This window comes from Paenibacillus sp. (assembly GCF_035645235.1).
Lineage (GTDB): Bacteria > Bacillota > Bacilli > Paenibacillales > YIM-B00363 > Paenibacillus_AE.
Window position 1 is genome coordinate 1 of sequence record NZ_DASQMZ010000047.1, and the last position, 57,671, is coordinate 57,671.

Consider the following 57,671-nt stretch of genomic DNA (forward strand, 5'->3'; position numbering starts at 1 on the left):
TTCGCGGGAGTATTGGCCGATGCCATCAATGTCAATTGGGCAATCGGGATTGTGGCTGCTGTGCCGTTCTTGGCAGGACTACTTTTTATGAATTCGAGGGCAAAAGTGGTCAAAGGGTTAAACTAACGGGGACGATAGTTCAGAAATCAGGGAGCAGTTTGCCGCCGCGGCAGCTGCTCCTTTGTTCGTTGAAGTAACGGACAGTTTTCAATAACGAATAATCTTCCAGCTTGTCGGCTATGGTAACCCTAAAAGCATGAGGAGGTGGATAATGGTCGGGACATTAGCTCTAATTGCTGGGGTTGTTTGTATACTCGTTTCTCTTATCATTCATGCCCGTGCTGTAAAAAAAGCAGGTACTACGAAGGAGAAATTAATGGAGATCCTTGGTTTCATCATTGACCCCTTTATAGGCTTAACAGCTTTGTTTTACTTGGGTGCCCTACTGGTGCTATACGGGGCCTGCGTAATGGCTGGTTTATTATGATGGTTGGGTCAACTTTAACAATGCACAAGGCTACCGTAAGACAAATCGGCGGTCTCATTCCGTTTCTGGGTATTATGTGCAGTGACAACAACCCTCTTAGTGCGTTATAATTCCAATTATTGGGACTTATTCGATTAGGGGGATCATAATGAAGCATGCTGGCTTATTATTTACGGTATTTTTATTAATATTTTCTGGATGTAGCGTATCCGCATCAGTAACAGCGAGTTCTACAGTTAATGATTTTTACAGATACGTTGAAAATAAAGATAAATATAAAACAGCCGATAGGGAAGAAAAAGTGGTGTTTGAATCATACATTACATCTTTTAATAGTGGTGTTGACCAGTTTGAGAGAATTGACGGGGAAAAGTTTCAAATCTACACCGTAATTATTGGGCATCAGGTACAAGGTATTATTGACCAGGGTGAAAAGAAGCTAGCTTCTGTTAAGGTATGGTTCGAAGATAGGTCACTAAAAGACCCGAATCTCATAATTAGTGGGACAGCCATTCATGAAGTAATATTATCTCTAAGTGAGAATGGAAAGTGGGTTGTTGAAAGCGTCTTGGAAAAGGACAAGAAATTTAGCCCGGTTAAGCCCAAGAATGAATTTCAGACCCATTAAATACGAATTTAGTTACTAAATTCCCTCGGGGACGATAGCTACAGGAAACAAGACGACAGCCGGCACATGATCGGCTGTCGTTGTTCGTTGAAGTAGCTTTTCGTTATTGCTTTTTTAGAAAAAACTCAATCTACCCTTTACGGATTATATATGGAACAATGGAAGCAATAGCAACCTAAAAGGGTGATTACATGGCTGCAGCTGGATATAAGGTTCGGGAGTTTTGCAAAGACGACGACTTTGATTACTTCGATCGATTAGCTTGGGAGGAACATGAAAGGCGAAATATACATGTCGGAATTAGGAAGTCAGGCGAATTTCCGTTCGACAAAATGAAGCTAGTGAAAAGAGAAACGTACTTTAATAACGAAGATTCCTCAATGGCCAAGGAAAGTAAAGGATTCGTACTGATGACAGATGTCGGAGAGTTTGCCGGCTTTGCCACTGTCACAGTAAGCCCAAGCGGAAACGGAACCATTACGCAATTTGGACATCCGGATCAGAACCGAAGGGAGCTCGGTCCCTTAATCGACGCTTGTCTTGAATATGTGAGACAGCGGAGGGGGAATAAGCTCTTCTGTATGACTGAAATCTTACCTGGTCAAATATACAATGCCGAGTTCGAGTTTTGGTCTCGGTATGCGTTTAAACCCGAGTCGTATTACAGCCAATGGTTGATTTTCAACGATTTTAAACAATGGAATGTCCCAGCCGATCTCGACATTTCAAATGTGTTAACGGCTAGCTCATTAGACTTGACCGAGATCGAATCGATACTTCGCGAAGATGGTGAAGACTTTATCGCTGAGTCAGTCCGTTTTGACTTTGCTGAATTGACGCCGGATCACGTTTTTCTGAAGTTGATTGACCCATTTGACGGTAAAATCAAAGGGATAGCATACTATCAGGTAAACCGGGACCAGGGCATGCTAGGTACAAATACTCTGGGTATCCATATACGTTCTCAAATCAGTTATCAAGAAATTCAACGTTTTGTTCGCTGCGTACTCACTTCGATGAACGAGCTTAACCTATCCTATGCAGGGACTCGCATGTCTTCTCGTAATTTGTCAGCAATGATCGCGATGTGCGCTGAAGGGTTTACTCTAGCTCCTATGGGACAGGTAGTCTTCTATAGACCTGTATAGAACAGAGGTCGATGATGTGACGAAATACGTAAACGCAAAACATATCCTGCCACAACACCTCATCGATGAAATCCAGAGATATGTGGACGGAGCACATGTGTATATCCCCCAGAAGAATAGAAAAGGCTGGGGGAGTTCCACCGGTACACGAGAGGTGTTGGAGAAGCGCAATATTGAAATCGACTTTCTTTACCGGGAACATGGGCTGAGAATTGAGGAGCTTGCTCAACGGTTTGGGCTTAGTGAAGAGAGAGTGCGTAGTATTATTTATAAAAGGTAATCGATTCAGACTAGTCAATGCAGTTATTTTCGCTGTTCACATAAATGAGGGTTCCGACGGGGACGATGGTTCCAACATGTAGATTACGAATGAAAAAGGGAAGGTTTATGCGCGAGAGAATTTTGTTGGCATTTGGAACACCGATGTTAATTATTTTTGGTTATCCTGCTCTTATGAAGGCTGATACTCCAACGTATTACGGCTACGTTAGTATTGTTGGGCTTATCCTAATTATTAGCCACTTTTTTGTTCGATCTAGACGAAACAAAAAATGAGGTTGAGTATCGGGTACGTTAGCGCTGCCGTAGAATTCGGTTACTCTCTAGTATAGAAATCGTGGTGAAGTGTTTTCCGCAACATACGCGCGTTAATTACGTCTGAACTTGGTAATGGAGGGAAGGCGTATGTACAAGAATTTTCTTATTTTACTTATAGCCATCACACTATCCGCTTGTGGAAGTAAAACAGAGGCGATACAGGAACATTTCAATAAATTAACATTAAATGACGTGTTGACTGCCCTGAATGATTCAGGTATCCAAAATGTTGAAAGAACTAAATCTCAACATGTGTACGATATTCAAAGAGAAAGCGCAGAGCAACATTTGTACAAACTTGAACCAGGAAAATTGACTGTATACGTTTTCTCGAACGTTGTACAGAGGAGAGAGGTACAACGCGACCCGTTTCCAGCGGCGGAAGCGACACCACCTAACGGATCGTATGGAATGGGTAATATTCTTGTCTTTTATTACGATGGAGACAACATCATGGCGCAAAAGCTTTTAAGAGCTTTTGAACCGTTAGGTGTTGAGGGAGAACTAAATTAACACTCTCCTTACTGCGAGGGACGGAGACGATAGTTCCAACTCGAGAAGACGGCAGCCGGCCCAGATCGGCTGCCGTTGTCCGTTGAAGTAAATTGGCAGAAGAGATAACAACCGATCTAACGCCAGCAACAATTAACCATATTTGTTTCGTCAATACTATGACTAATTGATTGAGGCTTTGGGGGTAAATGATTGAAGAAGTCTTTGATGTCTCTTGTTTTTCTGTTGGTGGTGGTAAAGAGCGTCGTTATTGGATGTACGGAATCCGAACCACAAAATGAAACGCCGATTGCTGGCATTGGAGACGATCTTCCTGCAGTCAAAGGCGTAACGCCTCCGTTGCCGACGTTGAAATCGGGTAATGTTGAGATCCCTGTAGTATTGGGTTCTTACGCGTGGAACACTGTAACTGACATGGTGGGACCGCTGGAGTTGCTCAGAGCTAAAGGTTACGAACCCGTTTCTCTCGCTGGAGGCACCGAGATCGAAGTATATTTCGACTACGAACCGAATCCGCAGGAAGTGGTCATCAGGGAAGTTGAACCAAGCGGCGAGGGTTTTATTTCAGAACAAGAATTGGAGGACGATAAATTTATCGTTTCCGGCAAACCGGGAAGGCAGATTTACGCGATAGACGCGAGATGGGGCGTAGAGGGGAATGTCGTGGACGCGGCGGCGATGTATTATTTTCAAGTCTCGATCGTCAACGAAACTTTAGATGTAGCCTTGGATAGCGTGTTAGCTACTCTTGATGAAGCGGGCGTCCAGTATGCAGGAAGGAATGAATCCCCTAGTGCATACGACTTTCAAAGAGAAGGCGCTGAGCGATATTTGTATAAGCTTGAACCTGGAAAAATGACAGTTTACATTTTCGACTCTATTGAACAGAGAAGAGAAGTACAGCGTGACCCATTTCCACTCGCTGGAGCGGAGCCGCCTAACGGATCATATGGAATGGGTAAAGTTCTCGTCTTTTATTACGACGGCGATAAAGTAATGGCTCAGAAGCTTAGGAACGCGTTTGAAAAGCTGGGCGCTGAGGAAGGAATTCAAATTAGGTGATTACGGATACAAAAAAGTTTCAGGCTGCAGCGCAGCGTTAATAAAAGAGAACAAGATTTTAATGGTTCACGAGGTGTATCACGAGGTGTATCCCGACAATGACTACTGGACTCTGCCCGGAGGCGGAGTGGAAGACGGTGAGACTTTTGAGGCTGCCGCCATACGTGAGGTGTATGAAGAAGCAAACTTTCGAGTCCGGGTCTTGAGACATTTATTTTCCCGCAAGTATGAAGTAGGCACCGAGAACTGCTTTCTCGTTGAATTAGTTGAGGAAAGTAATCCGAAGCTTGGATTTGATCCAGAACTGCCAGCGACCAAGCAAGTTCTGAAAGAAGTGGCATGGAAACCGCTGACTGACCTTCAGAACGATATTCAAGTTTCAAAGGTAATTAAGGTAATGGGGATTAAAATATAACTTCGCAGTAGAATTCAAACAGGTGAGGGAAAACACAGTGGCGGCCATGCTTCCGATCAAAGTTGACGAAATCCCAAACGAGATCATTGACGATGTAGGGACAATTATTGACATTAAATTCCCAAGGCAAGGTCATACATCAGATGTTGGGATCGTCGAAGGTGCAAAGGGGCGCTTTGTTCTAAAACGGTCGAAGGGCGAGCAGTACTGTTCTTGGTTATCCAATGAAGTACGCGTTCTTAAAAGCTTAAATAACACAACATTACCAGTCCCTAAAGTTTATCGACATGTAGAGCAAACAGAAGAAAATCAATCATGGGCATTGTTAGCGTTTTTCGAGGGGGTAACCTTAAGGCAGGCACTACCTAAAGAGAAGAATAAAAATAAGAAACATGAAATGATATTTAGTTTTGGCGAAGTTCTAGCACAAATTCATTCCACCCCATGCCCTAAAGATATGGTGTGGGATGCAGATTGGTTGGAGGAAATGTTGCGGCGAGCAGAATATAACCTTACCCATTATTCGGTTGATGGAACGCCCGAAATGTTGGAGAACTTAAAAGCAAATAAACCGTCGCCGGTAAAAAACACCCTAATTCATGGCGATTTTACGATTGATAATGTCATTTTTCTCGATGGGAAGGTGAACGGCGTTATTGATTGGAGCGGCGGAGCGTTCGGCGATCCAAGATACGATTTGTCTTTAGCGATTCGCCCGAAGCCCGATGCAATAGAAACGAATTCCGAGATCGAGGCGTTCTTTGAAGGATACGGAATAAAGATATTAGATGAACGAGATTATAGATATTTTGAAAACGGGCTATATGCATTTTTCTGAAGATGAATTCAACATTATTGACAGTAACCATGAGTCATGGTAATTTTAAAGCTAAGAAAATAAAGGCAATGTAACCTTCGGGTTCAACCTCGCTGAGAAGTGGGTTGAACCCTTTTTGCATTTTCGAAACCCAGAGGAGGATGTATATGTCGAAAAAGGAATCGTTGCTTCAACGGCTCGATGAAATCGGTAAGTCGCTTGAACGCAGCGGGGGCGCGTTATTGTTGTTGGGCGTCGGCTCCGTGGGGATCGAGACGGAAAGAATGGATGAGTATTCGGATCTGGACTTCTTTGTTATCGTGAAGCCCGGCGAGAAAGACAGATATATCAACCGCTTGGATTGGCTCGAAGAAGTTCACTCTCTGGCTTATTCCTTTAAGAATTCGGATGTCGGTTATAAGATTTTGTTCGAGGACGGGATTTACGGGGAATATGCGATATTCGAGGAGCGGGAACTGGCGAACGCTTCCTATCCGGAGGGACGGGTCGTTTGGAAGGATCCTTCGTACCATAATACCGGAATCGCCAAACCCTCCAAACCGGTCCCCAGCAAGAAGAGAGATTCGCTGGACTTTCCTCTGAACGAAGCTTTAACGAATTTATATGTGGGACTAGGCCGTTATGCCAGGGGGGAGCGTCTATCCGCTACAAGATTCGTTCAAAGCTACGCCGTGGACAACATACTTTCCGTGCTGCATCTGTTAGAGCAAGAGGTGGATTACTTTCCCGATCCTTTCGGAATGGAGCGGCGGGTGGAGCAAAGATACCCTCGTTTTGCGGACATGATCGGAGGCATGATCCAAGGGTATGATCGTGTTCCCGAATCGGCGCTTCGTATTTTAAACTTCATAGAAGAAGTATATCCCGTCAATCCGCGGTTAAGCGCTGAAATACGAAGATTGGCCCAGATCGCTTCACGATAAGACAACGCTATCCTTCGGAGGCGCGGAGCATACCGGAACGGGGAACGGCGTTATTTCCACCAAAGGTTGTCGTCCGGCGCGGAGCTCGGTTCGTCTTCGTGCCATTGGAAGGAAAGCTTCCCGTGCGCCGACTGCCATTCGTTCGGGCAAGCGTTATACAGCCAGTCGAGCGGCTCGGCCGGCGCCGCCGGCTCGGCTGCGAGCGCGAACGCGTCGACGAGCGCACGGCGGTGCTCCTCCGTAATGACGGCGGGGTCGGCGGAGACGAACAACGGGGTGCCGCTCGAGGCGAGCAGCTGCAGCCATTGCCGGTTGAGTCGCCAAGGGACGTTGTCGGTGATGCCGATGCAATCGGCGTCATGGCTGTAAAACGTATGATGCTGCGCCATGCGGAAGGCGAGCGTATTGATCCCCATATAGCGCGTCCGCTCCCAGTTCTTCCCGCTCGTGTCGTCCCCGGTCCGCTGAACATGGACGAGGCCGGCGGCAAGGTGGCTGAACGTGTTGCAGCCGAGAATCAGCGCGTCGCCCGACGCTTCGGCGATGGCGCGGTACAGCGAAAGCACGATCTCCGCCGTGGTGCGGGAACGGTCCGCGAACGGAAGCGCCTTGCGATGCGGCGCGGTCCGCATCTCGAAGCCCCAAAGCCCGAGCAAGTCGAAGCTGCTAAAGTCGTGCTTCAGCAATTCGAAGCCCCAGCCGGTCATCGAGGCGACGGCCTCGCGGATGTACGCGAGCACGTCCGGCACGCTCGGATCGAGCACGTGTCCGAGCGAAGGGGACGACGTTCGAATCCAGGACCCGGGCACCGATTCGCTCGTCAGCAGCGGACGGAACCATAGTCCGGGCCGGACGCCGGCGAGCTTCATCTCCTCCGCGAGGCGCGGCATGTCGGGGAACGCGGCGTTCCCGACCCAAGGTCCGCCCTTGCAGGAGCCGCCGCCGCTGCTTCGCTGCCAGCCGTCGTCGACGACCATGAACGGCCGATTCGTCTGGGTCGGCGCGAGGGAAGCGATGAACTCGGAATCGGCGAGCATGGACTGATGCGAGCTGTTGCCGTAGGCGTAATACCAGTTGTTCCCGCCGTATACCGGCTGGGCCGGAAGCAGCGGGCGGTCGCACAGCGCCGCGCACAGCCGGCGCGCCGCGGCGAAGGCGGACTCCTCCGGGCCGCCGGCGAGCCGAACGATCGTGCAGACGGACAGCGCGCGGGTGCCGAGGCGGACGCCGGCGTCGCCGCATCGGGTATCCAGCGTCAAGGTGAGGCCCTCCGCGTCCAATTGCCAGCAGCAGAACGCCGCGGGACCGGTCTTGACGCCGATGCCGACGACGCGCCGATCCGCGCCTTGCGCGAGGAAATACCAAGGCATCGCCCGCTCCGGCGCGAGTCCGCGCCACTCGAGGTCGCCGTACCCGCGTTCCCAATGGTCGCCAAGCACGGACAGCGGCTCGGTCAGCCGCCGTTCCCAACGAAGCCGCACGGCGCGGACCGCGGCGGCGGGCACCGACAGACGCACGTCCCACCGATCCTCGGCGTCAAGCGGCCGAAGCGCGACCTCCGCCCCCGCCGCATGCCACGCGCCTCCTTCTCCGAGCGCAGCGACGAACCATCCGTCGTCGGTCTCGATATGAACGCGGTCGGGGCGGCCGTTGATTTCCAACATCGCAGCAACATCCTCCTCATACCCATGTCTTGCTTCTCGCCCGGTTCGCCCGGATAATGGAATTATAGCGCCGACCGGCGGTCTCCGATATCGCAGGCGAAGACATCCAGCGGACGAATAATGCACCAACGGGGACACGCGCATCGCCGGCTCGGCCCGCCGGCGACCGGCCGGCGACCGGCAACCGTCGTCGCTGCAGGCGCAGATCCGGAGAGGAGCCGTCCGATGACCGATCGCGAACACGCCCATCTGGCCTATCAAGCCTTCCCCAACCGCAAGAGCGAGCTCTACTTGCACGGCATGCACGAGGCCGTCGTCGCCAGGGGCTGGTCGTGCCTGCCGCATCTGCATCACAGGATGCTGGAGGTAAACATGACGCTGCGGGGAGAGCAGACGTTCTATACCGATGCGGAGCGCTTCGCGCTCCGCGACGGCGATATGCTGTTCGTGCCGCCGATGCGGCGGCATCGGTACGAAGCGACCGGGAGCGAAACGACGCATTACTTTGTGATCCATCTCCAAGTGGAGGATCAAGCGTATATGCGGCTAATGCAAGGTATGCAGCCGCTGCGCGCCGAAGCGGGAAGCCCGCTGCAGCGCAAGCTGGCGCCAGTGGCGGAGGCGATGCTGGAGCGGCTTCGCGAAGGCGGAGGCTCGTCGATTCCGGTCGTCGCGCTCGCCTTCGAGCTGATCAGCGCGCTGGAGCGGGACGAGCTTAGGGCGATGCCGCCACCCGAGGAGCCCTCGGCGCGGCGATTGGCCGATGCGATCGCCCTGGACATCGAGCGGCTGCTGGCAAAGCCCGACCCCGGCGACGAAATGTTCCGGGACGCGGACGCGCCGCACCGCAATTGGCTGGATCGGATCGCCGCCGGCCTCGGCATCAGCCGTCGCCATTGCTGCCGCATTTTCCGGGACGTGTACCGCATGACGCCGAAGGCGTATTACAGCCTCTTGCGACAGCAAGAGGCGATGCATCTGCTGGCCAATACGGACATGACGCTGGCGGCGATCGCCGGGCGGGTCGGCTTCGAGAACGCGCAGAGCTTCGTTCGTCAATTCGCAAAGTGGACGGGGGAGACGCCGGGGCGGTTCAGACGGCGGGAGCGCGGCCAGATCGAATACTTGACGCCGCTGGAGCTCCGCCTATGACGATGCCTGCGTGAACCGAATACCGAAAGCCCAAGCAGTCGTTCCGGACGGTGCGGGAGCTCTATCGCGGCAGCCGCCGATAGATTAGGTGAACGACAGGGGACAAACATACATGCGCAAACGTCGCGGGGCTCATACCTTAATGATGAAAACGACTACTTCGTTAAGGAGCGTGGGAACGATGGCGTATACTGGATTTAACGGCTGCCCGGCGCAAGGGCCGATCGCGGCTCCGACGCAAACGATCGTCGAGAACGTGTACCACCCGATGCCGGTGCAGGTCGTGCACCCGATTCAAATCGTCAAACGTCATCACTGCGTGCCGGTGTACCAGCATGTGACGACGGTCACGGTCGTGGACGAAGCGGCCGCGAACGTATGCGGCGTCGGCCGCAAGCCGAAGAAGGGCCGCGCTCGCGCGCGGGCGCGCCGATAATTTTGTCGGGTTCGCGAAGGAGGAAGGGACGTTTCGCGGGGAGAGGCCGCGGGCGTCCCTTTTTCCGGTTCGATCCGTCGTAGCTTGTACATATGGTAAGATAAGGGCAAGCAAGCCCATCCGGAGTAAGGAGGGACGTTTATGATTCGCTTCCTATGGTGGCTGGCATCTACGGCGGTCGTCGTCGCCGCCGCTTTCGCCGCCGCCTTCGTACTTAGTTTGGTGTTGGCGTTCGCGCTGTTCGAGATTTTGTTTTTCGTCGCGCTCGCGCTGATCGCGGTCGGCTTGTTCGCGATGAGCCGGGGAGGGTCGAACCGGATCTCGTACGGCGACGCGGGGGACCCGGAGGAAGGCGCGAGCGATGCCGCGGAGCTGGAGCGGGAGATGCGGGACATCCGCGGGGAGGGCGCCGGCCGGTCGGTGCTGGAGCACCGGATCGCGCGGCTGTCGCTTCGCGGAAGCGCGCTCGTCGCGGCCGGCGTCGTCGCGATCGCGATGTGCTTTTGGTTCGGGTAATTCGCAGGCGGAAGCCGTCCCAAGCGCCGTAACGGCCGGGGCGGCTTATTATTTTTGGGACCTCCTCTATGGATTTCTGCGGTTCGTATGATTATCGGCGCATCTCCAAATATCACAGACATCGACACATTGAATAATAGCGGGAGTGCGCAGCGGTTCCGTACAATAAAAAACCGAAATCGCTTTCAACAGTCCGATATGCACGAACAAGGAGGAATTCGTAGTGGGCAAGAGGTTGGTAGGATGGTTGTTGATGTTGGCGCTGCTTGTCCCGGCGCTGCCCGCGGCGGCGGAAGGGCCGGACGCCTCGGCCGAGCTGTACGTGTCGCCGTCGGGCAGCGACGAGACGGGCGACGGGACGTTGTCGTCCCCGTTCCGCACCGTAGGCAAGGCGAGGGACGCCGTTCGGGAGCGGATCGCCGGGGGCATGGCCTCGGATCTCACGGTTTATTTGAGAGGCGGCGTCTATCCGATCGACGGGCCGATTCGGTTCGACGAACGGGATTCCGGGCGAGACGGCTATAAGGTCGTCTACACGAATTATCCGGGAGAGCAGCCCGTCATCAGCGGGGGCGAGCGCGTCGAGGGCTGGCAGCCGCACGACGGCAATATTTATAAAGCGGCCGTGGGCACGGCCTGGACGTTCAACGAGTTGTTCGAAAACGACGTCCGCAGCGTCCTCGCCCGGCATCCGAACGAGGATTACAACCGCGTGTCCGGCATGGTGCCGGCGGACGCGTACAACAAGTTCCGGTTCCGTCAAGGGGACATTCCCGTCGTAGCCGACCAAAGCCAGTTGCTGATCAACATTTGGCCGGGCGGCCCGGACGGCGAGTGGAACTGGTTTAACATCAATAAGAAGCTGGACGGTATCGATTACGCGACCCGAACCGTGTCGATTCGCCAGTTAAATTTCTACCCGCTCGGCGTAGGGTCGAGGTATTACATCGCCGGCGCGATCGAGCTGTTGGACCAACCCGGAGAGTTTTACTTGGATAAGCAGGCCGGGATGCTCTATTACTGGCCTAAGAGCCTGCCGATCGAGCAGCAAGTCATCGTCGCCCCCCGCACGAAGACGTTAGTAGAATTCAAGGGGACATCGACGGCGACGCCCGTACGGCATATCGAGATGCGCGGCATCGCCTTCAAGTTCAGCGATTCGGATGAGGAGATGGGCTACGAAGCGCTCCGGAGCGGCATTCATCTCGAAAATGCGGAGCATATCGCGATCAAGAACAGCTTGATCGAGCACATCGGCGGTAACGGCATCAAGCTGCATAATTACGCCAAGAACAACACGATTTACGGCAACCGCATTCGCGAGACGGGCCACACCGGCATCGTGCTGAAATACAGCGGTCCGGCCACGTCGCAGTATTGGAATTACGGCAACGCCGTTTCCAATAACGAAATTTATTTGACCGGGCGTACGATCAAGGGCGCGATGGGCATCGATATGTACGAGAGCGGCGGCAATACGGTGTCCCACAACCTGATTTACGAGACGCCTGGCACGGCCATCAACCTGAAGGGTCATGCGTCGTACGCGGAACGCGTCGGGAAGACGATCGACGGCATTCCGGTGACCGGCGACAATTACAAGGATTTCACGGCGACGCGGTACAATCGGATCGAGTTCAACGATCTGACCGTCAGCAGCCGGCAAACGCAGGACGACGGCTTCATTCATACGTTCTGGATCGGGCCGGGCAACGCGTTCCATAATAACATTTTCCATGACTCCACCGTTCATTACTCGTTCGGCGAAGGCATCTACGTCGACGACGAGAGCGAAGGCACGATCATTACGAGCAACGTGATTTACAATCTTGCGAGCGGCGACGGGAAGATGGAAAGCCCGATCTTCGCGAAAAGCCAGGATCTGGTCATTCGCAACAATATTATCGCGAATAACGCCCGCATTCGGTCTGCGGATATCAGCTTGATCCACAACGCGAGCGGAGGGGCTTTGGAGACGAAGCGCGCGACCGTGGAAAATAACATTACCTACCATTCCTCTAGGCAGGTATATGCGACGAACGCATGGTCGGAGGAGCTCATCGGTTCTTCCGACGGCAACGTCTTTTACCATCCGAGCGGGGAGTATCACTTCTCCGGGTATCCAGTGAACGATTTGGCGGAATGGAAGAGCCTCTATGCGGAGCACGACCAATATACGGTGACCGCGGATCCGTTGTTCGTCGACCCGGCGAACCACGACTACCGGCTGAAGCCGAATTCCCCGGCGCTGGCACGCGGGTTCGAACCGATCGACCTCGCGAGCGTGGGCCTCAAGGCGGATTTCCCGTTCAGCGATCCGAACGACCCGCTTGCCAAGGTGTTCGTCGCCGTCGGCGCCGAGGACACGGCAGTGCGCCTGTCGACGGGCGAGTTGGCGCGGCTCGCGGTGACCGCGAGAAGCGCGAAAGGATATCCGGTGACCTTGGCGGACGCGAACGTCACGTTCCGCAGCAGCGACAAGAAGGTCGCCGCGGTGGACGCGGACGGCGTCGTGACGGGCGGACGCGCGGGGAGCGCGGTCGTTACGGTAACCGTATCGCGAGGCGGCGTCGAGAAGTCGACCCCGTTTTATATCCAAGTCGAAGATGCATTCGGCCGGTTCGAGTTCCTCGAGGGTACGCGGACCGTCTATGCCGTCGGTGAGACGTACGCGTTGAAGGCGGCGGCGGCGACCGCGAGCGGCGGCTTCCTGCCGCTGTCTCTTGGAACCGTCGCGTATGCGAGCAGCGATCCGTCCGTCGTCGCGATCGACGACAGCGGGGTCGTCACTGCAGTCGGAGCGGGAACGGCGACGATTGCCGCGGAGGCGACGATCGACGGCGTGACGAAGACCGCCGCGATGGTCATTGAGGTGTACGACGCGATTTTGGATCGCGTGTCGCCGTCGATCGGCGACGCGACGCTGGACATCGGGCAGCAGACGTCGATCGAGGTTGCGGCGACGATGACGAACGGCGCGCCGATCGCGCCGGGCGAGGCGACGATCGCGTTCGTCTCGGAAAACCCGTCCGTCGTCGCGGTGGATGCGAACGGCATCGCGACGGCGGTCGCTCCCGGCACGACGCGCGTGAAGGTGACCGTCGCGCATCGCGGCGTCGTCAAGTCGATGGCCGTTCCCGTCGGCGTCCTGACGGACATCGCGGGGGTGTCTGTCGCTCCGCCGTGGCAGGTCAGCTCGTATCGGTACGGTTCGTCGACGTCGAGCGCCGAGGTCGCGATGGAGGGCGGCGAGATCCGGATCCAATCGTCGGGCGCGACCGTCTGGGGCGCATTCGACGACCTGACCTACGTCTGGCAGGAGATTCCTTACGCGGAGAAGGTGACGATGACCGCGACGCTGTCCCGATTCGCCGCGGAGGATCCTGCGGCGGTCGCCGGCCTCATGTTCCGCTCCGCGGACGCCCAGGTGTCCGACAACGTCACGCTGCGCATCCACGCTCGCGCGGAGACGGCGGTGTCGACCCGGCAAGGGACGAAGGACGGCTACGTAACCGGCTTCTCCAAGCTGCCGCTGAATCGGCAAGGGCTGACGGTCAAGCTGGAGCGGGACGGCACGAACGTGCGGGCGTATTACCAGGAAGACGGGCAATGGTATATTTTCGCCGATCTGCACAACATCGAGCTCGGGACCTCTATGTTGGCGGGCTTGGTCGTCTCGGGCGACGAAGGGCCCGACGATTTCGTCGAGGCGGTCTTCACGAACGTGACGATCGAGGCGCAAGATCCGCCGCCGCCGTATGCGCGGCTCGTCGGGACGCCGTTCGGGACGAATCCCGGCGGGCAGCCGGCGGGCGGCCAGCGCCATAGGGCGTTCGACGGCGACCCTTCGTCGTTCTTCGTAGGCGATTATACGGGCATCGACCTCGGGGCGGACGGGGCTTCCGTCGTTAACCTCGTTAGATTCCTGCCGAGGTCCGGCTTCGCGGCGAACATGGCCGGCGGCGTGTTCCAAGGCTCGAACACGTCGGCGGAGGACGGATACGAGGATTTGTACGTCATTCCGGATTCGGTCGTCGAGGGCTGGAACGAAGCCGCTCTGCCGGACGGCGCGCCGGCGTATCGGTACCTGCGGTACGTCGGGCCGGACGGCTCGCTTTCTAACGTCGCGGAAATCGAGTTTTACCGCAGCAACCTGCCGGAGACCGATACCGAGCCGCCTTCGGCGCCGGCGAACGTCGCCGCCGAAGGAATTACCGATACGTCGATCAGCTTGCGCTGGACGGCATCCTCGGATAACGACGAGGTAGCGGGGTACGACGTGTACGCGAACGGGCAGAAAGCGAACGACGAGCTGCTCTCCGACACGGCCTACATGGTCGCCGGCTTGACGGAAAATACCGAGTACGTCTTTACGGTGAAGGCGAAGGATGCGTCGGGCAACGAGTCCGAGTTTAGCGCCCCGCTCGTCGCGAAGACGAAGGCGGCCGTCGTGCGGACGGAGCTGCTCGCGAACGGCGGCTTCGAGACCGGGGATTTGACGGGCTGGGGCAACTGGGGCAACGCCCGGGTCGTCGGCGCGTCCGCATACGAGGGGACGTATGCCGCGCAGGTCGGCACCGCGGCGGGCGGGTTCGCGCAGGAAATCCGCGCCGGCTTCGGGCCGGGCCATATCGTGCGCCTGTCGGCCGCCGCGCTGGTCGACGCGGCCGCGGGCACGGTCAGCGTAGCCGTGAAGTTTAAGAACGCCTCGAACCAAGACGTAGGCCCGGGCGCCGAGTTGGTCTTCTCGGGCGCGGCGTACACGACGAAGTCGATCGACGCGGCCGTGCCCGTCGGAACGGCGTACATTCAAGTGTATGTATGGAAGAACGCCGCATCGGGCTATCTGCACGTGGATAACTTGTCGCTGCTGAACTTGACGCCGCCCGACCAACAGCCCGAATTCATCGATCTTATGGCGAACGGCGGCTTCGAGTCCGGCACGCTGTCGGGCTGGGGCAACTGGGGGAACGCCCAGGTCGTGAACGAGGGCGCCTTCGAAGGGACGCATGCCGCGAAGGTCGGCGCCTCGGGGGGAGGTTTCGCGCAAGAAATCCGCACGGGGTTCGCCGCGGGAGATACGGTGCGCCTCGAAGCCGCGGCGCTGGCCGACGCGTCCGCCGGCTTCGTCAGCGTCGGATTGAAGTTCAAGAACGCCTCGAACCAGGACGTTACGTCCGGCGCGGAGCTGCTCTTCTCCCAGCCCGAATACGGCGAGAAATCCGTCGAGCTGACCGTGCCGGAGGGGACGGCTTACATTCAGGTGTACGTATGGAAGAACGCGTCCTCCGGCTATGCGTATGCGGACGGATTCAAGCTGTTGAAACGAATTTAGAAAGGCGCAACGAAGGCAGGAGTCGCCCCCTGCCTTCTTTTCTATTTCCCTTTGAAATGGAGTATGGCCGTGTACAGCATCTTGTTGTGCAACGGATGAAACGTCGCTTGGTGATGCACGGCGTGCACGCGGAGCATGAGCGCCTTGTTGAGCTCGACCTGCTCCGCGATTTTCTTCTCCAGCGTCCCCATGTCGAACGCCTCGAGGCACTCGATTTTATCTTCGATTTGCTCCAGAATGAGTCCCACGACTCCCGCCTCCCGTCCGGTTTCGCGCGGCGTCCGCGCGTCATAGACAAAATTATACCACAGGCGGCGTCTCCCCGTTTAGCGTCATCCGGATGCGAAGCTCCACCAATGCGTGCCGGTGTATCGGCTTTGGTTCGGATGAACATAACGGGGATTCGGAGTTTAAGGTAGGGGACAAACGGAAGCTGGTGTTTTTTTCTCAGGACTTGATTTGTAACGATTTCTTTGTACAATGATTTTATGACTACTGAAAATAAAATGGTCGATGAGCACAGGGTCAGAATATTTAAGGCATTAGCCGATGATACAAGGTTGGATATCATCCGAACTCTATACGCCAATAACAAAGAGATGAACTGCGGAGAAGTGAGAGATATTCGCGATACTTCCAAATCGAATACTTCGTATCATTTGCGCACATTAAGGGAGGCGAAATTGATTAAGGTACGCAAAGAAGCTCAAACGAAGTATATGAGTATCGATATGGAAACCTTTCAAACTTATTTGCCCGGATTTCTGGATACGTTGTAGAAAGAAATCCGTTTTTTTTCTTCATTAGTTCAGTATTTATTGAAATATAGAACTAAGTGCAAAGGGTGATTCGTATGCATAAATTGACAGCTTTATTTTTCCTCATTATGTTTGTGATCGGAACCGATACATTTTTGATTTCTCCGCTCATCCCCACTCTTCAGAATTTGTTTCATATACCGACCGTATATTCCGGTTGGATGGTGGGGGCTTATGCCTTAGGTTACGCCGTTTTTGCACTGATTGCCGGACCGCTTTCCGATGGTTTGGATCGCAAAAAGGTAATGTTATCCGGCATGGTTTGTTTCGCGGTTTCAACCATCTTATGCGGCTTTGCTACAGGCTTTTGGTCGATGTTTTTATTCCGTTTTTTGGCCGGAGTCAGTGCAGCATTTACGGCGCCTCAAGTTTGGGCTTCGATCCCTGCCCTGTTTCCAACGCCAAAAATCGCCAAAGTATCCGGAATCGTCATGGCAGGCCTGGCTGCTTCCCAAGCGTTCGGCATCCCTATTGGAAGTCTACTCGCGTCGACTCATTGGTCCTATCCTTTTTTTACAATCGGCGCATGCGCATTGTTGGTGGCGGTGTTCATCCACTATGCTTTGCCCGAGATGAATCCGAACCAAGGCCGCCAAACCCAAACTCCGATTTTCAGCAGATACATCCCGCTATTGAATAACCGAATGGCGAGAAGGGCTTTCTTCGCTCATTTCTTATTTCAATGCGGATTCTTTTCAGCCTTTTCTTTCATCGGCAAGTGGATGACGGACCGCTTTCACCTTTCCATTGATCAAGCAGGGTACGTGATGCTTGTTTTAGGCTTGGGGAATATGGTCGGGAGCTTCGGCGGCGCCTATGTGGTCAAGAAGTTAAACCGGTTCAATACAATGGTAGTGGGCTTTCTTGTCTCTATTGCATGCTTTATAGCTTTGCCTCATCTTCCATCGGTGCCGGCTTTCGAAGCCGTATACTTTTTAATATTTGTCAATATGGGAATCGTATTTCCGCTGATATTGGGACTGCTGAATTCTTTAAATCCGACAATCCGCGGCACGATCTCAAGCTTAGCCAATTCGGTCATGTACGCTGGGACAACACTAGGCTCTTGGATCGCAGGCGTGATTTATGCGACTTTTAACGGATTTTCCGCCGTAGCCATTTTTGCAGCGATTTGCTTTGCCGGTTCGTTGTTATCTTTTGGATTGAGTGGTATTTTGACTATTCACCCAAAAAGGATTTCGACGGATCATGTAACGCGCAATACTTAGAGGCAGGTCTATTGTAAGCCGAATCCAGCATAAATTCCGGATATCCGAAATCATTCGTTATCAAAAATATGAATAAGTTAAAAGATTACGGTGGTTCATTCTTTACGGCTTAAGGTAAAGTATATGGGATTGTTAATCCGAATCTATGGAAGCGGTGGGTTGCGTGAAGCATACGGAAGGCTTTTTCGAAGGACGAGGGTCAATCAGATTATACAAGCAAAGCTGGATTCCTGACGCTATCCCCCGAGCTTGCGTCGCCGTCGTTCATGGCGTCGGGTCGCATAGCGGCGGCCTCATGAACTTGATAGCGCCGCTCGTTTCGGCAGGATTTGCCGTGCACGCCTACGACCTGCGGGGCCACGGCCGCTCCGAGGGACAGCGGGCGTTCATAAACAGTTTTGACGATTACCGCTTGGACACCGATAGCTTCATGAACTTTGTAAGGGAGGATATGCAGCGATGTCCGCTCTTTCTGCTGGGACATAGTCTAGGCGGGATCGTCGCGCTGGATTACGTCCTTCGCTTTCAACCGTCTTTGCACGGGTTAATTCTCGTCTGTCCGGCGATTATGCCTGCGCGATTGAAACAATTCAATGCATCCATAAGCCTCTCCGATCCTAACGAAACGGCGTACGGAGAGGAACCCGATTACGAAAAACTCACGCGCGACATTCAGGTGATCGAAAGCTTTGCTAAAGATCCGCTCAGGCATCATTGGAAGACGGCCGGTCTCCATCGAGGGGCTTTGGAAGCCGTGAGTTACATTTTCCAACATCCGAACCGCATGAACGTACCGCTACTCATGCAGCAGGGCGAAGACGACGAGATCGTTCCGCCGGAGGATCCGAAGGCGTTCTTCGATGCTGTGCCGAACACCTGCGATAAGCGCTATATCGGTTACCCGGGAATGCTTCACAATCCTCATGACGATTCGGATCGGGAAGTTATGCTTGAAGACCTGATTCAGTGGGTCAAGGAGAAGTCGAAGCCCATGTAACGACTTGAAGAGTAGGAAGGGAGTCCCCGTTTACCGAGGGCTCCCTTCCTTTTGTCTATCCATGGGGAAACTCTCCCGTCAAGTTGTAATGAAAAGGATGGGAAAGTCAAATGAGTCTCGTAGTTTGATCCGGAAGGCTCCGATATGATGAAGGGGAAAATCAACCATATTCGCGGCAGGGAGGGACTCCGTATGATCATCGAAAAGTTGGAAGTCGAGCATTACTCCGTACCTTCGCAGCTGTTTGCAAAGACGGAAGTCACGGACACGACGCATGCCATTCCATCTTTGGAAATTATTATGGCGAAGCTTTGGACGGACCGAGGCGTGCAGGGCGTAGGTTACACGTATACGACCGGGCATAATGCCCGTACGGTAAGGCGGATGATCGAAGAAGAAATTATTCCGGTGTATCTCGGCCAACCGTTGCGGCGGTACGACGCGCTGTGGAATCAGTGCTGGTGGAACACGCATTGGGCCGGCAGGGGGGGCGTCTCGACGCTTGCCATGGCTGCCGTCGACATCGCCGTGTGGGACGCGATGGCGAAGTCGGTCGAGCAACCGTTGTACCGGTTCATCGGCGAGTACCGGGAGGGGATCGGCGCGTACGGGAGCGGGGTAAATCTTTCGTACACGCTGGACCAATTGCTGGAAGAGACAGCCGAGCATCTGGAGAGCGGTTTCTCGGCAGTCAAAATCAAAGTAGGGAAAGAGGACCCGGAGGAAGATTTGGAGCGTCTGGAAGCGGTTCGAACCTTGTTGGGCCCAAAGAGAAAAATCATGATCGACGCGAATATGGGATGGCATCTCCAAGAGGCGCTCAGCCGGACGGAAAAATTGAAGCGTATCGGCCTGACTTGGATCGAGGAGCCTTTCATCCCGGAGGATATCGATTCGCATGAACGATTCGGAAGGCTAAGCGGGGTGCCGATCGCGGCGGGAGAAAACCTGTACTCGAAATATCAATTCAACGAATATTTCAAAAAACAAGCGATTCAATTCGTGCAAGCCGATGTCGTGCGCTGCGGAGGCATTACGGAATGGCTAAAGATCGCACGATTGGCGGAAACGTATAATTTGCCGATGGCACCGCATTTCGTCGTGGATTTGCACGTCAGTTTGCTGTGTGCCATACCCAATGCATATATCGCGGAGTATTTGCCTTGGTTTCACCCTGTTCAGGTGAACCCCATTCGAACGAAGGACGGGGTGCTGCGACCGAAGCCGATCCCGGGGCACGGCATTGAATTCGACTGGCCGTTGCTTCAATCCTATCGCGTTTTGTAATCGGTGAGCTGACATGAAGGAAGTCAACATCGGTTTTATCGGTTGCGGGATGGTGTCGGAGTTACATTATCAAGCGTTGAAGCATGTCGCCGGGGCGAAACTTGCGGCCATTTACGATGTAGTGCCGGAGGTGCGGGAGCAGCGATCGAGGGAGTGGGGGGTACCGGCCTATTCCGACCTGCATGAGTTGCTTCGAGCGGACGGGCTGGACGCCGTGTTTGTTCTCTCTCCGGTAATTCATCATTACGAACAAGCGGTGTTGGCGTTAAGCTACGGAAAACATGTGCTTGTGGAGAAGCCGGTAAGCGCAACGGTACTCGAAGCGAGGGAGATGGAACGTCTAGCAGCGCTGCGCGGTCTTGTTTGTATGCCGGCTCATAATTACATATACCTGCCGGAGATGGCTCGGTTGAAGCGCAGTCTCGAGGAAGGGAAGCTAGGGGTTGTTCCGGTGTCGTGGTTTCTGTATCACGTCCACCATCCGAAACATATCGCTGCTGGTTATCCCGGCATCGTTCGGCAGATCGGTACGCATCTGCTATACGCTCACCGTTACTTGTTTGGACCCCCGGCGCATTTGACGGCTGCAGCGAGCCGATTTCTCTATCCCGAGCTGTGTCGCGACGATCAAGTCATGCTCAGCTTAACGATGCCGGACGGTTCGCTCGCCAATCTGTTCGCAAGTTTTGCTGTGAATGACGCAAGTTCCAATCCGTGGAGCTTCGTCGTGAAGGTGCTGGGAACGGAAGGAAGCGCACAGATTTCATGGCAGGACATTGTATACGAACGGCCGATCGGCACGTTAGGGCGCTCGTTCGGCAGTTACGAAGAGTCATACGAGCACGAAATCCGCCATTTCGTCGACGCTTGCATCCGGAATGGCGCGCCTCCGCTCTCGACGATGAGCGATGCCGCGGAGGTCATGTTGCTCGTGGAGTTGGCGGAAAGTCAATTCCGTCCAGCGGGGGAACGAGGAGGTCGACAAATATGAATAAAATCATGGAAGTACTGGAGAGGCTGGACCAATTCGAGCTCGTGGACCTGACGCATCCGCTCGAAGAGGATATGCCCGTCTATCCGTCCCATTCCCGCTATTTCCATACGTTATGGGATTCCTCGCAGACCGGCAGCCTTTCGCTTGCATACCAGCTCATTATCAACGAGCATTGCGGGACGCATATGGACGCAACCGCGCACTTTCTCGCGCCGGAACACCCCGCGCATCGGTACATGTCGGAGACCGATCCGAGGCGGTTCTTCGGTCGAGCCCGTACACTCGATTTCTCCTCCTTCTCGGACAGGGATCTCGTCTCCGTCTCGGACATTCGGAAATGGGAGGAGCGGCATCATCCGATCGAGGCCGGCGATATCGTCCTGTTTCGTTTCGGCTGGGACCGATATTGGAAGCCGAGGTCGGTCGACCGGACGTATACGGACTCATGGCCCGGGATTAGCGAGGCAGCGGCGTCGTATGTCGTCGAGAAGTCCGTGAAGGCGGTCGGATGCGACACGTTAGCCATCGATAGTTCATACGCCGATCGGGCGCCTGCCCACTATGTATTGCTCGGCAACGGGGTCAACATTATCGAGAATTTGACGAGGCTGGACCGGGTTTCAGGGGAATCTTTGATTTTCGCATTGCCTTTAAAAATAAAAGAAGGCTCCGGCTCGCCGATTCGAGCGCTGGCCTTCGTCGAGAAGAGGGTGCCGCTGGATGGAAGAGACTAGGAACTTTCTGCGTTCGTTAGGCTATCCGGGTGAAGACCTCAATGATTTGCCGAGCTCGGCGAAGCGGTTCCCGGACGGCGCGCAATACCGCGTCGAATTGCCGAGCGTCGAAGGGCCGGCGGCGCTGCGGACGACCTTGGAGGAAATCGATCGGTACGGGATTACGATTCACAGAGTGTCCCAAGGCAGCGGCATCATGCTGCTAACCGACGAGGAGATTCGCGAGATGTGCGAGTTGTGCGCGTCCAGAGGAATCGAATTGAGCTTATTCGTCGGACCGAGAGCCGGTTTTGACATCGGCCCGATGCCCTTCACGCCGAGCGGCAAAGCGTTAGGCGTTCGGCACGAGGGCGTAAATCAATTGGTTTATGCGATAGAAGATCTAAAGCGGGGAGCTGCGCTTGGCCTTAGGGGGGCGTTAGTCGGCGACGAAGGCTTGTTGTTGTTGACGAAGAAGATGAAAGAGGCCGGCGTACTGCCTCCCGATTTCGTCGTCAAATGCTCCGTGCAGATGATGGCCTCCAATCCCGTATCGGTCAAGATCATGCAAGATTTAGGCGCGGACACGTACAACTTGCCTACCGCGTTGTCCTTGCCCAAGCTTGCGGCGATCCGTCAGGCGACGGACATTCCTCTGGATGTCTACGTCGAGGTACCGGACACATTCGGCGGATTCATTAGGCATTACGAAATTGCCGAGATGATTCGTATTTTGTCCCCCGTGTATATTAAGTTCGGCCTTCGCAACCATCCTGACGTGTATCCGTCGGGACTGCATCTTGAAGCCGTTAACGCGGGGCTGGCCAAGGAACGAGTGCGCCGGGCGAAGCTTGGTTTAGATATGGCGGCCCGCTATGCGCCGCAAGCGAAGATGTCCGTGCCAGGGGCTTCGGATCTTGGGATCCCGAAGGTCATATCGTAATAGGAGGATTGTCGAATGATTGAGGTGCAGCATTATATTAACGGCAATTGGGTGACAACACGGGAAGGCGCGGTTGTGCGTTCTTTCAATCCCTCCAACCTTACGGATCCGGTCGGTCAGTTCGTTCCCGCCACCGAGCAAGAAGCGATCTCGGCAATCGAGGCGGCCGAGCGGGCGATGCCCGCATGGAGGGCGATGTCAGGGCCGTTAAGGGCGGACTACTTGCACCGCGCCGCCAATGTGGTCGAGCAGCACGCGGAGGAGCTCGCTCAGACCGCGAGCCGCGAGATGGGCAAGCCCATCAACGAGTCGCGCGGGGAGATGAAGCGCGCCGTCACTTTATTGCGATATTATGCCGGCGAAGGCTTCCGAGCACTCGGCGACGTGTATTCGGCTACGGACAACCGATCCATGCTTTACACGAATCGGGTCCCGCTAGGCGTCGTCAGCGTGATCTCGCCTTGGAATTTCCCTGTGGCCATTCCGATCTGGAAGATGGCTCCGGCTTTAATCTTTGGCAACACGGTCGTATGGAAACCCGCAGAATCGTCGACCGTGACGGCTTTCCGGCTCATGCAGCTATTGGAGCTTGCAGGCTTCCCGCCGGGCGTGGTCAATATGGTGGCGGGCAAAGGCTCGGTCGTAGGGAAGGTGCTCGTCGGCCACCCGTCAATCAAGGCTGTTACGTTTACCGGCTCCAACGAGGCAGGCAGGATTGTCGCGACGAATGCGCTCGAGAACGGCAAGAAGTACCAGCTGGAACTGGGAGGGAAAAATCCAAGCATCGTAACCTCGGATGCGGATATCGAACACGCGGCCGCATCGATCGCCAGCGCCTCGATGCGCTCCGCAGGACAAAAATGCACGGCGACCAGTAGGGTAATCGTGGAGGAGTCTGTTTCAGAATGCTTTACGGAAGCGCTGATTGCGCATATTCGAAAGCTGCAAGTATCCGACGCGCTCGAGGAAGCCTGCGATATCGGACCTGTCGTGAACCGAATGCAGCAGACTTCGATTCTCCAAGCGATCGATCGCGGAGCGGCCGAAGGCGCTCGTCTGCTGATCGGGGGACATGCGCCGGGCGGCGCCTTGAAGGAAGGGTCGTTCGTAGAGCCTACCGTATTCGATCGGGTGGCGCCTCATTCCGCGATGGGCCAACAGGAGATTTTCGGTCCGGTGATCTCGTTAATGACGTGCAAGGACCTACGCCAAGCGCTCGACATCGCGAACGATATTCCGTTCGGACTTAGTGCGGGCATCTTTACGAAGGATATCGATCGCATGCTGTATTTTCTGAAAGGGATCGACGCGGGCCATATCAAGATTAACGGAGAGACGGCCGGCGTCGAGCCTCATGCCCCGTTCGGCGGCATGAAGCAATCCAGCTCCCATTCAAGGGAACAAGGCAGAGCGGCGATCGAGTTTTTCACATCGATCCAGACGATCTCGGTGTCCCCATCGGCTCCGAGAGACTAGGATGGGGGGAGATACGCATGAACGAATATACGATCGAAAACGATCGCTACCGCGTGGCGGTGGACGACGGAGGAAGAATCGTATCGCTGTTCGTAAAGGAGCTGGGATTCGAATGCATCCGGGAGACTCGATTAAGCAGAGGTTTCCGGATCAATCTTCCGTTGAAAGATCGATTGAATCATTATCTTGATAGCGACGGACAAGATCTGAGGATCGAAGCGACGAATGGGACGACCCTTCGGATCGCTTGCGCTTCCATGCGTTCTGAGCAAGGGCTGTTTCCGATCGCGGCGGAATTTACGATCGAGCTTGCGGATGACATTCGGTTTCGTTATCGAATCGATAACGGAACGCAAGCGCCGCTCGCCGAAATTTGGTTTCCGATGCTCGGGGGGCTGCACGGCCTCGGAAACAGGCTCGACACCGAGATTGTGGCGCCGGGATATTTCGGTGAAATTCATAGCCGAATCTTTAGGCAGTTCAACGAGCCGATGCGGCAGATGATGGGCGATCTGCTCGGGAACGAGGATGCGCATCAAGCGTTCAGTTATCCGGGCGTCATGGGCGGAATGAATGCAGGCATCGTGATGCCGTGGCTGTCGATGTTTAACCGCAAGGAAGACGCAGGTCTGTACTTGGCCGAGCACAATCCGATACAGCGCAAGGTTTCGTTCGTGTTTCAATTGACTCCGAATTATCACACGATGGATGTGCGTTCCAATGACGATTCCTGGCCCGATCCGACCGAGGTGGATGAGCACACGCCGATCGGCATGACGTTCAGCAAGGTCGCGTATCCCCATACCGTCAACGGTCGATTCGATTCCGGAACGTTCGTGCTGAAGCTCCATCGAGGAGATTGGCATCGGTCGGCGAAGCTTTACCGCGAATGGTTCGTATCGAATTTTCCGCTGCGGGAGCATCCGAGTTGGCTTCGCAAGGAGCATGCCTGGTTCTCTACGATTTTGTACCAGCCGGAGGACCGTATGGTCGCCGATTACGAGCAATATGCGAAATGGTTGGAGGATGCCGCCGAAATCGGTATTCATACGGGGGAATTAATCGGTTGGGACAAGGGCGGACTGGAGCGAAACTACCCGGAGTACGAGCCCGACGCCGTATTCGGAGGGTGGGAAGGCTATCGGAAATTGGTGGGCGCCGTGCACGAGCAAGGCGGAAAGTTATTGACATTCGTTAATTATCAGGTGTTGGACAGCACGACCGAGTGGTACCGCAACGAGCTTCATAAATACAGGCGGATGGATTCTTTCGGTCAGACGGAGAATTGGATGGCTTGGGGAGAAAGCACGCTGAAGGCGGCGCTCGGGTTAGACGTCCGAAGACATGTGCCTGCATCGGCGGCGGTGCCCGGCTTTACCGCACTATTGGACGAGTACCTTACTCGTCTCGTGAAAGAGGGTACGGACGGGTTGCAGATCGACAAGCTGGTCGTTAACGGACAATTGGATTTTAACCCGGGGCACGATAGGGCTCCCGATCTTCCCATGTGCGAGGATCTTGTTCAAGCGATCGCGGCCTTGTACGAAAAGTGCAGGGCGATCAACCCGCGCTTCTGCATGGCGGCCGAGACGAATTCGGACCGATACATCCCATATGCCGAAGTATTCTACCGGGCCGCCACGCCAACCAGTATATCCACTCTACGTTACACGTTCCCGGAGTGGACGTCGTGCATTCACGTGTCCTCGCCTTTCGATTATTTAGCCGTGAACGGTGCAGTCATGCTTGGCGCCGTCATGGTCGTGGAGCCGTACGCCTATACGCGCCCGGTTTCGGACGGTTCGTTTCGCAAGCTCGGTCGATACATACGGGAAGCGTTGCGGATCAGGAGGCTGTACGAAGACCGTATTTTCCTTGCCGACTACCTCGATCGGGAAGGCGCGAAGGTCGAATGCGAGGGGATCGGCTTGGATTACCGGGTTCACGCCAGGACAGCCGACGGGAAGCGGGCGGTCGTCATCGCGAATCAGACGCGGTCCCCGATCGTATACCGTTATGCGTTCGAGACGACTGCGGGCCGTTCGTCGAGTTGGCGTGTGATCGAACCGTTCGAGCCGGAAAGGCCGGCCTCCGCCTCGGGGGAATTCACGATTCGCGGCGGACGGTTTCAGCTTTTTATCGAAGAACAATAAATGAACGGACAGGAGCGTACGAAATTGATCATTCAACTCATTCGAAGTGCGTCGTTGCGCATGGAATACGCGGGAAAACAATTCTGGGTCGATCCGATGTTCGCCGAAGCGGGAACATTGCCGCCGATTCCGAACTCCCCGAATCCTAGGCCGAATCCTCTGGTCGGTCTTCCCTTCGATATCGACCGTCTGCCGGTTCCCGACGCCGTGTTGTTAACCCATAATCATCCGGATCACTTCGATCCGTCCGCCGCCGACCGTCTCCCGAAGGAGATCCCGTTCTTTTGTCAACCGGAGGATGCAGCCGCGATCCAATCGCACCGCTTCGCGCATGTGAGAGCGATCGACAGCAGCCTGGAATGGGAAGGCATTCGAATCTACCGTACCGGGGGAAAACACGGTACAGGCGCGATCGGGGAGATGATGGGCCCCGTATCCGGATTTGTGCTGGAAGCGGAGGGCGAACCGACGCTTTACTTGACAGGCGATACGATCTGGTGCGATGAGGTGGAGGAGGCGATCCGCCGCTACCGCCCTTCCGTCATCGTCTGCTTCGCGGGAGACGCAAGGTTTCTCGAAGGCGGACCGATTATCATGGATAAGGAGGATGTGGCGGCGCTGGCGGCCGCAGCGCCGGGGAGCCGCATTCTGGTCGCGCATATGGAATCGTGGAATCATTGCTTGCTGTCCCGAGACGAGTTGGCGCAATATTTACGCGATGAGGATTTGCTGGCTCGCGTCGACATTCCGAGAGACGGGGATACCCTAAGCTATAGCCAAGTTCCGACAAGTAGTTAAAATTGTGACGTTGAAGTAATCATTATCACCGTAGCTGTGCCTCCGCCTTCTCTTTACAATGAAATTAGGAACAGGTACCTTCCAATCTAACGTAAGGGGTGAACTGCATGAAAGGGAAAAAGATTCGTTCGCTGGCATCGGCGATCTTCATCGTTTCATTCGTTTTTGTAACGGCTTGCAGCAACGCCGGGAGCAACGCAACGGCGGAGGAAGAAATCGGAGATCGGACAAGCCATGAAGGAAATACGAACACACAGGACGGTACTGTCATTAAATACGACCCGCCGATCGAATTGACGACGGTGAGGCAGATGTCTTCCTCCGCGAAGTACGGGGAAGGCGAGGACAATGACAAGAACGTATGGACGGATATGTTCGAAGAGGAGCTTGGCATTAAGCTGAAGTATTTATGGGTGACGGAGGACTTGCAAGCGACTTACAATACGAAGCTGAATGTGACGATTACCTCCGGCGATCTTCCGGATTACTTCCGAGTCAACGCGACCCAACTTCAACAGCTTTACGAGAACGACCAGATTGCGGACTTAACCGAGCTTTACGAAAAATACGCATCGAAAGAACTAAAAGAAATATTCGGGAACGCCGGCGACGCGCTGGCGCAATCCTCAGTAGGCGATGCATTAATCGCTTTGCCGGAATTGAACTACGCCATGGATCGGTCGAATATGCTTTGGATCCGGACCGATTGGCTGGAAGCTTTAAATCTATCCGAGCCGACTTCGCTTGAGGACGTGTTTGCCGTCGCATCGGCGTTCTCCAAGCAAGATCCGGACGGGAACGGCGCCGACGACACGTTCGGTCTCGGGTTGATGAAGGACATCTTTATTGACATCGGGAATGTAAACGGCATCATTAACGGGCATCACGGATACCAAGGCATATGGGTGGAGGACGGGTCCGGCAAGCTCGTATACGGTTCGATTCAACCGGAAGTCAAACAAGCGCTTGGGCGCATCTCGGAGTTATACCAAGCGGGCGCGATCGACAAGGAGTTCAGCGTGACCGATCGAAAGAAGCTGATCGAGAACGTGACGGCCGGAAAAATCGGAATGCTGTACGGTCCGATGCACGCCCCTATTACGACGTTCCAAGGCCTGTACAATCTAAATCCGAAATCCGATTGGAAACCGTTCCCGCTGCCTTCGATCGATGGGCAGCCGGCGAAAGCGCAATTGCCGCTGGACGCTATGGGGTTCTACGTCGTCAGTAAACATGCCAAACACCCCGAGGCGCTCATCCTGCTGATGAATAAGTTCGTCGAGAAATTTCAAAACCAGAAGCCAGGGGAGCCTTATTTCAAGGAAAGCGCTTCGCATCTGGTCACGAATATCAATGTCCTTCCGCCAAGCAAAAACCTGGAGAACTACAGAGCCCAAATGAAGGCGGATGCGACAGGCGACACGTCCGGCTTTAATTTCGAACAGTTAGACACTCGCGACAAACTGAAGCAATTCGTGGAAGGCGGCAATGCCGCATTCTGGTTCGTGCCGAAGGTATTCGGAGCCGGCGGTTCGTTCTCCGTCGTTGATTATTACGACAAATCCGACTTGTTTCAGCGGAATAAGTTCAACGGAGCTCCGACGGAGACGATGAAGGAGAGGTGGGCTTCCCTTCAACAGCTAGAGGTGGAGACCTTTACGAAAATCGTTATGGGCGCCGCGGAGGCGAACGAATTCGAGAAGTTCGTGGAGAGCTGGCATAAACTTGGGGGCGAACAGATCACGCAAGAGGTGAACGCGTGGTACGCGAAAAAATAGCCATATGCCCTCGAACGGGACGGGAGGGGAACGTACTCTCCCGTCTTTCGCGGCATGTAAGGTGTGGAAGGAGGTTTTCCATGATCGGAGCCACAGGCAAAGGAAAAGAGAGATCGAATATACAGTTGCATCTTATGGTTTTTCCGGCACTCGTCTTGTTGGCTTTGTTTTATTACTGGCCTATGCTAGGGATCGCCATCGCGTTCCAAAAATTCAAGCCCGTCCACGGCATGCTAGGATCCGAATGGATCGGCTTTGAGAATTTCATCTACGTGTTCAATCTGCCGACTTTCGGGCAAGTGTTATGGAATACGGTCGTTATCGCGTGCATGAAGATCGTGTCGAGCCTCGTGCTTCCGATTCTCGTGGCTCTGCTGCTGAACGAGCTGCGCAGGGAGCGGTTTAAGCGGACCGTACAGACGATGATTTACCTGCCGCATTTCCTGTCCTGGATCATCCTTGGGGGAATTCTCATCGACATTCTCTCGCCTTCGACCGGAATTGTAAATAAGCTGTTGGCGGGGCTGGGCATTCAGCCGATTTACTTTTTAGGAGACAATCGATGGTTTCGCTTCGTCATCGTCGGCTCCGATCAATGGAAAGAGTTTGGCTTCAACACGATCGTATACCTCGCCGCGTTAACCGGAATAAATTCTACTTTATACGAGGCAGCCGTGATCGACGGAGCTTCGAGGCTGCGTCAAACTTGGCACGTGACGCTGCCCGGCATGGCCCCGATTATCGTCTTGATGGCGACCTTAAGCCTGGGGCAAATTTTGAACGCGGGTTTCGAGCAAGTGTTTAACTTATATCATCCATCCGTGTACGAGACAGGCGATATCATCGATACGTTCATCTACCGAATCGGAATCGAGGAGGCGCAATACAGCGTCGCTACCGCGGTCGGGTTGTTCCGATCGGCGATTTCCTTCTTGTTCCTCTCAGCGGCCTATTGGCTTGCCTACCGACTGGTCAACTACAGGATTTTTTAGGGGGCACCCGTTACGATGGTCGAAAAACTTACCGCTTCCAGACGCATCTTCATCATCGCGAATTATGTCGTCCTCACGTCATTGTCATTGCTATGTTTATTTCCGCTTTGGCACGTCTTGGCCGTCTCGCTAAGCGGGGGGGCGGCGGCAACGGCGGGGTTCGTTACCGTCTGGCCAATCGACTTCACTTGGAAATCGTATCAATTCGTCTTGGAAAAACCGGAGTTTTTTCGCGCGTTCGGCATTACCGTACAGCGGCTGTTGCTCGGCGTCGCCGTGAACGTGCTGATCGCCATCCTTGTCGCCTATCCGCTATCGAAAGAATCCGAAAGCTTCCGGTGGCGTACGCTGTACGCTTGGATGATCGTATTTACGATGCTGTTTAACGGCGGATTGATTCCTACCTATTTGGTCATTCGGCAGTTGGGTTTGCTCGATACGATGTGGGCGTTGGTACTGCCCACCTCGATCCCCGCTTTCCTCATTATCCTGCTCTTGAATTTCTTTCGGGGATTGCCGAAAGAATTGGAAGAGGCCGCGGTGATGGACGGAGCGGGTCATTGGCGAACGTTGTGGCTAATTTATGTGCCGCTCTCGCTCCCCTCGATTGCGACGATTACGGTGTTCGCTTCCGTATTTCACTGGAACGCGTGGTTCGACGGATTTATGTATTTGAATCGACCGGAGAATTTCCCGTTGCAGACCTATTTGCGTACGGTCGTCATCCAACGGGATGTCAGCAGCTTGACCGATATCGAACGATGGAAGGACGTATCCGATCGGACGATGATCGGCGCGCAAGTGATCCTGGCGTCATTGCCGATCATCGCCGTATATCCATTGCTGCAAAGATTTTTTATTAAAGGCATGATCCTCGGCAGCGTGAAAGGGTAAAATGGAGCTGTAGGCTGCAGGTCCAGCATGCGGAAGAGGGGCGGTTACGTATGTCGCTAAACTGGTATAGACGAAATCGTCGCTCCGTGTTTTTCAGGGCCGTCGTCGTGCTTCTGCTCGTCACCGCTCCGTTGTACGCGATGGGCCTATATCTGAACGAGCGCGGCGCCATGAGCGTACGACAAGAAATCTCTAGATCGATGGAGGCGGACGTAAGCGCATTCACGGATTCCGTCGATAACGAGATCAGCCGAGTGGCTTCGCTTTTGCAGCAATACGTAGCGGACCCCGACATTCTGAGACTCAGTACTTCCGTTTCCATTCTGAACGACTACGAGAAGACCGTAACGATCGACGAGGTCTACCTAAAGCTTGATTTATTAAAAAACGCCAGCGACTACATTAAGAACGTAAACGTTCATTTCAGCCAACTGGATCGGACGATTTCGACGAACGGGTATTACCAAGCGATTCCGAAGACGCGCTTCCGGTCGCTAGCCGGCTTGCGGTCGAATCCGAACGATACGATATTCAGCTGGGACAACGGTTTGTATTTGGTCGTCCGGTATCCGGACCGGGTGTACGAAGGGAACGAGAAACCGTTATTCATATTAGAAATCGAATTGGATCAGACCCGATTGCGCAGAGCTTTGCAACGCTTTGAGGCGGCCCCGGGCACGGGAGCCGGCATCTTCCATGCGGAATGGACGATCGAAAGCGTAAATTCGGCGTCCGGGGGGGCGGTCATCGAGCAGATCGTCACCCCGTTCCGGGAGTCCCATGTCGCCGGGGCGGACAGGGCTTCGGACAAGCAAGCCGGGGTCGTCCCCTTCGGGCGGGAAACCGAAGGGTATCTCGGAGCCTACCAGTACTCGCAGGTGTTGAATGCTCTTGTTGTCTATTACGCCCCCGAGACGATCGCCCTCGGTCCGTTGCGGACCTACCGAATCTCCTTCTGGGGATTATTCGCGCTTGCGTTCTTCGTCATCGTCGGATTTTCTTATTGGATTTATTCGTCCATTCACAGTCCGCTCAACAAGCTGATTCGCATGTTTCGGAAGCTGGAAAACGGCGAATTCGACGTACCGATCACACATAGCGCGAACGACGAGTTTCAATATCTATTTACCCACTTCAATCGTACGGTTTCGCGGTTGAAAATTTTGCTCGACGAACGATTCGAGAACGAGACTCGCGTGCAGCGGGCGGAATTGAAATATCTTCAATCGCAAATTCACCCTCATTTTCTCTACAATAATTTTTACAATGTGTACCGGATGGCGCGAGCCGGAGATCTGGATAATATTATCAAGGTATCTAGAAATTTGGGCGATTATTTTCGGTTCATTACCCGAAATACGGGAGACGAGACGTCGCTTGCGCAAGAGCTGTCGCACGCGGCGAATTATTTGGAAATTCAGTCGTTTCGCTTCTCGAACCGCATAAGGTTTCTTACGAACATTCCGACCGAGCTTCCCTCGATTCAAGTGCCTAAGTTGATTGTGCAGCCGCTGCTCGAAAATGCGCTCCATCACGGTCTGGAAGACGTAGTCCAAGACGGGGAATTGCGTTTCGAAATGCGTTCGGACGAACGGATGATTGAAATTATCGTCGAGGACAACGGGAAGGGAATGCCGCTGCCGGAGCTGGAGAGGCTGCAAAATAAACTGGAGCATTCGTCCGAGATCGACGACAGCACCGGCTTGCTGAACGTACATCGAAGGCTTCGCCTAAAGTTCGGGGCGGGTGCCGGGCTGAGCGTAAGGTCGGGTGAGACTGGATTTGTCGTAGCATTGAGGATTCCGCTAGGGGAGGATGTCCCTTGTATAGACTCTTGATCGTAGACGATGAACCGTATGTAGTCGACGGATTGTACGACTTGTTTCAAGAAACGCCTGAGTTGGAGGTCGATTTGCATCGGGCTTACAATGCGTTCGAGGCGTTGGACAAGATGGGGCGTCACAAATTCGATATCGTCCTGACGGACGTGCGGATGCCGGGGATGTCGGGGGTGGAGCTGCACCATCGGATCAAGGAACGCTGGGCGCATTGCAAAATAATCTTTCTAACGGGCTACGACGATTTCGGATACATCCAGCAAACGGTTCGAAACGGGGACGTGGTGGATTACATTCTTAAGACCGAGGAGGACGACGTCGTCCTGCACGCGGTAAAGCGGGCGGTTGCGGAAATCGATGCGTCCAGGGCGAACGAGGATTATGTCGCCAAGGCGAAACAAAGCTACAAGGAAGCGCTCCCGCTGTTGCGGAAGGGCTTCTTGCAGCGCCTCTTGCACGGGGAAAGGGGCTCGGACGGATGGAGGCGGAAGAAATTCGCCGAGCTGGAGATGTGCCTGTCCCCGCATGATCCGGTTATCGTTATCGCCGGCCGGGTAGATCGTTGGAGCGAATCGTTCGAAGAGAAAGATAAAGAACTGCTGCTGTACGCGGTGTTTAATATTGCGGAAGAGCAACTGTCGAAGCACGGCCGCTTCGGGGGGACGGAGCTCGGCAATTCGCAATTCGCCTGGCTGTGCCAGCCTGGCGCCGGCGCTGGCGATTCGGGAGGCCGCCGGTATTTGCTTGGCATTCTGGAAAGCATTCAATCGGTGTGTTCCGAGCTTCTGAAGGTCTCGATCTCATTAGCGATCGCCAGCCGCGAAGCGCAGTGGGAAGCCTGCGCGGCCGGTTACTCGTCCGCCCGCGACGAGTTGCTTTTCGGGAAAGGCCGAGGGCTCGAGATGGCGCTGATCGACCAAAGCCAGTTCGAAGAGGGCGTCGGGCGAGCCGAAGAGGCCAAGCAACGCGCGCTGACCCGGAAGCTAAGAGCGCATATCCATCGGATCGGCCAATTGGAGGCGTATCTAGAGCAGGGGATGAAAGACGAATTTTTTATTCTTTTGGACGAGACGATCGAGATGGTCCCTAGCGGAGACCGCTTTGTACAAGCCGAATTTTTCTTAACGCTCGGGGCGATGTTCGCGGCGTGTCTCAATCGGACGGAAAGCGACATGACCGACAGAGTGGATCTCGATAAGCTGACGCACTTCCAAGCGCATGCGTCATGGCGCGAGATCGAAGCGTATTTCAAAAGGCTTGCGGGGCTCGTCTTCGAAACGTTGTCCGCCGATTCGGCGGATTGGAACCGTCAAGTCATCGAACGGTTGCAGCGCTATATCGAGGATCATATGGAGGGCGACTTGACGTTAGGGCGGCTTGCGGAGGTCGTGCACTTAAATCCGTTTTATTTGTCGCGGCTTTATAAACAGAGAACCGGAACGACATTGTCCGATCACGTAACTTCCGTCCGCATGAATGCCGCTAGACGACTGCTGCTCGAAAGCAATCTCAAGATTCATGAGATCGCCAGTCGGGTCGGTTACGAAAACTCCACTTATTTTACAAGAGTATTTAAGAAGCTGTATAAATCCTCGCCGCAGGAATATCGGGATCAATCGGGATATAAAGCTTAATTTTAACGCCTATCGTCCATACGACGATGGGCGTTTTTCATTCCTGTCCAGATAGTCATGAAAGTGCTTGGAACGTAATGAATTGTTACGTTGGCGGCGAAGGGACCCTCTACTACTATTGACATTGAGAGTACGTCCATCGGAAAAGGGGAGCCGCAGCATGCAGGAGGATACGTCGTTCATCATACGCGTAAAGCTCGATAAAACCAGAATCACCTTCGGAGAGACCGCATTCATCATCGGCAATCACGGCGGCGACGTCGTCGCCGTGGACGTCATCGAGCCGGGGGAACCGGCGGATGTTCGCGATATTACGGTGCGGGCGGCGGCGCCTGGCTCGACGGACGAAATCGTCGGGGCCATCGAACGGACGCCGGGGCTTACGCTCGTTCATCTTTCCGATCGAACCTTCCTTCTTCACCTCGGAGGGAAAATCGGCATCGCGCCTAAGGTGCCGATAAAGAATCGCGACGATCTCTCGCGCGTGTATACGCCTGGGGTAGCGAAGGTAAGCATGGCGATTTGGAAGAACCCGGAGCTGTCCTACAACTTAACCATACGCAAAAACACGGTCGCCGTCGTATCCGACGGGACGGCGGTGCTTGGGCTCGGGGATATCGGGCCGTATGCGGCGATGCCCGTCATGGAGGGCAAGGCCATGCTGTTTAAGCAGCTCGCGGACATCGATGCCTTCCCGTTATGCCTTAACACGAAGGATCCCGACGAAATCGTTCGAATCGTTCGGGCGTTGGGTCCGAGCTTCGGCGGCATCAATCTGGAGGATATTGCCTCCCCCCGTTGTTTCGAAATCGAGAAGCGGTTGATCGAGGAGTTGGATATTCCGGTGTTTCACGACGATCAACACGGCACGGCAATCGTCGTCCTGGCGGGTCTTCTGAATGCGCTGGCTTGCGTCGACAAGAAGCTGGAGGACGTCAAAATCGTCGTTTGCGGCATCGGGGCCGCGGGGATCGCATGTACGGAGCTGTTGCTAGAAGCAGGAGCGAGGAACATTATCGGGGTAGACGTGGAGGGGAGCTTGCACCAAGGAAGAGCTTATGGATTGGAGATTTGGAATGAATACGCAAAGAAGACGAATCCCAATTGCGAAAGCGGGACGCTCGCGGACGTGATCGACGGGGCGGATGTGTTCATCGGCCTCTCGCGGCCCGGCGTATTAACCGTCGAAAATATTTTGCGGATGGCCCCCGATCCGATTGTTTTCGCGATGGCGAATCCGGTGCCCGAAATATCGCCGCAGGAGGGCAGCCGATACGCGAAGGTTTTCGCTACCGGACGCTCGGATTATCCCAACCAACTAAATAACGTATTGGCTTTCCCGGGCGTGTTCCGCGCGGCATTGGATTGTCGGGCTCGCGCGATCAATAAGCGGATGGAAATTGCCGCTGCGTATGCGATCGCGTCCGTCGTCGCGCCGGAGGAGCGCAATCCGCAGTACATTATTCCCGGGGTTTTCAACGATCGGGTGGTTCCGGCCGTTCGCCGCGCCGTCGTGGCGGCGGCCATCGAGAGCGGTCTATCCGGAAAGACGCCTCGCGACTTTAGAACAAGGGAAAGGGGGTGCGAGAATGTCGGCGATTAGGCCTACACAATTAACGGTTGAATATGAAACGTCCCCTCCGCTCGGCTTGGATACGCCGCGGCCGGTCTTGGGCTGGCAATCCGTCGGAGAGGGTTATGGACTTGTGCAGCGCGGTTACCGAATTTCGGTAGCAAGCAACCCGGAGCGTCTGACGGAATCGCCTGCGGATATGTGGGACACCGGGTACGTCGAATCCGATCGTTCGTCCGGGATCGCCTATCGCGGAAAACCGCTCGAATCCGGAACGCGGTACTACTGGCGGGTGCGCGTATGGGACGGCGATCGCTGCGCATCGGGCTGGAGCGCCGTTCATTCCTGGACGACAGGGCTGTTCCGCGGCGAAGATTGGCAGGCGAGCTGGATCGGCAATAAGGCGTATGCTCATCCGGGCCCAGCGCCGCTCCTGCGAAAATTATTTTACCTGGACGATGGCAGATCCGTAGAAAGCGCCTTTCTCTTTGCGACTGCATTGGGCGTGTATCGAATTCGCATCAACGGCAAGGACGCCGGAGACGGCAGGCTTACGCCGGGGTGGAGCGATTACCGCTCCCACGTTCGCTACCAAACGTACGACGTAAAGCATCTTTTGCAAGAAGACGCGAACGCGATCGGCGCGACGTTGGGATCGGGATGGTATGCAGGGCATATCGCTTCCTTCGGTTCAGGCCACTACGGGAATACGCCGGCATTGCTTGCCCAGCTTGTGATTCGTTATTCGGACGGGAAGCTGTTGCGCATTGTTACGGATGAAACTTGGAAGGCTGCCGACGGCCCGATCCGGGAAGCCGATCTGATCCACGGGGAGACGTACGATGCGCGTCTCTTGCAAGCGGGATGGGACGGCCCGGAATTTGAGGATCGGCATTGGAACAACGCCGACGTGCTGCCGGCTTATTCGGGCACGTTGAAGGCCGATATCCAACCTCCGAATCGAATCACCGAAGACATCATTCCGGTTTCGGTGAAGAAGGCGGGAGACGGCCGGTACATTTTCGACATGGGTCAAAATATGGTGGGGCATGTCTTGTTGAAGACGAAGGGGCCTGCAGGCGCCCGGATACAGCTACGCTTCGCGGAGATGCTTACCGGCTCCGGAGAATTTTATACCGACAATCTACGAGCAGCAAAGCAAACGGACGTGTACATCCTTCGCGGAGAAGGGGAGGAACGGTACGAGCCGTCCTTCACGATTCACGGGTTCCGTTATGTCGAAATGACTGGATATTCGGGAACGCCCCAGCTCGACTCGATTTTAGGCCGCGTCGTTCATTCCGATATGAGGAGGACGGCAGAAATCGAAACCTCGGACCCCTACGTCAATAAGCTGGCCGCCAATATCATATGGGGTCAGCGGGGCAATTTCGTCAGCGTTCCAACGGATTGCCCCCAACGAGACGAACGGCTCGGATGGACCGGGGACGTGCAAATCTTCGCCCGGACTGCAAGCTACAACATGCTCACTCGCAATTTCTACAAGTCTTGGCTGGAGGATCTGCGAGCTTGTCAAATGTCGTCAGGCGCGATCCCTGATGTTGTGCCGGATGTGGATGCCTTCCATGATTGGGTTCGTACGATCGGCATGAAGGGCCACGGAACGGCGGGCTGGGGCGATGCGGCCGTGATCGTTCCTTGGACGATGTATCTTGTCTACGGAGATCGAACGACATTATGCGAGTCTTACGATTCGATGACGAAATGGATGGAGTATCTCGCCGCAAATAGCGTGAACGGCCTGCGACCGGAAGAAGGATACGGGGATTGGCTCTCGGTGCGCGCGAATACGCCAAGGGACGTGCTCGCAACGGCTTATTATGCATATTGCGCCAAAGTAATGGGGAACATCGCGGCGGCTCTCGACCGTACGGAGGACCGGGATCGGTATTCCCGCCTCTTCGGCGAGATCTCCGCCGCATTCGCGGACGCTTACATTTCACCAGACGGTAAGATAAAAGGGGATACCCAGACGGCCTACGTTCTGGCCTTAACCATGGGTCTAGCTCCGGAGAACCTGCGGCAAAGGATGGCCGGGCATCTCGCGGCCGACATTATAAGCAGAGGAACCCATCTCTCTACCGGCTTCCTTGGCGTCGGCTATCTTCTGCCCGTATTATCCGAACACGGGCATCATGAATTGGCCTGCAGAGTTCTTCAACAGATGGATTACCCTTCTTGGCTGTATTCGATCAAGCACGGGGCGACGACAATTTGGGAACGATGGGACGGTTGGACCGAGGAAGCCGGCTTTCAAGACGAACGTATGAATTCCTTCAATCATTATTCGCTGGGCTCGGTCGGGGAATGGCTGTATAGATATTTGCTCGGAATCGACCTGGTGGAATCGGATCCAGCATTCCGAACGGTTCGGATCCAACCGAGACCAGGAGGGACGATCACCCGCGCTTCAGGCGTATTTCGCAGTATCCACGGCGACATCTCCGTCGAATGGTGCATTCGGGAAGGACGCTTCGAATGTTCTTTGCGCATTCCGGTTAATGTCAATGCGACGGTGCATCTGCCTGGGCGGCTCGAGGACATCTCCGAAAGCGGGTATTCGATCCTGCGTTCCCGGATGTCGGAAGTTTCAGGAATGCTATGCGCAGAGAGCGAACAGGCGGGAACGACGTTGCGGATCGGTTCGGGATCTTATTTCTTCTGCGTTCCTTGGAACGAGTGCTCCGCTCCGCGATGAGTAGAGCGAATGTAACCATTTGGACGCCGACCTTCGTTTCGTTGACGTGTATCGGGTTCCTCACCGCGCTATCCTTCTCGATGCTCATCCCGACGCTTCCCCGGATCGCGTTGGACGAACTGCAAGCGAAACCGAACCAGTTGGGTTGGATCTTGGGGTTGTTTACAGCGAGCGTGTTGTTGTCGAGGGTTTGGATCGATCGCTTCACCCGTTCGTTCGGTAGCGGAAAACTGCTGGCGGCGTCCACAGCTATGTTGGTCGCGGTCATGGCCTCTTACTTTTTTGTTACGAATGTCGGTCTTTTGTATCTAGTTCGGGTTGCTCATGGAATATGCTTCGGGCTGATTACGACATCCACGGCGGCGATGTCGATCGGCTTGGTTTCGAAAGAACGGAGGGGCAAAGCCATAGGGTACTATGGAATGGCTCAGGCGTCCTCCATGGCTGCTGGACCTGTTGCGGGAGAAGCATTGATGTCGCATTCCCCCAATTTCTTGTTCTTTTCATTACTGGCCTTCGTCAGCCTCTCGTGGTTCCTTGCTGTCTTTGCGTATAAACGCTATCCGCGCCATCGCCGGACAAATAACGTAGCGATCGGGAAAAGCCGTTGGTTCGAGAGGAAGGTCATTCCGGCGGCGGCACAGATGTTGTTTCTCGCCACCGTGTTTGGCTGTGTTCTGTCCTATCTTTCCGTCTATGCGGAAATGAAAGGCTTGGGCGAATGGACGGGGGCCTATTTCCTGTGTTATGCCTTGTCTCTGTTTTTCATCCGCCCGTTATCGGGAAGATGGGCCGATTCCCCTTGGGTCTCGCATTCGGTCTGGGGCGGGTTGGCTTCCATGGCGTTGAGCCTTTCTTTCTTGGTTATGGAAACGGATGTTGCAGGCTTTTTGCTGTCCGGCATGTTCCTCGGGATCGGCTTTGGCATCTGCCAAACCGCGTTGCAGGCGATTTCCCTGAGGGACGTGCAGGCGGATCGATACACCGCCGCTACGGGCACGTTTTATTTATCGCTGGATCTCGGTTTCAGCTTGGGGGCAATCCTGTTCGGCGGATTGACCGCTACCTTTCCGATCCCGATACTATTCCAATGGCTTTTTTTGGCAATCGGGATTTCTGGGGGGCTTCTGATGTTCTCCCAGAGAGCCGGACGGCGCCGCCGCGCCCGCCCGCTACCCTACGAAGACGTATAGTCGCCGCCGTTGACGTGAATCGTCTGGCCGGTCGCGTACCGGGAGTCGTCGCTCGCGAGATATACGTATGCCGGCGCGATCTCGAACGGCTGCCCGGCGCGCCCTACCGGCGTATCCGTCCCGAACGTCGCGACGCGGTCCTCGGTGAAGCTCGCCGGAATGAGCGGCGTCCATACCGGACCCGGCGCGACCGCGTTGACGCGGATGCCGTCGCCGGCGAGGTTCCGCGCGAGCGACCGCGTGAACGCGACGATCGCGCCCTTCGTCGCGGCATAGTCGATCAGCGTCTGCTCCCCCTGATACGCCGTGATCGAGGCCGTGTTGACGATCGACGCGCCGGATTTCAGATGCGGCAGCGCGGCCTGCGTCATAAAGAAGAACGAGAAGACGTTCGTGCGGAACGTCAGCTCGAGCTGCTCCTCCGTAATGTCCGCGAGCTTCTCCTGCGGAAATTGGACCGCGCAATTGTTCACCAGCACGTCGAGACGGCCGAACGCGCGCACCGTCTGCTCGACGACGGCCTCGCAGGCGGGCTTGAAGCGCAAGTCCGCGCGCATCGCGAGGCAGCGTCGGCCGAGCTGCTCGACGCGCGCCTTCGTCTCCTCGGCGTCGAAATCCTCGTACAAGTACGCCAGCACCACATGGGCGCCCTCCTTGGCGAACGCGACGGCCGTCGCCCGGCCGATGCCGCTGTCGCCCCCGGTGACGATCGCGACGCGGTCCCGCAGCTTGCCGCTGCCGACGTAGCCGGGATTGTCGTAGATCGGGCGCGGGTTCATCAGGTACTCCAGGCCGGGCTGCTGCGTCTGCCGCTGGGGCGGGAACGCAATCGTCTGCTCCTCGGTGACGGTCGTCTTGCCGTAAGGCGGGTATTCGGGATACATGCGCATCGAAGCCTCCATCTCGCGAATTCCGTTGATAACGGCATCTTATGCATAGGCGTATGCCCGGGGTGCCTGGGCGGCGAAGGCGGAAATAAATATTTTCCGAAACGTCTTCAAAACCAAACAAAGCCGTGTTACTATAAAAACAACAAAAACAAAAACGAACAAAGAAAACCGGAGGTATTCCCACATGCCGCAAAATCTTTGGCAGCAAGAGCAAGCCGCGAAGCTTCAGCCGGGCCTCGCCGAACTCGTTTATCGTTCCAATCTTCTCGGCACGGACCGCTCGGTAGCGAACTGGGGCGGAGGCAACACGTCGATGAAGACCGTCGTGAAAGATTTCCGCGGCCGCGACGTCGAAGTGATGTACGTCAAGGGAAGCGGCTCCGACCTCGGCACGATGCAGGCGAAGCACTTCACGGGCCTGCGCATGGACGACATCCGTCCGTTGATCGAGCGCGACGCGATGACGGACGAGGAGATGGTCGCCTATCTCGCGCACACGATGATCGACGCGAAGCATCCGCGCGCCTCCATCGAGACGCTGCTGCACGCGTTCCTGCCGTTCAAGCACGTCGACCATACGCATCCGGACGCGATCATCTCGCTGTGCTGCGCGGACAACGGCCGGCAAATCGCGGAAGAAATATACGGCAACCGCTTCGTATGGGTGCCTTACGTGCGTCCGGGCTTCACGCTGTCGAAGATGATCGCCGAAGGCGTGCGGAACAACCCGAACGCGGAGCTCGTGTTGATGGAGAAGCACGGTCTCGTCACTTGGGGCGAGACTTCTGAAGAAAGCTATCATAAAACCCTGCAAATTATCGGCGAAGCGGAGCGGTACATCGAAGCGAAAGTCGACGACGCGAAGCTGTTCGGCGGCAAGAAGTACGACGCCCTCCCGGAGGACGAACGCAAGAAGGTGCTGGCGCGCATTATGCCGATCGTGCGCGGCGCGGTCAGCGTCGAGCGCAAGATGCTGCTGACGTACGACGACGCCGACGACGTGCTCGCGTTCGTGAACGGCCGCGATTCAGCCAAGTTGTCCCAAGTCGGGGCGGCCTGCCCGGACCACCTCGTGCACACGAAGATGACGCCTTGCTTCATCGATTGGGATCCGACGACGGGCGACGTCGACGCGCTCATCGCGCAGGTGAAGGCCGGCATCGCGGCGTACCAGAAAGAATACGCGGCGTTCTTCGAGCGGAACAAGAACGAAGGCGACCAGATGAACGAGACGTCCCCGCGCGTCATCCTCATCCCGGGCGTCGGCATGATCAACACGGGCAAGAGCTGGGCGATGGCGCAGATCAGCGGCGCGCTCTACCATCGGGCGATCGCGGTCATGCGCGGCGCGACGGCGCTCGGCGAATTCGTATCCTTAAGCGAAAACGAATCCTTCAACGTCGAATACTGGCCGTTAGAGCTGTATAAGCTGACGCTCGCTCCGCCGGAAGCGGAATTTTCCCGCAAGGTCGCCTATATTACGGGCGGCGCGGGCGGCATCGGCAGCGAGACGGCGCGCCGCCTCGCGTCCGAAGGCGCGCATGTCGTGCTCGCCGATCTGAACCTCGAAGGCGCGCAGAAGGTCGCCGACGAAATTAACGCGAAGTACGGCGAGCATCGCGCGATTCCCGTGAAGGTGGACGTGACGAACGAGGAGCTCGTAGCGGCGTCCTACGACATCGCGGCGCTCAACTACGGCGGCGTCGACATTATCGTCAACAACGCCGGCCTCGCGACGTCGAGCCCGTTCGATCAGACGTCGCTTAAGGAATGGAACCTGAACATGAACGTGCTCGGCACCGGCTACTTCCTCGTCGCCCGCGAAGCGTTCAAGCTGATGAAGGCGCAGGCGATCGGCGGCTCGATGGTGTTCATCGGCTCGAAAAACTCGATTTACGCCGGCAAGAACGCAACCGCGTACAGCGCGGCGAAGGCGCTCGAGGCGCATCTGGCGCGCTGCATCGCGTCCGAGGGCGGCGAGTTCGGCATTCGCGTCAACACGATTCTCCCGGACGCCATCCTGCAAGGCTCGGCGATCTGGAACTCCAACTGGCGCAACGAGCGCGCCGCGGCGTACGGCATCGAGCCGGATCAGCTCGAGGAATATTACCGCAAGCGGACGACGTTGCTCGTGAACATTTTCCCGAGGGATATCGCCGAAGGCGTCGCGTTCTTCGCCTCCTCGAAGAGCGAGAAGACGACGGGCTGCATGCTGACGATCGACGGCGGCGTGCCGGCGGCGTTCACCCGATAAGACGTACGCCGAGACGCTCGGCGTCGGAATGACAAACGGAAGCGGAGGAATCGAACGATGCAACCATCCATTCAGAAGAGCTACGAGGCGGCGAAGGAGCTGTACGCGGCGCACGGCATCGACACGGAGCAGGTGCTGAAGAAGCTGTCGTCCATTAAAATTTCCATGCATTGCTGGCAGGGCGACGACGTACGCGGCTTCCTGTTTCAGGATCAAGAGCTGTCCGGCGGCATCGCGGCGATCGGGAACTACCCGGGCGCGGCGCGCACGCCGGCCGAGCTGCGGTCCGATCTCGAGAAGGCGTACTCGCTCATCCCGGGCAAACATAAGCTAAACCTGCACGCGATTTACGCGGACACGACCGAGAAGGTCGACCTCGACGCGCTCGAGCCGAAGCATTTCGCTTCGTGGGTCGAGTGGGCGAAGGCGAACGGCCTCGGCCTCGACTTCAACCCGACGTGCTTCTCGCATCCGAAGTCGGCCGACGGATTCACGCTGAGCCACCCGGATCCCGCGATTCGAAAGTTCTGGATCGATCACTGCAAGGCGTCCCGGAAAATCGGCGCGTTCTTCGGCGAGCAGCTCGGCCAGACGTGCGTCACGAACGTGTGGGTGCCGGACGGCTACAAGGACGTCCCGGCCGATCGGATGGCGCCGCGCCAGCGGCTGAAGGACGCGCTCGACGAAGTGTTCGCGGAGAAGCTGAACCCGGCGCATAACCTCGACGCGGTCGAAAGCAAGCTGTTCGGCCTCGGCTCCGAGGCGTACGTCGTCGGCTCGCACGAATTCTACATGGGGTACGGCCTCCAAAACAATAAGCTGATTTGCCTCGACGCGGGCCATTTCCACCCGACGGAGACGATCTCGAATAAGCTCAGCTCGATCGCGTTGTTCGCGGAAGGTCTCCTGCTGCACGTCAGCCGCCCGATGCGCTGGGACAGCGATCACGTCGTCACGATGGACGACGAGCTGCTCGACATCGCTCGGGAGCTCGTGCGGGGCGACCTGCTCGGCAAGACGCACATCGGCCTCGACTTCTTCGACGCGTCGATTAATCGCGTCGCGGCGTGGGTCATCGGCACGCGCAACACGATCAAGGCGCTGCTGCGCGCGATGCTCGAGCCGGTCGAGGCGCTGCGCGCCGCGGAGCTCGAGGGCGACTATACGACGCGCCTCGCGCTGACCGAGGAGTTTAAGTCGTATCCGTTCGGCGCGGTATGGGATTACTACTGCGCGACGCAGGGCGTGCCGGTTCGCGAAGCGTGGCTCGCCGAAGTGAAGCGGTACGAAGCGGACGTGCTGTCGAAGCGCGGGCAAGAGGCGCCGGCAGGCGCGAAATAAAGCGGCAAGTGCGCCGAGGGGACGCGGGCGACGCGGTTCCCTCGGCGTGCGGCGTTGCAGGCGCGAATGCGCCTTGCGGGCGTCGGCCAAGGCGTACGGTATGGGAAACTAGCGTAGGAGGAAGCGGGCATGAGCGTATTGGCGTTCGACCTCGGCGCGAGCAGCGGACGGGCGGTAGCCGGGCGGCTCGAAGGCGGCAAGCTGGTCGTCGAAGAAATTCATCGGTTTCCGAACGACCCGGTGCAGGTCGGGGGACGGTTGTATTGGGACATCCTGCGGTTGTATCATGAGATCAAACAGGGGATTGTCAAGGCGCGGCAGCGCGGGCTCGACATTCGCAGCGTCGGCATCGATTCCTGGGCCGTCGACTTCGGCCTCATCGGCGCGAACGGCGAGCTGATCGCGAATCCGTACCATTATCGCGATCACCATACGGACGGCATGATGGAGGAGACGTTCGCCAAGCTGAGCAAGGCTTCCATCTATGCGAAAACCGGACTGCAATTTCTGCAATTCAACACGATGTACCAGCTTGCCGCGCTCGCGAAGGCGGATTCGCCCGCCCTCGCGGCCGCCGACAAGCTGCTCATGATTCCGGATTTGCTGCGGTATTTTCTTACCGGCGTGATGACGGGCGAATACACGAACGCGTCGACGACGCAGCTGCTCGGCGCCGTCTCGCGCGACTGGGACGACGAGCTGCTGGCCGGCGTCGGGGTGAAGCGCTCGCTGCTGCCGGCCGTCGCTCAGCCGGGCACGGTCGTCGGACCGCTGACGCCTGCCCTCCAGGAGGAGCTGCTCGTCGGGCCGATCCCGGTCGTAACGGTCGCCGAGCACGATACCGCGTCGGCGGTCGTCGCCGTGCCGGCGCTGGACGCGGATTTCGCGTACCTCTCCTGCGGCACGTGGTCGCTGCTCGGGACGGAGCTCGATCGGCCGGTGCTGACGGAGCAGGCGCTTGCGTGGAACTTTACGAACGAGGGCGGCATCGGCGGCACGTACCGGCTGCTGAAGAACATCATGGGCCTCTGGCTCGTGCAGGAGTGCAAGCGCGCTTGGGATAAAGCCGGCGGCGCTTCGCATTCGTTCGCCGAGCTGGCGGCGCTGGCGGCTGCGGCGCCCGCGCACGCGGCGTACATCGATCCGGACGACGACAGGTTCCTTAATCCGAGCGATATGCCGAGCGAGATCCGCGCGTACTGCCGCGAGACGGGGCAGGCCGTCCCCGACACCGAGGGCGAGGTGATCCGCTGCGTGCTGGAGAGCCTTGCGATGAAATATCGCCTCGTGCTCGAGCGGACGGAAGCGCTGGCCGGCAAGACGTTCGGCGGGCTGCACATCGTCGGCGGCGGCATCCAGAACGAGCTGCTGTGCCGCCTGACGGCGAACGCGATTCGCCGCCCCGTCTGGACCGGGCCGGCCGAAGGGAGCGCGATCGGCAACGTGGTCGTGCAGCTGATCGCCGCCGGCGATATCGCGGGGCTGGCCGAAGGCCGCCGCCTCGTGCGCGACTCGTTCGGAATCGCGACGTACGAGCCGGAGGACGCGGAGACGTGGGCCGCGGAATATGAACGTTTTCTCCGAATTGTGAAATTGACTTCTTAGAAACAGGGAGGTTCGGCCGATGCTGTTGGCGGAACGGTTGCAGCGCATCGTCGATCTCGTCAACGAGCGCAAGAGCATACGCGTCTCCGAACTGAGCGAGCTGTGCGCCGTGACGGAGGAGACGATTCGGCGCGACCTCGACAAGCTGGAGGCGGAGGGCAAGCTCGCCCGCACGCACGGCGGGGCGGTCAGCCTCGCGGAGACGCGGACGGAAGTGCCGTATTACGAACGAGAGGTCGCCTTCGGCGAGGAGAAGCGCCGCATCGCCGAGGAGGCGGTGAAGCTCGTCCGGCCGAAGGATCGGATCATGCTCGACGCGAGCACGAGCGCGTGGTACGTCGCGAAGCAGCTGCCCGACATGCCGCTGACGGTGCTGACGAATTCGATCAAGGTCGCGATCGAGCTCGCGAACAAGGAGAAAATTCAGGTCATCTCGACGGGCGGCATTTTGCTGAGCGGTTCGCTCTCTTACGTGGGCCCGCTCGCCGAGCGATCGATCGACCCGTACCACTTCGATCGGCTGTTCCTCTCTTGCAAGGGCGCGCGCGTCGATCGGGGGCTCAGCGAGTCCAACGAGCTGCAAGGGGTCATGAAGCAGCGCATGATCGACGCGGCGGAGGAGGTCGTGCTGCTCGCGGACCATTCCAAGTTCGACGTGCAGGCGTTCACGCATGTCGCCGGCTGGGACCGCATCGACCGCGTCATTACGGATGCGGGCACGCGGGCGGCAGACGTGGCTCGGCTGCGCGAGATGGGTATCGACGTGACGCAGTTAAGTTCATGAATATGGATGTTGCTCTGCCCCCTGAGCGCTATACGCTCGGGGGCTTTTAACATACGCCCAAATGATAGGGGCGACACTTGAACAAAAAGTGCAGCTATTTTTTCTTTGCGGCAGGGATGAAAGCGCTTAATCGGACTACGCCTCTGCGACGGTGCGAGCGGAGCTTATGACTCAGCCGACATTGCACGGATGGTGCGAATGCTCGCAGCCGCCGTTCCGAACAGCACGACGGTGAAAGCGTCTAGGGCTTCGATGACCAAATTCGCCGCCAGCTGCTGTTGTTCCGCCGCCAAACGTCATTTTTGTCTTTACGACCCGCAACATGTCTGATAAGCTGATAAGTATGTAACTTACATCCCCGAAGGGTGGAACCGCAACGTTATGAAAGCGTCCTTATTTATTACCTGCGTCAGCGACGCGGTGTATCCTCGCGTGGGCGAGGCGATGGTGCGGCTGCTCGCGCGGTACGGCGTCGCCGTCGACTTCCCGGCGGCGCAGACGTGCTGCGGCCAGCCGGCGTTCAACAGCGGCTACTGGGACGAGGCGCGCGCCTCGGCGAAGACGCTGCTCGAGGCGTTCGACGACAGCGACTTCGTCATCTCGCCGTCCGGTTCGTGCACCGGCATGATTCATCATTATTTTCCGAAGCTGTTCGAAAACGACCCCGTCCTGCTCGCCAAAGCGAACGCGCTGGTCGCCAAAACGTACGAGTTCACGCAATTTCTCGTGCAGGTGCTCGGCGTCGAGGACGTCGGCGCGTCGTTCCCGCACAAGGTGACGTATCACCCGTCGTGCCACGGCAGCCGGCTGCTCGGCATTAAAGACGAGCCGGCGGCGCTGATGGCGAACGTGCGCGATATGGAGCTCGTCCCGCTGCCGTTCGCGGAGGATTGCTGCGGCTTCGGCGGCACGTTCGCGGTGAAGATGTGCGATATTTCCGGCGCGATGGTATCCGAGAAGACGGATCACGTGCTCGAGACGGAGGCCGAGGTGCTCGTCGGGCTCGACATGGGCTGCCTCATGAACATCGGGGGCAATTTGCGGTACCGCGGCAAGCCGGTGCGCGTCATGCACCTCGCGGAGCTCTTATACGAGGGGGTGTCGGCCGTTGAGTCACGCTAACGCGCACGGATCTACGGTGAAGGAGCGCGCGGACGTCGCGCTGAACGACGAGTTTCTGCGCAAGGCGGTCAAGTTTACGACCGAGCGGCTGCGCAACGGCAAGAAGGCGGCGTCCGCCGAGCACGGCAACTGGGACGAGTGGCGCGAGCGCGGCCGGCAAATTCGGCTGCATACGATCGCGCATCTGGACTACTACTTAAATACGTTCATCGAAAATGCACGCGCCAACGGCGTCCACGTCCACTTCGCGGACACCGCCGCCGAGGCCGTCGAGATTTCGCTGACGATCGCGAAGAACGTCGGCGCCCGCTCCGTCGTCAAGTCGAAGTCGATGGTGAGCGAGGAGCTGCATTTGAACGCGGCGCTCGAGTCGATCGGCGTCGAGTCGATCGAGACGGATCTCGGCGAGTACATTATCCAGCTCGCGAACGAGACGCCGTCGCACATTATTATTCCCGCAATTCACAAGAACCGCTACCAAATCGCCGAGCTGCTGTCGAAGGACGCGGGCTATACGCTCGAGCCGGAGACGACGGTGCTCGCGGGCTTCGTGCGCAAGAAGCTGCGCGAGAAGTTTCTCGAGGCGGACATCGGCATGACCGGCTGCAACTTCGCGATCGCGGAGAGCGGCAGTATGGTCCTATTCGAAAACGAAGGCAACGCCCGCATGGTCACGACGGTGCCGAAGACGCAAATTACGCTTATGGGCATGGAGCGCATCATCCCGACCTGGGACGACCTCGAGGTGATGGCGACGCTGCTGCCGCGTTCGGCGACGGGCCAGCGGCTCACCGTCTATATGTCCGGCATTACCGGCCCCCGCCGCGCGGAAGACGGCGACGGCCCCGACGAGATGCATATCATCATCGTCGACAACGGCCGGTCGCTGCAACTCGGAGATCCGGAATTCCAAGAGCTGCTGAACTGCATTCGCTGCGGCGCGTGTTTGAACGCGTGCCCGGTGTACCGGCACATCGGCGGCCACGCGTACGGCGGCACGTACAGCGGCCCGATCGGCGCCGTGCTGACGCCGGCGCTGCAGAAGAACGTCGCGGAGTGGGACGACATCGCGAACGCGTCGAGCTTGTGCGGCGCGTGCTACGAGGCTTGTCCCGTGAAAATTCCGCTGCACGATATGCTTGTGTATTTGCGCCGCCGCAAGGCGGAGAGCGGGCACGGCGACCCGCTGGAGAAAATCGGCATGAAGGGCTTCTCGGCCGTAATGGCGAACGCGTCGCGGTTCCGCGGCGCGGTGAAGCTGGCGAAGCTCGGTCAGCCGCTGCTGGCGCGGGACGGCGTCATCAAGGCGAAGCTCGGTCCGCTGAAGGGCTGGAACTCGTATCGCCATGCGCCGACGATCGCGAAGGAATCGTTCCGCGACGAGTGGCCGACGCTGTCGGCCGAGCTGCGCGAGATGGCCGCCGCGAAGGCGGACGCCGCGCGGAAGCGGATGGAGGCGGCGCTCGCGAAGCGCAAGGAAGGAGGCGGACACGGCCATGACTAACGACGTGTTGAAGCGGCTCGAAGCGCAGTCGCTGTCCAAACAGAAGGACTTCATCGGAAACATCGCGAAGCGGCTCGGCCGCCCGGTCGTGACGGAGCGGCCGAAGCATCCGTATCAGGGCGCGCCGGCGTTTTGGAACGCGTTCGATCTCCCGCTCGAGGAGCGAATCGCCTTGTTCTCCGAAAACTGGGGTAAAGCGGGCGGCCACGTCGTGCGGCTGGAGACGATGGACGACGCGAAGGCGTGGATCGTCGGCAAGGCGGCCGAACTCGGGGCGAAGCGGCTGCTGCGGCAGCGGCAGGACGAGCTCGACGCGCTCGCGCTCGAGGCCGCGCTGCCGGAGGCGGAGGTCGTCGCTTGGGACGAACCGCCGATGGAGGACCGCCGCGCGGTCGCGGCGGGCGCCGACATCGGGCTCGTCGTCGTCGACCGGGCGGTCGCGTACACGGGCTCGCTCATGGTGACGTCGTCGGCGCGCAAGGGGCGCTCCGTCAGCCTGCTGCCGACGGCGCTGTTCGCGATCGTGCCGGTCGAGCGTCTGGCCACGCGGCTCGGCGAGGCGCTGCGGCCGCTCGATGCGACGCCGCGGGCGCAGCTGCCCGCCGGCGTGCATTTCATCTCGGGGCCGAGCCGCTCGGCCGACATCGAAAACGACCTGACCATCGGGGTGCATGGGCCGGGCGTCGTTTTCGCGATATTGGTGGGGTGACCGATGGACGTCTCGAAGCTGTCGAAGCGCAATCACTACGAGCATATCACCGAGGAGCTGAAGCGGCTCATCGCGGACGGCGAGCTCCGCCCGGGCGATAAGCTGCCGTCGACGAAGGAGCTGAGCGAGCGGTTCGGCGTCGGCCGCTCGACGATGCGCGAGGCGCTGAGCGCGCTGAAGGCGATGGGGCTCATCGACGTGCGGCAAGGGGGCGCGAGCACGGTGCTCGCCGCTCCGCCGCCCGCAGGGCTGGAGGGGCTGCGGCTGAACCGGCAGACGATTCTGGACCTGCTGGAGGCGCGGCTGCCGTTCGAGGTGACGAATGCGGGCCTCGCGGCGCGCAAGCGGACGGACGAGGACGTCGCGGCGTTCCGGGCGATTCTTGCGGAGATGGAGGCGTCGCTCGGCGACGAAGCGGAGGGAGAGCGCACCGATCTCGCGTTCCACCGGCAGCTGGCGGCGGCGACGCACAACTCGGTGCTGCTGACGCTGTTCGAGGCGGTGTCGTCGCAGATGGAGCTGGCGATTCGCGAGACGCGCCGGGCCGAACTGTACGCGAACCGCCCGGTCGCCGGTCGGCTGTATCAGGAGCACGCCGCGATCTATCAGGCGGTGTCGGCCGGGGACGCCGCGGGCGCGGAGGCGCGCATGCGCGAGCATCTCCAGCATGTGGAGCGCATCATCCTGAAACATCTTCGGTAAGTTCGCCGTCTATTCAATAAAATGTCGCGCTTCGGCAATACTCAGGTGTATACTGAGCTTCGGAGCGCGCAGGATAGAAGAGGAGTGGACTTTCCTTGAAGATATTGTTGAGAGTTGCGTTGCTGCTGGGCATCGGCGCCGCCGGATTCGTGACGGTACAAGCCGTGCTGACGGAGCCGGGCGCGACGGTCGTCGCCGATCCGGCGGCGCCTTCGGACAAGCCTTCGGCGACGGCGCCCGGCTTGCCGGACGCGGCGGCGGGGGGCGAGGGCGAACCGGCCGGCGAGAACGCGCCGGTCGAGGCGTCGCCGCCGGGCGACAGCGAGCCCGCGTCGGGAACGCCGAAAGCCGAGCCCGCGGAGGCGGAGGCGCCGGCGGACCGGCCGTCGACGGAGCCCCGGGAGGCGCCGGGTGTCGGCTCGGGCGCGGCGGGTACGGTCGACCCGGCGTCGGCCGAGGCGAAGGCGGCGATTCTGCTCGTCAATAAGCAGAACTCGCTCGACGCGTCGTACAAGCCGGACGACCTCGTCGTGCCGGACGTGAAGTTTTCGTTCGACGGCGATAACCCGAAGAAGCAACTGCAGCGCGTCGCCGCGGAAGCGCTCGAGCGGCTGTTCGCCGCGGCGGAGAAGGACGGCATCGAGCTGCGCGCCGTGTCCGGCTACCGCTCGTACGCGACGCAGAAGGCGATCTTCGAACGCAACGCGAAGCTCAAGGGCGAGGCGGAGGCGAATCGGACGAGCGCCTACCCGGGCCAGAGCGAGCACCAGACGGGCCTTGCCATGGACGTGTCGGCGGCCAGCGTCAACTACGCGCTGGAGGAAGCGTTCGGCGAAACCGTCGAGGGCATCTGGCTGGCGGAGCATGCGGCCGAGTTCGGCTTTATTATCCGCTACCCGCAGGAAAAGGAAGACATAACGGGCTACAAGTACGAGCCGTGGCATCTGCGCTACGTCGGCGTCGACGTCGCCGAATACGTCACCGCGCAAGGACTCACGCTCGAGGAATATGTGGGCGAGCCGAAGAAGGAGTAAGCTGCGGGGGTGTCCGTCGAGCGACGGGCCCCCTTAGGTGCAAAAAATACAGTTATTTATGTGGATCAAGCCTTCCTGGGATACTGTAGCTGCAAAAAATGTGTATTTTTGTAGTTGATAAACGCTTACATGACCGCTCGGAAGAAAAATAACTGCATTTTGCTGTTCGCCGTCATACACGGCTGCCCGAAGGGGGAATAGCTGCACTTTTTGCAGTTGATGCGAGAAGGCGCGGGGCATCGGCCCCGCGCCTTCTCGCGCCTACATTTACACCGCGGTCGAGCCGACGCCGCCGTTCTGGGCGTAGCCGCCCGGCTGGACGTCTTGCGCCTTGTCGGTCGCTTTGCCGTCGGCGGCGGCCGTCTTGCCCTCCATCTTGCTGGCGCCCTGGAAGACGGCGCCTTCGGCGATGACGAGGGAGTGCGCGGACAGGTTGCCGTACAGTCGTCCGGTGGCGGTCAGCGTCAGCGTGCCGCGGGTCGTAATGTCGCCTTGCACGACGCCGGCGACGACGACGTTGCGCGCGGCGATGTTCGATTGCGCTTTCCCGTTCTCGCCGATCGTGACGTCGCCGCCGCACTCGATATCGCCGATCATCCGGCCTTCGATGCGCAGGCTCGCCTGCGACTTGATGTTGCCTTCGAACACGCTGCCTTCTCCGATCAGCGTATCGGTTTCGCCGACGTCGACGCGTCCCTTCTTAAACATTGTCCGCTCATCCTTCCTGATGCTGAATATACGGCTTCGGATTGACCGGCTCGCCGTTCTTATGTACCTCGTAATGAAGATGCGGCCCCGTGCTGCGGCCCGTCGAGCCGAGCGTGCCGATCTTCTCGCCCTTCTTCACGTTCTGTCCTTTCTTCACCAACGTCTTCGACAGATGCATATACACCGTCTCGAGTCCGTTGCCGTGCTTCAGGTAAATGTAATTCCCCATCGCCCGATCGTAGCCGGTGGCCGTCACGCTGCCGTCGGCGGTCGCGAAGATCGGGTCGCCCTTGCTGCCGCCGAAGTCGATGCCCCGATGATAAGCGGTGCGCCGGGTGAACGGATCGCGCCGGTACCCGAAGAGGGACGTGATCTGCGTCGAGGTCGTCGGATAGATCGACGGCGTGATGCGGCGCAGGTAGGCGAGCTTCTCCGCTTCTTGCAGCGCCTGCTGCAGCGCGCCCTCGAGCCGGTCGGCCTCGAGCGACATCGCCTCGAACGAGTGCTGCGTCGTCTCGGACAGGCGGAGCGCCGCTTCGGTATCCACGGGGACATACTGGCCGCCGACGCCCGGTGCGCCGGCTTCCGCGGAGAGGGTCATGACGCGGGCGCCCGCCGGGTCAGCCGCGCTCGCCGTCGCCATCGCCGCCGGTTCGTTCGGCGCGGCTTCCGCGGTCGGCCTCGAGACGCCGCCGTCCTCCTCCGTGAGCGACAAAATTTCGCGCTCCAGGGATTCCAGCTCGGCCATCTTCTCGGCGAACGTCTCCGCTTGCTGCGAGAGCCGCACGAGCTCGTCCTGCAGTCTCGCGATTTCCGCATCCTTCGACTCGACGGCTTGCGCGTGCGCGGCCGCCTGGGCGGCTCGCTCCGCTTGCAGCGCGCCCGTCTCCTGCAGCGCGGCGGATTGGGTCGCGGCGAGCGACGCCGCCGCGATCGCGAGCGCCGCGGTCATGCAAGGAACGGCGTAGAGCAACGCCACCGGCACGCGCAATCGGCGCACCTGGCGGTTCGCCTCGGGGATGATCAGGAACGTAAGCTTCTTCGTGAATCGTTCGGGAATCATAACGTCTCCTTCGCTTGCGAGAATCGGATCGTTCCAACGCCGGAACTTAGTATGGACGATTTTGGGTTTTGAACGCTTAGAAATATTCGCCAAATTTCGACGTTTTCCTGCCTCCCGGCCGAAAAGGGGCAAAGGAACATGCTGGAGGGGGCGGAACTTGTCGATCGAAGGGGCGAAGCGGAGGGCGGGAATGCCCCTGCGAAATCGTGGAAATACTAATCGGTATGCCCGGGGGTGAATACATCATGATTTGGCTCACGATTGCGCTGCTTCTGTTCATTTTCCAAATCGCCACGATTCTCGTCGCCGAATTTCGGAGGCCGTCGAAGGGAATCGCTTGGCTCACGATCACGTTCTTTCTTCCGATCGTCGGATTTCTCGTGTATTACTTTATCGCTAGGGAATACCGTCAGCGGACCATGGTGAAGCGAAGGGAGCGCGAGACGGCGGAGGAGGCCAGCCGCCACCCGCTGCCGCAAATTCATCGGCTCATGCGGGCGGAGGCGTTCCCGAACCCGGCGCTGCGGGAGGAAAGCCGATTTTTCGGGCTCTTAAACAGCTTCCCGGATGCGGCGATCACGACGCGCAACGACACCACGGTACTCGCCTCCGCGCAAGAGACGTATCGGGTGATGCTGCAGGACATCGAACGGGCGACGGACCACATTCACATGCTTTATTACATATGGAACGACGACGTATGGGGGAAGCGATTCCACGATGCGCTTATCCGGAAGGCTCTGGAGGGCGTCGAGGTGCGGATCATCTACGACGGCATCGGCGCCTATTCGACGCCTAGGGGCTTCTGGGACGGACTTCGGGCGACGGGCGGCCATGTGCATTGCTTTCTTCCGGCGTTCATCGCCTTGTTCGACAAGCGGCTGAATTACCGCAACCATCGGAAGATCACCGTCGTCGACGGCAAGGTCGGGTACGTCGGGGGCATCAACATCGGCGACGAATACACAGGAACGGATAAGAAGCTGGGCTACTGGCGGGACACGTCGGTCCGGCTGATGGGCGATGCCGTGCTCGAGCTGCAGCGCTGTTTTCTAAGGGATTGGCAGTTCGTGTGCGGGGAGCGCTTGCCGTACTCGACGCAATATTTCCCCCGCCACGAGGTGTCGGCGACGGATACGGTGCAGATCGTGCCCAGCGGACCGGACTCGAGCTGGAATACGATTTTGGAGATGTATTTCGGGGCGTTCGGCACCGCGAGGCAGCGAATTTACGTGACCACCCCGTACCTGATCCCGGACCAAAGCTTGTTGATGTCGCTGAAGACGGCCGCGCTGTCGGGCGTGGACGTGCGCGTCGTCATTCCGGGCGTCGCGGACTCGAAGCTGACGCTATGGGCTTCGCTCTCCTACGTCGAGGAGCTGCTGCAGACGGGCGTTCGCGTCTATCGCTACCGCAAGGGCTTCATGCACGCGAAGACGGTCATCGTAGACGACCACTTCGCCTCGACCGGGACGGCGAACATGGATCTGCGCAGCTTCTTCAGCAACTTCGAAATTAACGCGGCGTTCTTCGACGAGCGAATCGTGCACCGGTTCGCCAGCGACCTCTTGCTGGACATCGCCGACAGCGAAGAAATTCGGCTCCCGGCCTTCGCTATGAGGGGGAGGCTGCAGAGAGGGAAAGAGACGATCGGCAGGCTCCTGGCCCCCCTGCTGTAGCGCCGGTTACCGCAGCCCGGAGAGCACGTGGTCGAGCGACTGCGGGGGGACGCGCCGGATGAGGTCGCCGTGCGCGGCGAGGCGCGCTTCGATGTTGCGCAGATGAAAATCCGAAGGCTTCACCCGAGGGTGAAGCTCGTCGTAGAAGAGCGGCGTCGAGACGGACGCCGCCCGCTTCGCGCGCGGGGTGTACGGCGCCGACAGCGTCTTGCCGTGCCAATGCTGCAAGTAGTCGAAGTAAATGAGCGTCCCGCGATCCTTCTTCAGCCGCTCGACGGTGAACAGCTTCGGATGCGCCTGCACCAAGTATTCCGCTAAAAATTTGCCGACGGCGCGCAGCTGCTCGAACGTGTACCCGCGGCGAATCGGCACGTAAATTTGAACGCCCGTCGCGCCGGACGTCTTCGCGACGCTTTGGATGCGGAGCGAGGCGAGCAGATCGACGACGATTTTCGCGGCCTCCATAATGCGAGGCTCCTCCTCGAGCGTCGGATCGATGTCGATCAGCCATTCCGCCGGCAGCTCGTCCCCGATATAATGCAGCGACGGGTGAAACTCCAAGCAGGCCAAATTGCCCAGCCACACGAGCGTCGGCAAGGAATCGAGCACGATATAGCGAATATCGCCGAACGTCGCCGTCTTGACGAATTCGGGGGCGCCCTTCGGACAGTTTTTCTGATAAAACGATTCGCCCTCGACGCCATGCGGCCAACGGATGGTCGTTAAGTACCGATTCGACGTGTAGGACAATAGGTAAGGGGATAACGCGATGAGCCGGTCCAGAAATTCCAGCTTCGTAATTCCCGGCTCGGGCCAGAGCGGCTTGTTCGGATTCGTCACGGTCAGCTCGTGGCCGTCGATGACGACGAAGCCTTTTTGCGTCTTGGCGGGGGGACTCGCAGCGTATGTGGGGCTCACAAGGGAAAACCTCCTTCGCGGTTCCGGCGCGTTTTCCCTAGTATGAGCGTTTCGGGGCCGTCTGACTCAGTGAATGTCTTTCTTCTTGAAGCGTCCGCCCTTCACGTCGTGAATGTTGCCGACGGCCAGGAACGCGGCGGGATCCCGCTCCTCCACGATCGATTTCAGCTTCGCTTCCTCAAGACGGGTAATGACGCAGAAAATGACCTTCTTCGCGCCGCCGGTAAACCCGCCTTCGCCGTTCAGATACGTGACGCCCCGGCCGAGGCGGTGCATGATCGCATCGCCGATGACCTCGGCGTTCTCGCTGATGATCCAGACCGCCTTCGACTCGTCGAAGCCTTCGATCGTAATGTCGATCATCTTGAAGGCGATGTAATACGCGATCAAGGAATACATGGCGCGGTCCCAGCCGAAGACGAAGCCGGCGCTGCCGAGAATGAAGAAGTTGAAAAACATGACGATCTCGCCGACGCTGAACGCCGATTTCTTGCTGAGCAGAATCGCCACGATTTCCGTGCCGTCGAGCGAGCCTCCGGAGCGGATGACCATCCCGACGCCGATGCCGAGCACGATGCCGCCGAAGACGGCCGCGAGCAGCGGGTCGATCGTGATCGGAGGAATCGGGTGGAGCAGGTACGTTCCTAAAGACATGACCGCGACGGCGTACAGCGTCGACAGCGCGAACGTCTTGCCGATTTGCTTATACCCGAGAAACAAGAACGGCAGGTTGAGCAGCAATAGGAAGATACCGAGCGGAACGTGGGATAAGTGAGACGCGATGATCGAGATGCCGACGATGCCGCCGTCGATAATGTTGTTCGGGACGAGGAAGATTTCGAGTCCCACGGCCATGAAAGCCGCGCCGAGCGTAAGGAAAAGACTTCTTCGGAGCAGCTTCGCCTTCGTCAGCTTGTTATGCTGCGAAGGCGGCTGCGGGGCGGGATTCGTCATTGCGTTCGAGGCGTTCGCGCTCATGGCTTCGTCTCCTCTCCTTTGTCGGATGCGGGCGAGGGCGGCTCGACGGCGAATTCCGAGGACAGCTCGTTCACGATCAAGTCGATCGCGCACAGCTGGCCTCGCAAATAATCGCGGATGCCGGCGTATTCCTCGCGTTCGAGCTGCTGCTTCAGCGTCAACCGACGCAGGGCGAGCGCGGTTAAATAATGCTCGATCTTCGATTTTCGGAACGTCTCGGCCACCGGAGCCATCCCCCTTTCCTAATTCCGTGTAATAACATCCATTGTATACAAACGTATACATTTGTGCAAGAAAAAAACTCCGGCGAATGCCGGAGCTCTCGAATGGATCTACTTTCCTTGCGCGGATTCCGGCTCGAGCGTTTCCGCGAACCGTTTGATATCGACCTTGCGAATGCGATGCTTTTCCTTTTCCAACACCGTAATTTCGATGTCTCCGCTGACGCGCGTCTGTCCGGGCTCGAGGTCGGGCGCCTCGCTGTACACCCATCCGCCGATCGTGTCGACGTCCTCGCTTTCCAAATGCGTGCCGAGCAGCTGGTTGATTTCCGACAGGAGCACCGTGCCGTCCACGATATAGTGAAAGCCTTCCTGCAGCGTCTCGATTTCTTTGCGCTCGTCGGCGTCGAATTCGT

The 57,671-nt window shown here is 57.5% G+C and carries 49 protein-coding genes and 3 pseudogenes (1 of these 52 running past the window's edge); 42 read left to right on the plus strand and 10 right to left on the minus strand.

Annotation, left to right across the window (positions count from 1 at the left end):
- The first annotated feature begins 271 nt into the window (after positions 1-271).
- The 9 genes from VEZ38_RS03925 (at position 272) to VEZ38_RS03965 (ending at position 6,611) form a co-directional block, all read left to right on the plus strand.
- On the plus strand, positions 272-487 hold the full coding sequence (locus VEZ38_RS03925) for a hypothetical protein (protein ID WP_324892037.1): 216 nt from the start codon (positions 272-274) through the stop codon (positions 485-487).
- A gap of 148 nt (positions 488-635) precedes the next feature.
- Complete coding sequence (locus tag VEZ38_RS03930) at positions 636-1,115, plus strand: hypothetical protein (protein WP_324892038.1); 480 nt, start codon at positions 636-638, stop codon at positions 1,113-1,115.
- Positions 1,116-1,306: 191 nt separating this feature from the next.
- The gene (locus tag VEZ38_RS03935; RefSeq protein ID WP_324892039.1) at positions 1,307-2,263 is read left to right on the plus strand and encodes a hypothetical protein; all 957 of its coding nucleotides are present in this window, start codon (positions 1,307-1,309) and stop codon (positions 2,261-2,263) included.
- A gap of 16 nt (positions 2,264-2,279) precedes the next feature.
- Positions 2,280-2,543, plus strand: a complete 264-nt coding sequence (locus tag VEZ38_RS03940) for a CD3324 family protein (protein WP_324892040.1) — start codon at positions 2,280-2,282, stop codon at positions 2,541-2,543.
- Between the two features lie 404 nt (positions 2,544-2,947).
- Entirely contained in the window at positions 2,948-3,373 is a 426-nt protein-coding gene (locus tag VEZ38_RS03945) for a hypothetical protein (RefSeq protein ID WP_324892041.1), read from the plus strand.
- 192 nt (positions 3,374-3,565) lie between these two features.
- Positions 3,566-4,435, plus strand: coding sequence for a hypothetical protein (locus tag VEZ38_RS03950; protein WP_324892042.1), 870 nt, complete (start codon positions 3,566-3,568; stop codon positions 4,433-4,435).
- Positions 4,395-4,850, plus strand: a complete 456-nt coding sequence (locus tag VEZ38_RS03955) for an NUDIX domain-containing protein (protein ID WP_324892043.1) — start codon at positions 4,395-4,397, stop codon at positions 4,848-4,850. The genes VEZ38_RS03950 and VEZ38_RS03955 overlap by 41 nt, the downstream gene beginning before the upstream one ends.
- Positions 4,851-4,896: 46 nt before the next feature.
- Entirely contained in the window at positions 4,897-5,688 is a 792-nt protein-coding gene (locus VEZ38_RS03960) for a phosphotransferase family protein (protein WP_324892091.1), read from the plus strand.
- Positions 5,689-5,834: 146 nt separating this feature from the next.
- Complete coding sequence (locus VEZ38_RS03965; protein ID WP_324892044.1) at positions 5,835-6,611, plus strand: hypothetical protein; 777 nt, start codon at positions 5,835-5,837, stop codon at positions 6,609-6,611.
- 50 nt (positions 6,612-6,661) lie between these two features.
- On the opposite strand, the gene VEZ38_RS03970 is transcribed toward VEZ38_RS03965, so the two are convergent.
- Positions 6,662-8,275: a hypothetical protein gene (locus VEZ38_RS03970; protein ID WP_324892045.1), complete on the minus strand. Its 1,614-nt coding sequence runs from the start codon at positions 8,273-8,275 to the stop codon at positions 6,662-6,664.
- Between the two features lie 225 nt (positions 8,276-8,500).
- Between VEZ38_RS03970 and VEZ38_RS03975 the strand changes: the two genes are divergently transcribed.
- The 4 genes from VEZ38_RS03975 to VEZ38_RS03990 all read left to right on the plus strand — a co-directional run bounded on the left by VEZ38_RS03975 (position 8,501) and on the right by VEZ38_RS03990 (position 15,714).
- Positions 8,501-9,427, plus strand: coding sequence for a helix-turn-helix transcriptional regulator (locus VEZ38_RS03975; RefSeq protein WP_324892046.1), 927 nt, complete (start codon positions 8,501-8,503; stop codon positions 9,425-9,427).
- A 181-nt stretch (positions 9,428-9,608) separates the two neighbouring features.
- Entirely contained in the window at positions 9,609-9,863 is a 255-nt protein-coding gene (locus VEZ38_RS03980; protein ID WP_324892047.1) for a hypothetical protein, read from the plus strand.
- Between the two features lie 141 nt (positions 9,864-10,004).
- Complete coding sequence (locus VEZ38_RS03985; protein ID WP_324892048.1) at positions 10,005-10,379, plus strand: hypothetical protein; 375 nt, start codon at positions 10,005-10,007, stop codon at positions 10,377-10,379.
- A gap of 223 nt (positions 10,380-10,602) precedes the next feature.
- Positions 10,603-15,714 carry a right-handed parallel beta-helix repeat-containing protein gene (locus tag VEZ38_RS03990; protein ID WP_324892049.1) on the plus strand — a complete coding sequence of 1,704 codons (5,112 nt, stop codon included), beginning with the start codon at positions 10,603-10,605 and terminating at the stop codon, positions 15,712-15,714.
- 41 nt (positions 15,715-15,755) lie between these two features.
- On the opposite strand, the gene VEZ38_RS03995 is transcribed toward VEZ38_RS03990, so the two are convergent.
- A complete protein-coding gene (locus tag VEZ38_RS03995) occupies positions 15,756-15,962 on the minus strand; it encodes a DUF2536 family protein (RefSeq protein ID WP_324892050.1) in 207 nt (68 codons plus the stop codon).
- Positions 15,963-16,202: 240 nt separating this feature from the next.
- Between VEZ38_RS03995 and VEZ38_RS04000 the strand changes: the two genes are divergently transcribed.
- From VEZ38_RS04000 to VEZ38_RS04085, 18 genes are all read left to right on the plus strand, one after another.
- A complete protein-coding gene (locus VEZ38_RS04000; protein WP_324892051.1) occupies positions 16,203-16,493 on the plus strand; it encodes a metalloregulator ArsR/SmtB family transcription factor in 291 nt (96 codons plus the stop codon).
- Positions 16,494-16,567: 74 nt separating this feature from the next.
- A complete protein-coding gene (locus VEZ38_RS04005) occupies positions 16,568-17,761 on the plus strand; it encodes an MFS transporter (protein ID WP_324892052.1) in 1,194 nt (397 codons plus the stop codon).
- A 163-nt stretch (positions 17,762-17,924) separates the two neighbouring features.
- Entirely contained in the window at positions 17,925-18,758 is an 834-nt protein-coding gene (locus tag VEZ38_RS04010; RefSeq protein ID WP_324892053.1) for a lysophospholipase, read from the plus strand.
- A gap of 192 nt (positions 18,759-18,950) precedes the next feature.
- A complete protein-coding gene (locus VEZ38_RS04015; RefSeq protein ID WP_324892054.1) occupies positions 18,951-20,045 on the plus strand; it encodes a mandelate racemase/muconate lactonizing enzyme family protein in 1,095 nt (364 codons plus the stop codon).
- Between the two features lie 13 nt (positions 20,046-20,058).
- Positions 20,059-21,036 (plus strand): Gfo/Idh/MocA family oxidoreductase, encoded by a 978-nt coding sequence (locus tag VEZ38_RS04020; RefSeq protein WP_324892055.1) that lies wholly within the window; start codon positions 20,059-20,061, stop codon positions 21,034-21,036.
- Positions 21,033-21,773, plus strand: coding sequence for a cyclase family protein (locus VEZ38_RS04025; RefSeq protein WP_324892056.1), 741 nt, complete (start codon positions 21,033-21,035; stop codon positions 21,771-21,773). The genes VEZ38_RS04020 and VEZ38_RS04025 overlap by 4 nt, the downstream gene beginning before the upstream one ends.
- A complete protein-coding gene (locus tag VEZ38_RS04030; protein WP_324892057.1) occupies positions 21,760-22,695 on the plus strand; it encodes a U32 family peptidase in 936 nt (311 codons plus the stop codon). The genes VEZ38_RS04025 and VEZ38_RS04030 overlap by 14 nt, the downstream gene beginning before the upstream one ends.
- A gap of 15 nt (positions 22,696-22,710) precedes the next feature.
- A complete protein-coding gene (locus tag VEZ38_RS04035) occupies positions 22,711-24,171 on the plus strand; it encodes an aldehyde dehydrogenase family protein (RefSeq protein WP_324892058.1) in 1,461 nt (486 codons plus the stop codon).
- 17 nt (positions 24,172-24,188) lie between these two features.
- Positions 24,189-26,324, plus strand: a complete 2,136-nt coding sequence (locus VEZ38_RS04040; RefSeq protein WP_324892059.1) for a DUF6259 domain-containing protein — start codon at positions 24,189-24,191, stop codon at positions 26,322-26,324.
- Positions 26,325-26,348: 24 nt separating this feature from the next.
- The gene (locus VEZ38_RS04045; protein ID WP_324892060.1) at positions 26,349-27,122 is read left to right on the plus strand and encodes an MBL fold metallo-hydrolase; all 774 of its coding nucleotides are present in this window, start codon (positions 26,349-26,351) and stop codon (positions 27,120-27,122) included.
- 107 nt (positions 27,123-27,229) lie between these two features.
- The gene (locus VEZ38_RS04050; RefSeq protein WP_324892061.1) at positions 27,230-28,900 is read left to right on the plus strand and encodes an ABC transporter substrate-binding protein; all 1,671 of its coding nucleotides are present in this window, start codon (positions 27,230-27,232) and stop codon (positions 28,898-28,900) included.
- A gap of 80 nt (positions 28,901-28,980) precedes the next feature.
- A complete protein-coding gene (locus VEZ38_RS04055) occupies positions 28,981-29,892 on the plus strand; it encodes an ABC transporter permease (protein WP_324892062.1) in 912 nt (303 codons plus the stop codon).
- A 15-nt stretch (positions 29,893-29,907) separates the two neighbouring features.
- Positions 29,908-30,786 (plus strand): carbohydrate ABC transporter permease, encoded by an 879-nt coding sequence (locus tag VEZ38_RS04060; protein ID WP_324892063.1) that lies wholly within the window; start codon positions 29,908-29,910, stop codon positions 30,784-30,786.
- Positions 30,787-30,872: 86 nt separating this feature from the next.
- Positions 30,873-32,624, plus strand: coding sequence for a sensor histidine kinase (locus VEZ38_RS04065; protein WP_324892064.1), 1,752 nt, complete (start codon positions 30,873-30,875; stop codon positions 32,622-32,624).
- Positions 32,609-34,258, plus strand: a complete 1,650-nt coding sequence (locus VEZ38_RS04070) for a helix-turn-helix domain-containing protein (protein ID WP_324892065.1) — start codon at positions 32,609-32,611, stop codon at positions 34,256-34,258. Before VEZ38_RS04065 ends, VEZ38_RS04070 begins: the two co-directional genes overlap by 16 nt.
- A gap of 160 nt (positions 34,259-34,418) precedes the next feature.
- Positions 34,419-35,861, plus strand: coding sequence for an NAD-dependent malic enzyme (locus tag VEZ38_RS04075; protein ID WP_324892066.1), 1,443 nt, complete (start codon positions 34,419-34,421; stop codon positions 35,859-35,861).
- A complete protein-coding gene (locus VEZ38_RS04080) occupies positions 35,848-38,550 on the plus strand; it encodes a family 78 glycoside hydrolase catalytic domain (protein WP_324892067.1) in 2,703 nt (900 codons plus the stop codon). The genes VEZ38_RS04075 and VEZ38_RS04080 overlap by 14 nt, the downstream gene beginning before the upstream one ends.
- A complete protein-coding gene (locus VEZ38_RS04085; protein ID WP_324892068.1) occupies positions 38,547-39,743 on the plus strand; it encodes an MFS transporter in 1,197 nt (398 codons plus the stop codon). The genes VEZ38_RS04080 and VEZ38_RS04085 overlap by 4 nt, the downstream gene beginning before the upstream one ends.
- On the opposite strand, the gene VEZ38_RS04090 is transcribed toward VEZ38_RS04085, so the two are convergent.
- Complete coding sequence (locus VEZ38_RS04090) at positions 39,728-40,633, minus strand: SDR family oxidoreductase (protein WP_414694655.1); 906 nt, start codon at positions 40,631-40,633, stop codon at positions 39,728-39,730. The genes VEZ38_RS04085 and VEZ38_RS04090 overlap by 16 nt on opposite strands.
- A 184-nt stretch (positions 40,634-40,817) precedes the next feature.
- On the opposite strand from VEZ38_RS04090, the gene VEZ38_RS04095 reads away from it, so the two are divergent.
- The 5 genes and pseudogenes from VEZ38_RS04095 to VEZ38_RS20585 form a co-directional block, all read left to right on the plus strand.
- Entirely contained in the window at positions 40,818-42,887 is a 2,070-nt protein-coding gene (locus VEZ38_RS04095; protein ID WP_324892070.1) for a bifunctional aldolase/short-chain dehydrogenase, read from the plus strand.
- 57 nt (positions 42,888-42,944) lie between these two features.
- Positions 42,945-44,228, plus strand: a complete 1,284-nt coding sequence (rhaA, locus tag VEZ38_RS04100) for an L-rhamnose isomerase (protein ID WP_324892071.1) — start codon at positions 42,945-42,947, stop codon at positions 44,226-44,228.
- Positions 44,229-44,357: 129 nt separating this feature from the next.
- Positions 44,358-45,833, plus strand: a complete 1,476-nt coding sequence (gene rhaB / locus VEZ38_RS04105; protein WP_324892072.1) for a rhamnulokinase — start codon at positions 44,358-44,360, stop codon at positions 45,831-45,833.
- A gap of 19 nt (positions 45,834-45,852) precedes the next feature.
- The gene (locus VEZ38_RS04110) at positions 45,853-46,617 is read left to right on the plus strand and encodes a DeoR/GlpR family DNA-binding transcription regulator (RefSeq protein ID WP_324892073.1); all 765 of its coding nucleotides are present in this window, start codon (positions 45,853-45,855) and stop codon (positions 46,615-46,617) included.
- Between the two features lie 381 nt (positions 46,618-46,998).
- A pseudogene (locus VEZ38_RS20585) lies at positions 46,999-47,235 on the plus strand (heterodisulfide reductase-related iron-sulfur binding cluster); the annotation flags it as partial.
- A 132-nt stretch (positions 47,236-47,367) separates the two neighbouring features.
- Here VEZ38_RS20585 and VEZ38_RS20590 read toward each other — a convergent pair.
- Positions 47,368-47,415, minus strand: a pseudogene (locus VEZ38_RS20590) (hypothetical protein); the annotation flags it as partial.
- On the opposite strand from VEZ38_RS20590, the pseudogene VEZ38_RS20595 reads away from it, so the two are divergent.
- From VEZ38_RS20595 to VEZ38_RS04135, 5 genes and pseudogenes are all read left to right on the plus strand, one after another.
- Positions 47,404-47,739, plus strand: a pseudogene (locus tag VEZ38_RS20595) (heterodisulfide reductase-related iron-sulfur binding cluster); the annotation flags it as partial. The pseudogenes VEZ38_RS20590 and VEZ38_RS20595 sit on opposite strands and share 12 nt — an antisense overlap.
- Positions 47,726-49,243 (plus strand): LutB/LldF family L-lactate oxidation iron-sulfur protein, encoded by a 1,518-nt coding sequence (locus VEZ38_RS04120; protein WP_324892075.1) that lies wholly within the window; start codon positions 47,726-47,728, stop codon positions 49,241-49,243. The pseudogene VEZ38_RS20595 and the gene VEZ38_RS04120, both read left to right, overlap by 14 nt.
- Positions 49,236-49,952: a lactate utilization protein gene (locus tag VEZ38_RS04125; protein ID WP_324892076.1), complete on the plus strand. Its 717-nt coding sequence runs from the start codon at positions 49,236-49,238 to the stop codon at positions 49,950-49,952. Before VEZ38_RS04120 ends, VEZ38_RS04125 begins: the two co-directional genes overlap by 8 nt.
- Positions 49,953-49,955: 3 nt before the next feature.
- Complete coding sequence (locus tag VEZ38_RS04130; protein ID WP_324892077.1) at positions 49,956-50,654, plus strand: FadR/GntR family transcriptional regulator; 699 nt, start codon at positions 49,956-49,958, stop codon at positions 50,652-50,654.
- Between the two features lie 95 nt (positions 50,655-50,749).
- Positions 50,750-51,688 carry a M15 family metallopeptidase gene (locus tag VEZ38_RS04135; RefSeq protein WP_324892078.1) on the plus strand — a complete coding sequence of 313 codons (939 nt, stop codon included), beginning with the start codon at positions 50,750-50,752 and terminating at the stop codon, positions 51,686-51,688.
- A gap of 267 nt (positions 51,689-51,955) precedes the next feature.
- On the opposite strand, the gene VEZ38_RS04140 is transcribed toward VEZ38_RS04135, so the two are convergent.
- Both VEZ38_RS04140 and VEZ38_RS04145 read right to left on the minus strand, forming a co-directional pair.
- Positions 51,956-52,396 (minus strand): polymer-forming cytoskeletal protein, encoded by a 441-nt coding sequence (locus VEZ38_RS04140; RefSeq protein WP_324892079.1) that lies wholly within the window; start codon positions 52,394-52,396, stop codon positions 51,956-51,958.
- A 7-nt stretch (positions 52,397-52,403) separates the two neighbouring features.
- Positions 52,404-53,459 carry a M23 family metallopeptidase gene (locus VEZ38_RS04145; RefSeq protein ID WP_324892080.1) on the minus strand — a complete coding sequence of 352 codons (1,056 nt, stop codon included), beginning with the start codon at positions 53,457-53,459 and terminating at the stop codon, positions 52,404-52,406.
- Between the two features lie 245 nt (positions 53,460-53,704).
- Between VEZ38_RS04145 and cls the strand changes: the two genes are divergently transcribed.
- Entirely contained in the window at positions 53,705-55,138 is a 1,434-nt protein-coding gene (gene cls, locus VEZ38_RS04150; protein WP_324892081.1) for a cardiolipin synthase, read from the plus strand.
- Between the two features lie 6 nt (positions 55,139-55,144).
- Here the strand turns inward: cls and ligD are convergent, their stop codons facing one another.
- From ligD to VEZ38_RS04170, 4 genes are all read right to left on the minus strand, one after another.
- Entirely contained in the window at positions 55,145-56,056 is a 912-nt protein-coding gene (gene ligD / locus VEZ38_RS04155) for a non-homologous end-joining DNA ligase (protein WP_324892082.1), read from the minus strand.
- Between the two features lie 66 nt (positions 56,057-56,122).
- A complete protein-coding gene (locus VEZ38_RS04160) occupies positions 56,123-57,010 on the minus strand; it encodes a YitT family protein (RefSeq protein ID WP_324892092.1) in 888 nt (295 codons plus the stop codon).
- Between the two features lie 20 nt (positions 57,011-57,030).
- Positions 57,031-57,258, minus strand: a complete 228-nt coding sequence (locus VEZ38_RS04165; RefSeq protein WP_324892083.1) for a hypothetical protein — start codon at positions 57,256-57,258, stop codon at positions 57,031-57,033.
- 108 nt (positions 57,259-57,366) lie between these two features.
- Positions 57,367-57,671: the 3' end of a hemolysin family protein gene (locus tag VEZ38_RS04170; RefSeq protein WP_324892084.1), read on the minus strand. The gene runs 1,015 nt beyond the window's last position; 305 of the gene's 1,320 nt are visible here — the last part of the coding sequence; the start codon falls outside the window, past its right edge — the gene reads right to left on this strand; it ends in the stop codon at positions 57,367-57,369.

Bases quoted from the DNA above. Each gene is read 5' to 3' on its own strand.
- VEZ38_RS04060 (WP_324892063.1), top strand. From the start codon at position 29,908: ATGGTCGAAAAACTTACCGCTTCCAGACGCATCTTCATCATCGCGAAT.
- VEZ38_RS03970 (WP_324892045.1), bottom strand. From the start codon at position 8,275: ATGTTGGAAATCAACGGCCGCCCCGACCGCGTTCATATCGAGACCGAC.
- VEZ38_RS04075 (WP_324892066.1), top strand. From the start codon at position 34,419: ATGCAGGAGGATACGTCGTTCATCATACGCGTAAAGCTCGATAAAACC.
- VEZ38_RS04025 (WP_324892056.1), top strand. From the start codon at position 21,033: ATGAATAAAATCATGGAAGTACTGGAGAGGCTGGACCAATTCGAGCTC.
- VEZ38_RS04030 (WP_324892057.1), top strand. From the start codon at position 21,760: ATGGAAGAGACTAGGAACTTTCTGCGTTCGTTAGGCTATCCGGGTGAA.
- VEZ38_RS04090 (WP_414694655.1), bottom strand. From the start codon at position 40,633: ATGCGCATGTATCCCGAATACCCGCCTTACGGCAAGACGACCGTCACC.
- VEZ38_RS03960 (WP_324892091.1), top strand. From the start codon at position 4,897: ATGCTTCCGATCAAAGTTGACGAAATCCCAAACGAGATCATTGACGAT.
- VEZ38_RS04140 (WP_324892079.1), bottom strand. From the start codon at position 52,396: ATGTTTAAGAAGGGACGCGTCGACGTCGGCGAAACCGATACGCTGATC.
- VEZ38_RS04085 (WP_324892068.1), top strand. From the start codon at position 38,547: ATGAGTAGAGCGAATGTAACCATTTGGACGCCGACCTTCGTTTCGTTG.
- VEZ38_RS04160 (WP_324892092.1), bottom strand. From the start codon at position 57,010: ATGACGAATCCCGCCCCGCAGCCGCCTTCGCAGCATAACAAGCTGACG.
- VEZ38_RS03935 (WP_324892039.1), top strand. From the start codon at position 1,307: ATGGCTGCAGCTGGATATAAGGTTCGGGAGTTTTGCAAAGACGACGAC.
- VEZ38_RS03980 (WP_324892047.1), top strand. From the start codon at position 9,609: ATGGCGTATACTGGATTTAACGGCTGCCCGGCGCAAGGGCCGATCGCG.
- VEZ38_RS04005 (WP_324892052.1), top strand. From the start codon at position 16,568: ATGCATAAATTGACAGCTTTATTTTTCCTCATTATGTTTGTGATCGGA.
- VEZ38_RS04015 (WP_324892054.1), top strand. From the start codon at position 18,951: ATGATCATCGAAAAGTTGGAAGTCGAGCATTACTCCGTACCTTCGCAG.
- VEZ38_RS04040 (WP_324892059.1), top strand. From the start codon at position 24,189: ATGAACGAATATACGATCGAAAACGATCGCTACCGCGTGGCGGTGGAC.
- VEZ38_RS04035 (WP_324892058.1), top strand. From the start codon at position 22,711: ATGATTGAGGTGCAGCATTATATTAACGGCAATTGGGTGACAACACGG.
- VEZ38_RS04145 (WP_324892080.1), bottom strand. From the start codon at position 53,459: ATGATTCCCGAACGATTCACGAAGAAGCTTACGTTCCTGATCATCCCC.
- VEZ38_RS04050 (WP_324892061.1), top strand. From the start codon at position 27,230: ATGAAAGGGAAAAAGATTCGTTCGCTGGCATCGGCGATCTTCATCGTT.
- VEZ38_RS04000 (WP_324892051.1), top strand. From the start codon at position 16,203: ATGACTACTGAAAATAAAATGGTCGATGAGCACAGGGTCAGAATATTT.
- VEZ38_RS04095 (WP_324892070.1), top strand. From the start codon at position 40,818: ATGCCGCAAAATCTTTGGCAGCAAGAGCAAGCCGCGAAGCTTCAGCCG.
- VEZ38_RS04055 (WP_324892062.1), top strand. From the start codon at position 28,981: ATGATCGGAGCCACAGGCAAAGGAAAAGAGAGATCGAATATACAGTTG.
- VEZ38_RS03965 (WP_324892044.1), top strand. From the start codon at position 5,835: ATGTCGAAAAAGGAATCGTTGCTTCAACGGCTCGATGAAATCGGTAAG.
- VEZ38_RS04110 (WP_324892073.1), top strand. From the start codon at position 45,853: ATGCTGTTGGCGGAACGGTTGCAGCGCATCGTCGATCTCGTCAACGAG.
- VEZ38_RS04080 (WP_324892067.1), top strand. From the start codon at position 35,848: ATGTCGGCGATTAGGCCTACACAATTAACGGTTGAATATGAAACGTCC.
- VEZ38_RS03975 (WP_324892046.1), top strand. From the start codon at position 8,501: ATGACCGATCGCGAACACGCCCATCTGGCCTATCAAGCCTTCCCCAAC.
- VEZ38_RS03985 (WP_324892048.1), top strand. From the start codon at position 10,005: ATGATTCGCTTCCTATGGTGGCTGGCATCTACGGCGGTCGTCGTCGCC.
- cls (WP_324892081.1), top strand. From the start codon at position 53,705: ATGATTTGGCTCACGATTGCGCTGCTTCTGTTCATTTTCCAAATCGCC.
- VEZ38_RS04125 (WP_324892076.1), top strand. From the start codon at position 49,236: ATGACTAACGACGTGTTGAAGCGGCTCGAAGCGCAGTCGCTGTCCAAA.
- VEZ38_RS04020 (WP_324892055.1), top strand. From the start codon at position 20,059: ATGAAGGAAGTCAACATCGGTTTTATCGGTTGCGGGATGGTGTCGGAG.
- VEZ38_RS03945 (WP_324892041.1), top strand. From the start codon at position 2,948: ATGTACAAGAATTTTCTTATTTTACTTATAGCCATCACACTATCCGCT.
- VEZ38_RS04130 (WP_324892077.1), top strand. From the start codon at position 49,956: ATGGACGTCTCGAAGCTGTCGAAGCGCAATCACTACGAGCATATCACC.
- rhaA (WP_324892071.1), top strand. From the start codon at position 42,945: ATGCAACCATCCATTCAGAAGAGCTACGAGGCGGCGAAGGAGCTGTAC.
- VEZ38_RS03930 (WP_324892038.1), top strand. From the start codon at position 636: ATGAAGCATGCTGGCTTATTATTTACGGTATTTTTATTAATATTTTCT.
- VEZ38_RS03925 (WP_324892037.1), top strand. From the start codon at position 272: ATGGTCGGGACATTAGCTCTAATTGCTGGGGTTGTTTGTATACTCGTT.
- rhaB (WP_324892072.1), top strand. From the start codon at position 44,358: ATGAGCGTATTGGCGTTCGACCTCGGCGCGAGCAGCGGACGGGCGGTA.